The organism is Propionivibrio sp. (assembly GCF_049316945.1).
Lineage (GTDB): Bacteria > Pseudomonadota > Gammaproteobacteria > Burkholderiales > Rhodocyclaceae > Propionivibrio.
Window position 1 is genome coordinate 1 of record NZ_JBMOJE010000017.1, and the last position, 56,949, is coordinate 56,949.

Consider the following 56,949-nt stretch of genomic DNA (forward strand, 5'->3'; position numbering starts at 1 on the left):
CACATGCTTATAAATAATTACAATGACAAAAGGGTGTTAAGTTGAGAGCATTGGGGCCGGGGGGGGTTAAACACCCGCTGATCATCCTCAACAGCAGAACCACCCTTCCCTCCACCGACAGCGTCGCCCTCGCTTACGACGAGCGGAAGCGCAGTCGCCTGCGTATCATCCTCGCATCCGGCGCCGAAGCCGGCATCTTCCTCGAACGCGGTGATCACCTGCACGACGGCGATAAACTGGCAGCCGAAGATGGCGACTCGGTAGTAAAAATCCTCGCTGCCCCTGAAAAACTGATCAAAGCCGTCGCAGACACTCCACTTCTTTTCGTCCGCGCCGCCTACCATCTCGGTAACCGCCATGTGCCGGTGCAAATCATTCCCGATGCCGGTGGCGGTCGCCTGTACTTCCAGACCGACCATGTTCTGGCTGAAATGGTACGCGGCCTCGGCTGCAAGGTCGCCGAGATTGAAGCCCCGTTCCAGCCGGAATCAGGTGCCTACGGCGGGCAGCACCACCATGGAGACGAGCCGGCCAATCTGCACGACCCCGGCCACGGCCCGCACCGTGCAGTACCCAAAATCCACCAGTTCAAGCCGCGTTGATCGTGGACGCACTGGCCCTCACCCGCCTGCTGCAACTGGCCAGCCCGGCGCTACCGGTCGGCGCCTACACCTATTCGCAGGGGCTGGAGTGGGCAGTGGAGAGTGGTCGCATCCGCGACGAGGCGAGCGCCGGGCAATGGATCGGCGATCTGCTGGAACATGGGATTGGCCGCTTCGAAGCGCCACTGCTGGTTTGCCTGATGGCGGCCTGGGCAGAAACCGATTCGGGCGAAATCCTCCGCCTCAACGCAGACTTTCTGGCGAGCCGTGAAAGTGCCGAATTGCGGACGGAAACGGTGCAGATGGGATTCTCGCTGAACCGCTTGCTGGCCGACCTGCGCGATCCGGTGCTGGATGCGCTGCAGGTTACGCTGGCGGCCATGCCCGAGATTGCCTTCCCGACAGCCTGGGCTGGAATCGCCGTTGCCTGGGGCATTGGTTCGGAAGCGGCCGCGGCGGCTTACCTGTGGTCATGGGCGGAAAATCAGGTGATGGCCGCCCTGAAAGCGGTTCCGCTCGGGCAGGCTGGAGGCCAGCGCCTGCTCGCCGAATTGGGGCGGAGGATTCCCGTTATCGCCAAAAATGCGCAAAGCCTGCCGGAAGATGAGTGGTCCAACTTCACACCAGCGCTTTCCATCTGTAGTGCTCGGCATGAGAGCCAGTATTCAAGGCTGTTTCGGTCTTGATATGGCCGAAAAACCACCCCCCCCAGCCCCCCTTGTCAGGGGGGAGCACACTACTCCCTCCCCTGACAAGGGGAGGGCCGGGGAGGGGTTGAAGTTCCTCCCTTACGACAAACGCCTCACCGCCCTCGCCCGAGAAAACCGTCGTAACCCTACCCCCGCCGAAACCCTCCTCTGGCAAAAGGTTCTGCGCAGCAAGCAATTCAGCCACTACAAATTCCACCGCCAGAAACCCATCGGCTCGTACATCGTCGATTTCTATTGCCCCGAGCCCCGCCTGGTCATTTAGATAGACGGCGATAGCCATGCTTTCCAGATTGAATACGACAACAAGCGCACAGAACTCTTCAACACCCACGGCCTGCAAGTATTGCGCTACGAGAACCGCGACGTACTCAACAACTTGCCCGGCCTTTACGACACCCTGCTAACCCAACTCCCGAGCCAAAATCATGAGCAACAACTCCCCTCTTAGAGTCGGCATCGGCGGCCCCGTCGGTTCCGGCAAGACCGCCCTGACCCTGGCGCTCTGCCAGGCGCTGCGCAAGGACATCGACATGGCCGTAGTCACCAACGACATTTACACCGCCGAAGATGCCAAATTTCTCGTCAGCCACGCTGCGCTGGAGCCCGAGCGAATCATCGGCGTCGAAACCGGCGGCTGTCCGCATACCGCCATCCGCGAGGATGCCTCGATCAATCTGGAGGCTATCGATCGCTTGCAACGCGCTTTTCCCGATGTACAGTTGATCCTCATCGAATCTGGTGGCGACAATCTTGCAGCGACATTTTCACCGGAACTCTCGGACCTGACCCTTTACGTCATCGACGTTGCCGCAGGCGAAAAAATACCGCGCAAGGGCGGACCTGGCATCACCAAATCGGATTTGCTGATCATCAACAAAATCGATCTGGCGCCCATGGTCGGCGCGTCGCTTGAAGTAATGGCGCACGATGCCAAGGTACAGCGCGGCGACCGTCCCTTCGTTTTCAGCAACCTCAAAACCGGTGAAGGTCTCGAACAGATCATCGCCTTCGTCCGCGACCGGGGAATGCTTTAGCGGGCGTTGTTGGAGTCTCAGTAGTCAACGGACGGATAACCGGCTTAGGTGTACGTCATTGGGCGCAAAATCATCCAAACCATCGCCAGCGCTTACGTTCAGCTTGGCTCTGGCGTTTCAGATGAGCAACTAGGCAAGTTGAGTACACGATAGTGGGCCATCGACAAGGTGAATCCTGGCAGCAATTGATCGCTCACGCCGCGTTCAAGCTCCCCGCATCTTGCTCATCGCCAGATTGGCCGCTGCCGTCCGGGTTTCCACCCCCAGCTTTTCGAATACGTGCTCCAGGTGCTTGTTCACGGTGCGCGGACTGCTGCCGAGGATGTCGCCGATGTCCTTGCTGGTCTTGCCCAGCGTCACCCAATAGAGCACTTCGGCTTCGCGCTGAGTCAGGCGGAAAGCGGCGATCAGCGATTCGATGGCGGAAGCGTCGTTTTCTTCGCGCAGGACGACCAGCCATTCTTGGTCACCGGTCTGGTCGTGGAAGGAGGCTAGCAGTCGCCGGTTGCCATCGGCCAGGAGCAGGGCGGTGGGTTCACGACCATCGCGCCGGGCGGCTTCGGCGTCGCTGATCCAGTCCAGCAGGCGCTGCGGTGTTTCTTCCTCGCCGGTGGCGAAATAGTCCTTGAGCAGTTTTCTCGACAGTGGCGTCTGCCAGACCAGTTTTCCGTCGCTGGCGCGCACCGCCAGCGTGGCCTGACCGAAGGCGTCCAGGGCCGAGCGCGCCTGCTTCATCTGGCGGGCGTTCTGCATGTGGGCAGCGATGCGTGCCAGCACTTCCGCAGGACGGATCGGCTTGGTGACGTAGTCGGCGCCACCGGCGGCGAAGGCGGCTACCACATGCTCGGTTTCGGTCAGCCCGGTCATGAAGACGATCGGGATGTTCTGCGTGGTGAAGTCGGCTTTCAGGCGCCGGGCAACTTCGAAGCCGTCCATGCCGGGCATCAGGGCGTCGAGCAGAATGACGTCAGGCAGGCTCTGGCGCGCCCGTTGCAGGGCGGATTCGCCGTTGGTTGCAACCAGCACCGTGTAGCCGGATTCGTCGAGTGCATCGTGCAGCAGCGACAGATTTTCCGGAATGTCGTCCACGATCAGGACGATGTCGGAGATGGCGCGGTCAATGGTGTTGTCAAGCGGCATCGCGGCCCTTTCTGAGAACTTCCTTCATGGCGTCGAACTGGAACTGGCGCGCCAGATCGCGCAGCACGCGCACGAATTCGGCATGGGCCGGGTCGAGGCGTTCGATCTCGCCAAGCTTGTTGAGGATGCCGCGCACGTAGCCGAGGCTGATCATTTCGTCGAGGGCGCTCAGGTGTTCGCGTCCAGGCAGGATCAGCGCTGCCGGCTGGGCGGGGGTGGCGACGCTCGGCGGAGCTTCGGCGCTGACCCAATCCAGGCCCAGTATGCGGCCGATCCAGTCGAGCAGTTCCTTGACGCGCAGCGGCTTGACGATGAAGTCCTCGGCGGCGATGCCGGCCTCGTTTTCCAGCCCCTTGTCGAAGGCGTTGGCCGAGAGGATGGCGATATGGGCATCGCTCAGCTTCTGCCGGCGGATGCGCTGAATCGTCTCCCAGCCATCGATGCCGGGCATGGCCAGATCCATGAATATCAGGTGCGGAGCGAAGCGCGGCAGCAGTTGCAGGCATTCGTCGCCACTGGCCGCCTGCTCGACCTGAAAGCCCAGCGGTTCAAGCACGCTCTGCAGCATGTCGCGATCGACTTTCTCGTTATCGACGACCAGGATGCGGCGGCGGATGCCGACGTAGCCGATGCGTTGGGCTCGTGGCAGTTCGCGCGCCGCCTGCGCCGAGTGCACCTGCGGCAGGAACAGGCGGATGCGGAAGCTGCTGCCTTCCCCGGGCGTGCTGCTGACGCTCATTTCTCCGCCCATCAGGTCGGTCAGCATGCGCGCAATGGTCAGGCCGACACCGCTGCCGCCGGCCTGGACGCTGCTGCCGCGCACGAAAGGTTCAAAGATACGTTCCAGTTCTTCGGCAGCAATACCGGGGCCGCTGTCGCGTATGTCAAAGATGGCCATGTCGTGCTTGCATTCGAGGCGGAAGCTGACTTTGCCGCGTACCGTGAATTTCACGGCGTTGCCGATGACGTTGATCAGGATCTGCCGCAGCCGCCGCTCGTCGGCACGTACCACGGGGGGTATTTCACCGCTGGGTTCGTAGCTGAAACTCAAGCCCTTGTTGCGCGCCTGCAGTTCGAACATGCCGACGATCTGCTGCAGGAAATCCGGGAAATCCAGGGCTTTTACGTCCAGGGTGACTTTGCCGCCTTCGATACGGGCGATGTCGAGGGTGCCTTCGATGACCGAGAGCAGATGGTCGCCGCTCTTGCGGATAATGCTTACCGCCTGTCGTCGGTTGGCCGGTATGGTTGCATCGCCATCAAGGATTTGCGCGTAGCCGAGGATGCTGTTGAGCGGGGTGCGCAGTTCATGGCTGATGGCGGTGATATAGCGGCTCTTGGCCAGATTGGCCTGATCCGCCACGCGCTTGGCCTTCTGCAATTGTTCATCGGTGCGCTGGTGCGAGTCGATCTCCTGCATCAGCAGGCGTGTTTGCCGGTTCGATTCCTCCTGCGCGACCTGCCGGCTCTTGTGCGTCAGCACCATCCACCAGGCACCGATTCCGGCGAACAGCAGCAGTGTCGAGAAGGCCTTGATGAAGGTCTGCTGCAGGTGCGGAATCAGCTCGGCCTGCGCTGGGGCGAGGGCCAATACTTCATGGGTGTAGAGCAATCCGAGCAGACCGCCGAGCAAGGGAACGATACAGGCCATCAGCAACAGGTAATGGCCCAGACCGGTTTCCAGATAGGGAATGACGGTGGCCGGCAGCATGCGGCGCAGCATGCCGTTCCATTGCGCAGCCAGGTTGGCGCCCGGCTTGCACAGGTCGTCGCAGCGCGCGTCGAGCGAGCAGCACAGCGAGCAGATGGTGTCGCCGTAAGCCGGGCAGTGAGCGGTGTCCTCGCTCTCGTATTCGCGTTCGCAGATGCAGCAGCGCTGCATGCCGACGGCCGGCGCGGCTTTGCCCTTGACCAGGTAATAGCGGCCACCGGTCAGCCAAGCGATCAGGGGCGCCGCGACAAAGGCGGTGAGCATCGCGATGAACGAGGCGTAAGGTTGTAAGTCCGCGCCGAGCAGCCCGGTAAAGGCGGCAATCGAGAGCAGCGAGGCGATGCCCATGGCGCCGATGCCGACCGGATTGATGTCGTAGAGATGGCTGCGCTTGAACTCGATATGCGGCGGCGAGAGGCCGAGCGGCTTGTTGATCACCAGGTCGGCAACCACCGCCGCCATCCATGAAATGGCAATATTGGAATAGAGGCCGAGTACCTGACCGAGCGCCTGGAAGACATCCAGTTCCATCAGCAACAAGGCGATCAAGGTGTTGAAGACAACCCACACCACGCGGCCGGGATGGCTGTGCGTCAGGCGGGCAAAGAAGTTCGACCAGGCCAGCGAGCCGGCGTAGGCATTGGTGACGTTGATCTTGATCTGTGAAATGACGACGAAGAGGACGGTGGCACCAATCGCCAGCGAGGTGTTGCTGAAGACATGGGAAAAACCGATCAGGTACATCTGGTTGGGATCGACCGCCTTTGCGGCGGGAACAGCGTTGCGCAGGGCGAGGTAGGCGAGCAGGGCGCCGCCGAGCATCTTGGCGACACCGGGCAGCACCCAGCCGGGGCCGCCCAGCACCAGCGCCAGCCACCAGCGACGGCTATTCTTTGCGCTGCGTTCGGGCATGAAGCGCAGGTAGTCGGCCTGCTCGCCCATCTGCGTGACCAGCGCGATGCCAACGGTGAGCGCGGCGCCAAAGAGCGGCATGCTGAATTGGCCGCCCAGCCCCTTTTCTCCCGGATAAAGCAGCAGTCCGTTCAGAACCTCGGGCTCCTGCAGCAGCACGAAAATGTAAGGCAGCACCAGCAGCACCAGCCACAACGGCTGCGTCCACGCCTGCAGGCGGCTGATCGCCGTAACGCCATGGGTGACCAGCGGGATGACCACCAATGCGCAGATCAGATAACCCCAGGCCGGCGGAATGTGGAAGGCCAGTTCGAGCGCGTAGGCCATGATCGCCGCTTCCAGCGCGAAGAAGATGAAGGTGAAGGAGGCGTAGATCAGCGAAGTCACCGTCGAGCCGATGTAGCCGAAGCCGGCGCCGCGTGTCAGCAGGTCCATGTCCAGCCCGTAGCGGGCGGCGGCATGGCTGATCGGCAGGCCGATCAGGAAGATGATCAGCCCGGTCGCCAGGATGGCCCAGAAGGCATTGATGAAGCCGCCATTGACCAGCATGGTAGCGCCGACTGCTTCCAGAACCAGGAACGACGAGGCGCCGAATGCGGTATTGGCCACGCGCATTTCCGACCATTTGCGAAAACTGTGCGGCGTAAAGCGCAAGGCATAGTCTTCGAGCGTCTCGTTGGCCACCCAGGTGTTGTAGTCGCGCCGGATCTTCACCACGCGCTGCAGCGGTTCAGGAGTGGCTTCGGAAGAGGGCGGATTAGTCATGTCGGGCAAACTAACACAGCGGGCGATACATGGAAATTCGCAATGCCTTGTTTCCTTTCGAACTTCGCCGCGCTGAAGGGACCTGATGCGTGTCGCCACTGGTAACGGGCGTTGTTGAATAGATCAGAATTAGGCGAAAGCCTTCCTATATCCGGGGTATTTCTAGTTACATTGAGCGAAAAGTGAAGATGGTTGGACAACCTTCGCTCACAACCCTCGTTTTAATTGCAGACAACCTTCCTTTTTAAATGCGATCCAGACAGGCCCTGATCCGTTCAATGGTTTGATCGACAGGCGCACATGAGGAAACCTCAAGTCCAAGGTTGCGTGCGATTGCGTTAACTTTGGCCGGATAGAGTGGAATACCGCCTCGATCGATGGCTCGGATGAGACTCCGGGCTTGAGCAATCTCGGTTGGAATATTGTTCTTGAACAGTCTTCGCCGAATCCAGGTGAGCATAGTGGATTTCAATAGTGCGATTTAATTGAGGCATCATGACAGAACACCCGATATCCTCTTCTGATAGCCAACTTCGAAAGAATCTACTCTGGCGCTGTCAGCGATAAATGGTAACACTCAGTTGAGCTGATACTGTTGGCCCTTGAACTCTAATTTTCATCGTCACGCCGCATAACCATTTCCATTTTGCCTTCACGGGGGGCTTTTTCGATTGAACGCGCAAGCAAATGGTCACGGGAAAGCCCCCCAATGGCTAGACTCGAATCAGACCAAACGAGCTAATTGGGCCTTGGCTCTCGCCGGCTTCACCTGTTTTTTTCTGCTGTACGGCACGCAGCCGATCTTGCCTCAACTGACCCATGAGTTCGGCATCTCGCCGGCCATGGCCAGTTTGAGCGTTTCAGCCGGCACTGCGGCGATGGCATTTCTCCTGATTCCCTTGAGCCTGGTTTCTGATCGTTATGGCAGAGCTTCGCTGATGCGCTGGTGTCTGTTCGGCGCGGCTGTTTTCGCCTTCGGCTCATCGTTTGCTCCAGATTATTTTGTTCTGTTGCTCAGTCGAATTTGCCTTGGGGCTTGTATCGCTGGGGTTCCTGCGGCAGCGATGGCCTACCTTGGAGAGGAATTGGCACCTGAGCTCCGGTCGCGCGCGATGGGTCTGTACATTGCGGCCAATGCATTGGGTGGGATGTCAGGGCGATTGATTGCCGCCCTGGTTACTGAATATTTGAGCTGGCGACATGGTTTGGCTACCCTCGGAATTGTCGGCCTATTGGCCGCCATCGGATTCTTGCGACTGATTCCAGCGGGCCTTCACTTTTTCCCACAGCCCATGCAATTGCGACCGCTCTATTCCGATCTGCGCACAATTTATGCAGACCCCGGACTGCCATGGTTGTTCTGGACGGCCTTTTTGATAATGGGAGCTTTTGTCGGCCTCTACAATTTCCTGGGGTTTCGCTTGAGTCTGGAACCCTATGCACTGGGTCCGGCAGCGATTGGCGCAATTTTCCTCTTGTATGCGCTTGGGAGCGTATCGTCTGTTTTGGCTGGTCGTGCGACGACGCGCCATCCACGCCATAAAATCATGTTATTGATGAGTTGTTGCATGGCAGCAGGTATCAGCATGACATGGGCTTCATCCCTGCCGATCATTATTGCCGGACTGGCGATCTTGACGTTTGGTTTCTTTGCGGTTCATGCCGTGGCAAGCGGATGGGTGGGGCATCGGGCGGGCCAGCGCAGAGGATTGGTTTCTGCGCTTTATCTTTCGAGTTACTACTTGGGCGGGAGTGTAATTGGTAGTGCAGCAGGATGGCCTTGGGAGCAATTTCATTGGGCTGGCGTTGTCGTCGCACTGCTTCTTCCGGTTCTCCTGGTTATCGCAATGACGACACTACGTCTGCGCAGGCTTTCGGATTCTTGACTGGTTTAACGGGCAGGGCTTTCATTACTTGGGGTGTCTATCAAAGCCATGCCAGTTAACGTGAAAGTCGCGTACGCGACTCTCGAATCTCCCCTCGCCCTCTGGGAGAGGGGGCGGGGGTGAGGGAAACGGGCATGACTTTCATAATGTGGGGCGCCTTTCAAAGTGATGACCGTTAGCCTTGGATCACGGCTGATCATTTCAACCATGATAGCCATGGGGCACATGCCTCCGTGCGTAGGCGCACTCCTTGATCGCTGGATTCTGCTAGTAACCATCACGGCGATCGCCGGACATCGTCACGAGTAGCACCTGGGCTACCGAGGATGTTAACGACAAGCACTTCTCCATCCCGGGCAAAGAAGGAATCGGCAGCTAGCTTGGCGCGTTTCACTCCCCTTTCTCGTTGGCAAATAACGACCGCAAACCGACATAGGTCTTTTCAGGCCCCGTTTTGTCTGTTTCGGCCGAAGGTGCCAGTCGCGCCATTTCGGCAACCAGTTCGTTGTTGCGCGTTTTTTCCCCGGTCACTTCACGTTCCAGATCGGCGACTTGGCGGCGCAGGCGCGACGTTACCCATTGCCTGCGGATCACGGCGGGGGAAGACAGCAAAGCCGCGATCAGAGCTCCCAGGCCGAGTGCCACCAGCAGTACGATGGCCAAGGAACCCTCGTAGTGCCAGATGGCAATTGTCACGGTGACGAGCGCATTGTTCTGCAGTGCGAAGACGACGGCACCGATGGCAAAAACAATTCCGGAAATCAGCATGAGTTGCATTTTCTACTCCGTAGCTGGTAACAAAAAACCGATGAAATCATCATCACTTCTGCCAGAGCGGCCTGTTGAGTGTGATCAGCGAATGTACGGACTGACTAGCTGTTTGGCCACAGGATCATTTGCGTGCAGCGGAATAATGCGATCTTTCGAGCGTTCGATTCATCTGTTACGACAGCGTCCCAGACTTGAGTGTTCCGCCCGAGATGCTGTGCTGTCGCGATGCATGCGATGCCGCCTTCGCGTACAGTTCCCAGGTGGTTGCTCTTGAGTTCAATGGTCGTGAATGACGCAGCGCCCTCTGGCAGATGGGCATAGGTCGCGTAGCCGCAACTTGTGTCGGCCAGTGCGACGATACTTGCAGCATGGAGAAAATCATTCGGGGCAAAGTGCAGTTTTCTGATGCTCATGCGGCTACTCAAGGTGCCTTGACTCACAGCCGTTATCTCGATCCCGAGATAACCCGGAAGATATTCGGCGCCGCGCTGGTTGAATTCCTCGATTGAAAAATCAGAATGTAGCTTGGTCACGATATCGCCACCTGAACGGCTACAGCCATTGCCCGAATAGCCCCCGGAGCCATGCTTGTTACAGTCGTGTGTTCTTTGTCGACACGGGGCGGAATGCAGTGCCGGCGTAAAGCTGGCGAGGGCGACCGATCTTGTGTTCGGGATCGGTGATCATTTCCTCCCACTGAGCCATCCAGCCCACCGTGCGCGCCAGCGCAAAGATGCAGGTGAACATGGAGGTCGGGATACCCAAGGCTTTCTGCACGATGCCTGAGTAGAAGTCCACGTTCGGGTAAAGCTTTTTCTCAATGAAGTACTCGTCTTGCAATGCGATCTTCTCCAGTTCAATGGCCAGCTTGAACAGGCGGTCGTTTTCAAGTCCAAGTTCCTGCAAAACGTCGCTGCAAATCTTGCGCATTATCCTGGCGCGCGGATCGAAATTCTTATAGACGCGGTGACCGAAGCCCGTCAATTTGAAACTGTCATTCTTGTCCTTGGCTCGCTTGATGTATTCGGGAGCACGAGATATATCGCCAATCTCCTCGAGCATCTTCAGGCAGGCCTCGTTGGCGCCACCGTGCGCAGGCCCCCAAAGACAGCCGATACCCGCAGAGATGCAGGCATAGGGATTGGCGCCAGAGGAACCCGCCAGCCGAACCGTCGAAGTCGAGGCATTCTGTTCATGATCGGCATGCAGGGTAAAAATGGTATCCAGTGCATGCACCAGAACCGGGTTGGGTTCGTATTTCTCGCAGGGGTTGCCGAACATCATGTGCATGAAGTTGGCGGTGTAGCTCAGGTCATTGCGCGGATACATGAAGGGCTCGCCCCGCGAGTACTTGTGGGCCATGGCAACGATGGTCGGCAACTTGGCCACGATGCGGTTGAAACTGATATTGCGATGCTCGGCATTGGAGAAATCCCAGGCTTCGTTATAGAACGCTGAGAGTGCGCCGACCACGCCGACCATCACCGCCATCGGATGCGCATCACGCCGGAATCCCTGATAGAACTTGGCCATCTGTTCGTTCACCATCGTGTGTTGCGTGATGATGTACTCGAAATCCGTCTTTTCCTTTTCGGTTGGCAGTTCGCCGTGCTTCAGCAGGTAGGCTACATCGAGAAAGCTGCATTGATCCGCCAGATGCTCGATGGGGTAGCCACGGTAAAGCAACACGCCCTCGTCGCCGTCAACGAAGGTGATGGTGGATTCGCAACTGGCGGTCGACAGAAAGCCGGGGTCGTAGGTGAACAGGCCGGCCTTGGCGTAGAGCGCACGAATGTCGATAACGTCATTGCCGTGGGTGCCGGTCAATACCGGGAGTTCGATGGTTTTGCCGTCGACGGTCAGGGTTGCAATACGTGAAGTACTCATGGGAATTTCCTCTTGTGGTCAGCTTTGCGACGATTATCGAATTCATGTCCTGAGCAGCGCTGAACTGGTTGTCCACTGCGCATCATGAAGACACTGACCTACGGCCAGCGGGTTCTTTAAGTTAGCGCTCATAACGCTTGTGGCGTAAGCTTTTGGGTGCGCTCCAGGCAGTGCGGATTCCGTTGGGGCAAGGGTCAGGTGGACAACCGAAACCAGGAGCACGAGGATGAACGTTTGGATCAGCTGAAAGCCGCCATCGTTTCAGCAAACTTGAGTAGTGGTTCCACCGACTCTGGCTTCGATCCCAGTAACTTTAGCATGCCTTCCATCCGCACATCTTCCTTGTCTTGGCTCATCAGTCCTTGCTTTATGGAAGTAAATCTATCCTCTGAGTCAACACATCAGCCTGCAGCGCTCCTTCCACCAGACTTACCCAGTAGCTAATACCGAATGGAAGGATGTCATCGTTGAAATCGTAGTGCGGGTTGTGCAAGGAACAGCCTCCGGTACCAGGCCCATTGCCCAGCCACACATAACAGCCGGGCTTGACCTGCAGCATGTAGGAAAAGTCCTCTGCGCCCATCGAAGGCAACTCATTCTTGCGGACTTTATCCTCACCAAAAATGGCCTCAGCCGTCCGGCGACAGAGTTCGGTTTCTGCAACACCATTCACTGTCGGCGGATAACGCAGGTCGAAACTGGTTTCTATCTGTGCGCCGAAAGCGCTGGCAATGCCGCTGCACAGACGCTCGATGGCTCGCTCTACAAGTTCCTGCACTTCGGGCTTGAAGGTGCGGATCGTGCCGCGCAGCACGGCGTCGTCGGGAATGATGTTCCAGGCTTCGCCGCCGTGAATCTGCGTAACGCTGACGACGGCGGATTCACAGGGGTGCAGATTGCGGGAAACGATGGTCTGCAAGGCGAGTACCAGCTGGCTGGCTACAACCAGCGTATCGACGCCCTGATGCGGCATCGCCGCATGACAACCGTGGCCATGCACAGCGATCTCGAAGGCGCAAGTGCCAGCCATCACCGCTCCCGGCATCACAGCCATTTCGCCAACCGGAATTCCCGGCCAGTTATGCAGGCCGAAGACGGCATCCATCGGAAACTGCTCGAACAGACCATCCTTGATCATCACCGCCGCGCCACCTTCCGATTCCTCGGCCGGCTGGAAAATGAAATAGACCATGCCATCAAAATCCAGACTGTTCCTGTTTTCAGCCAGGTAGCGAGCGGCGCCGAGCAGGGTCGTGGTGTGGCCGTCATGACCGCAGGCGTGCATCTTTCCTTCATGCCTGGAGCGATGCGAAAAATCGTTCTTTTCATGCAGGGGCAGGGCGTCCATGTCAGCCCGCAAGCCGATGGCTCGGATGCTGCTGCCTTTGCGCAGAACGCCGACAACGCCGGTTCTGGCCAGCCCTCGATAAACCTCAAGTCCATAGGCGGCAAGCTCGCGCGCCACGATCTCAGCAGTGCGCGCTTCCTTGAAAGCCAGTTCCGGGTGGGCGTGGATATCGCGACGGATGGCGACGAGATCGGCAAGGAAGGGAATATCCAGTAGGTTCATGGCAGAGTGAGTTTCAATAACAGGGTTATCAGTTTATGTCAGCCCGGCTTGCCCGTGTAAGCCACGTTCCGCTATGCTCACGCACATGCACATCGTAATCATCAGCGGCCTCTCCGGTTCCGGCAAGTCGATCGCCCTCAACATGCTTGAGGACACCGCCTACTATTGCGTCGACAACCTGCCTTCGCAATTGTTGCAGCAACTGGTCGACCAGCTCGCCCAGCAAGGCTACGACAAGGTGGCAGTCGCAATCGACATCCGCGGCGGCGACAGCATTGCGATGCTTCCGCAACAGTTGGCGACACTGCGTGCCAAGGATCTTCAACTGCAGTTTCTCTTTCTCGACACAAAAACCGAAACACTGCTCAAACGCTATTCCGAGACACGCCGTCGGCATCCGCTGGCCAGTGAGCAGCGTACGGTGACCGAGGCTATCGCCGAGGAACGCGTTCGCCTGGAAAGCCTGGCCGAACTCGGTCATCACATCGATACCAGCGACCTCAAACCCAACGCCTTGCGTGAATGGGTACGCCAGTTCATCTCCACCGATGCGCAACAGGGATTGACCCTGATCTTTGAATCCTTCGGTTTCAAGCACGGCGTTCCGCTCGACGCCGAGCTCGTCTTTGACGTTCGCTGCCTGCCCAACCCGCACTACGACCTGGCCTTGCGCCCGTTCACTGGCCGCGACGCCCCGATTGTTGCCTTTCTTGAGGCCGAACCTGAAGTGCTGCGCATGCGCGAAGATATTGCCCGTTTCATCGCTACCTGGCTGCCTTGCTACGTTCGCGATAATCGCAATTATCTCACCGTCGGTATCGGTTGCACCGGTGGCCAACACCGTTCGGTCTATTTTGCCGAGTGGCTTGGAAGCCAGTTCCGCAATCAGGCGCGGGTACTTGTTCGTCATCGCGAGTTGCCGCCTGCTTCTTCGTCTGCTTCTCCGTTTGCTTCTTCGTTTGCTTCTTCGTCCACTCCCAGCGGCAAGCGCTGATGCATTGGCTGGCACTGTTCAGGCCCGGTGACTGGCTGGTAGCAGTGCTTGGAATCGTGGTTTGTGCTGCCACTTTTCCTCTGGCATGGCAAGGCGGCATTGCCGAAAAAGCGATCATCAAGCGGGGCGGTGAGGTCTTTGCCGAACTTGATCTGTCGCGCAACCGCCAGATCGAAGTTCCGGGGCCGCTTGGCATCACCATCATTGCCATCGAAAAGCGCCGCGTTCGTGTAGTCTCCGACCCCGGGCCGCGCCAGTATTGTGTGCGCCAGGGCTGGCTGGCTCGGACCGGTGAAATCGCCATTTGCGCCCCGAATCAGGTCAGCGTGCAGGTGCAGGGCGGCAAGGAGGCTTATGACTCACTCAGTTATTAGGCTGACAACGACGCCCGAAGACCACCGTATCGCCCAGCTCGCGGCAGCGGCCATCGGTCTGGCGCTGATCGATGCGGCGATCCCGTTGCCGCTGCCGGGCGTCAAACCGGGGCTCTCCAACATCGTGACGCTGATCGTGCTGGCGCGCTACGGCTGGGCTACGGCGGCCTGGGTCAGCGCCTTGCGGGTGATCGCCGGCGGCCTGATGCTCGGGCAGTTTCTGTCGCCTGGATTCTTCATGAGCCTGACCGGTGCCTTGCTCAGCCTGCTTGTTCTGGCCTTCGCCATTCGCCTGCCAAGACGCTGGTTCGGGCCGGTGAGCTGGAGCATCCTGGCGGCCTTCGCGCATATTGGCGGGCAATTGCTGCTGGCGCGACTGTGGCTGATCCCGCACAACGGCCTGTTTTATCTGGTGCCGCTTTTTTCCTCGGCAGCGCTCGGCTTCGGTATCATCAACGGCCTGATCGCCGCGCGCCTGCTTGAGCAAATGCCGCCGAGCCCGCCGGCCAGCCAACCCGAGGTGAAGAATGCCTAAAACCATCTGTCTCGCGCTCACCGGCGCTTCCGGCATGCCTTATGGCCTCCGCCTGCTTGAATGCCTGCTCGAAGCCGGCTGTCGCGTCCAGTTGCTTTACTCGCAGGTAGCTCAAGTCGTCGCCAAACAGGAGATGGGGCTTGAATTGCCGGCCAGAGCCAAGGAGACGCAGGCCTATTTCCGTGAGTGTTATGCCGCGCTACCCGGCGAGCTTGATGTCTATGGGCGCGAAGAATGGTTCGCTCCGCTCGCCAGCGGCTCGAATCCGCCCGATGCCATGATCGTTTGCCCATGCACCATGGGCACGCTGGCTTCGATTGCCCAGGGCCTGGCCAGCAATCTGATCGAACGCGCGGCAGATGTTGTACTCAAGGAAGGCCGCAAGCTGGTATTGGTGCCACGCGAAACGCCTTTCTCGGCTATCCATCTGGAAAACATGCTGCGCCTCGCGCGTGCCGGCGCGGTAATCCTGCCGCCCAATCCCGGCTTCTACCATCATCCGAAAAGCGTCGAAGAACTGGTCGATTTCGTCGTCGCCCGCGTGCTTGACCAAGTGGCCGTACCGCATGCGCTGATGCAGCGCTGGGGAGCCGGGGAGGACGCAGCTTGAGCTGGCTGGATTTCCTGAAAAAACAGACCCCGGCGATGCCGGATGCCTCGGCAGAGCCGCAACGGCTCGACCTTCCCATCTTTCCGCTCGCTGCGGTACTTTTCCCCGGCGGCGTGCTGTCGCTCAAGGTTTTCGAACAGCGCTACCTCGATATGTCCGCCGCCTGCATGAAAGATGGCACGCCCTTTGGCGTCTGCCTGATCGCCAGTGGCAAGGAGGTTGGTCAAACCGCGCTGCCGCACCAAATCGGCACGTTGGCGCACATCGATAGCGGCGACATGCCGCAGCTCGGCATCCTGATGCTGGAAGTACGTGGCGGACGTCGTTTCCGCATCGTTTCCCGGAGCACGCAGCCGGACGGATTGTTGCACGCCCAAATCGAGTTGCTCGACGAACCGGCGCGGCGGGAAGTGCCGACGGCACAACAGGGGCTGCTGCCGCTGCTGCAAAAAATCGCCGGCGAGCTCGGCCCCGAAAAAATGCCCAAGCCGCACGCCTTCGATGACGCCGCCTGGGTCGGCTACCGGCTGACCGAAGTGCTTCCGGTGCAGGCACTGGCCAAACAAAAGTTGCTGGAACTGGATGACCCGGTAGCGCGGCTGGAAATTCTCTTTACCTATCTTTCACAGCGCAAACTGGTCTTGTAGCGTCTCCGAGGTTGTGAAAAAATTCCTGAACACCCACCGCAGAGGCGCAAAGGTGACCGAAGGAAATGCAGAGCCGCAAAGGAAACGCAGAGGAACCCAATTGTTTTTAAAGGTTTTCTCTGCGAAACCTTTGCGCCTTTGCGCCTCTGCGGTGGATTCTTGATATTTTCACAACCTCTCAGACCGGGATCAGAAGGTATCCCAGGCGAGCTTGAGTATCAAAGCGCTGACAACAACCAGGAACATCTGCCGCACGAAGCCGCTGCCGTGACGCAAGGCGAGGTGCGTGCCGGCCACCGAACCCATGACGTTGCAAACGGCCATGGCAACGGCTAGAACCGGCAGCAAATAGCCGTTAGGCACAAAAAAACCGAGGGCGGCAAGGTTGGTGGCAACATTGACCACCTTGGACGCCGCCGAAGCGTGCAGAAAGTCAAAGCCGAAGAAGCGGATAAACAGGAAGATCAGGAAACTTCCCGTACCCGGTCCGAAAAATCCGTCGTAAAAACCAATCGCACCCCCGACCAGCAAGGCGAAAGCCAGCTCGCGTCGACCTGCATGCTGCGGCCGGTGCAGACTGCCGAAATCCTTGCGCCAGAAGGTATAAGCCGCCGCCCCGACCAGCAGCACGAAAATCAGCGGCCTCAGTATCTCGCGTGGAAGCCAGGCCACCGCCATGGCGCCCAGATACGAGAAGGCAAAGGCGGCAAAGGCGGCCGGCAAGGTAGTCCGCCACGGCATTTCGACGCGACGCGCATAGCGCCAGGCGGCGTTGCCGGTGCCGAAAACACTGGAAAATTTGTTGGTGCCGAAAATCGTTGCCGGCAGTTCGTCCGGCAATGAAGTGAACAGCACCGGCAACTGGATCAGACCGCCACCGCCGACGATGGCATCGATCATTCCTGCAGAAAAAGCGCTTAGCGCAAGGAAGGTTAAAACGGTGGTGTCGATCAACAAGGCGTGAAACGTCCTAGGGGTTTATAAGTATCTATATATAACTACTATAAAGATAATATCAGCGATAAATCTGTGGATAAGTTGCTATTTATCTTGTTTTTCATGGCAATAGGTTTGTTTTTCAGGGTTGTAAAACCCTTGTATCGAGCTGTGGATAAAAGCTGATAACTTATCCACAAGGTGGTTTTCAAAGCGATGTCCACTTATCATCCACAGACTTCAAGGCAAGTTATACATGGAGAAATCAAGTGCTGTCGGCTTGCGGTTTCTTGTTGGTGCGGTACGGTTTTCTTATCCGACTGCTCGGCAAGGCGGTCAAAAAAGCCCGCTGAGTGCGCACGGGTTTCGCATCAATTGGAGGGCAGCGCCTTGGTACGGCGCACCGGATGGCGATCTACAGGCACCCAGTCTGAAGAACGGCGTATTTATTTGGTGTTCAGGCATCACCTCTGTAGAACGCCAATTGGAGAGGCTTCTGGAGGTGATGCTTGTGCTTCGCTATGTAAGGCACCTGCGAAAGAGGGACTTGTCCGACGGCGGCAGGAGTTCGTCGCTTGTTGTCACTGTGGCGGCCGGTTCGGCGGAATGAAGGAAAAAGCGTTGGGGGCGGTACTCCATTTGATGCTCAGGCCATCGAGCACGACGTTTACCGGGACGTCATGCATGACGCCATTGTGCTTGATGCTGGCGATCCCCTTGTACTGCCTTTCGCCTTCCTCCGTGAGTTGGACCTGGACAACCTCGACGCCCGTATCCTTGAAGCGCGGGTCGACGCGCAGCACATCCTGGATTGACTTTTTAGCCATCTCGCCAACCGTTTGCGGAGTGGGTGAGCAGCCGATCAACGCCGTCGCAATGGCCAACAGGCTGGCCAGAAACTTCAATTTTCCGAATTGCACAGAAATATCCTTCAGGGTGGTGTGGTGCGTAATTCCTGGATTGGCAAACAATAAAGAGCAACACAGGATACAAAAATCGAGACAAATTGTTCTGCCTGAGCAGACAGAATCCATTAATCGTGGGCTGGGCCGTTTGGCGAAACAAGCGCTGCCGCTTTCCTGCGCATGTCGTAGGCTTGCAGGTGCGAGCAGGCGAGCTTGAGCATCGGGGCTTCCACTCCTTTCGCTTGCGCGCGAGCTGCCATGTCGCCCAGAATGTGATCGGCCTCGGTGGGGCCGCCGCGCTCCACATCGCGCAACATCGAAGCCATCAGTACCGATCCGCGCTCGGTCAATTGCCTGCGGAAGGCCGTCAGTTGGGCCTCCGCCACGGTGTGACCGCTGGCTTCGGCGATCCTGGCACATTCGGCCAGCAGTCCCGTAATGAAGGATTCGCCGGCCACCGTGTTGAGGATGTCGCCAATGCTGGCGCGCAGGGTACAGGTCGAGCCGGCCAGTGTGGAAAGGAAGACGAACTTGTCCCACATCGCCTGTTCGATGTTGTCAGATTGGGAGAAATTGATACCGGATGAAGAGAGCAGTTGCACCAGCGGTTGCAACCACTTTAAGGGTTGTGCCGTACGCGAACCGACGACCAGTCGATGCGGCTTGTTGAGGTGTCTGATTTCTCCGCCTGGCGCGAGCATTACCGAAATCAGCGCCACGCCACCGAGAACCCGCTCCGGGCCGAAGCGGGCCGCCAGCGTATCGATGTGCAGCACGCCGTTCAGTAGCGGCAGGATGACGCTCTGCTCGCCGATGGCCGGCGCGATGGAATCCATCGCCGAATCCAGGTCATAGGCCTTGCAGGAAAGCATGATCAGGTCAAAGCAATCGGTCAGTTCGTCCTTGGTCACGACTTTGGGCGTGATCTGCGTGTCGCCAACAGGGCTGATAACCTTCAGCCCGTTTTCCCGCAACTGCTGCGCTCTTGCCTGACGAACCAGGAAAGTCACGTCGCCACCTGCATCATGAATTCTGGCTCCGAAGTAGCCACCGATTCCACCCGCTCCCAGTACAAGAATACGCATCGCCAAGCTCCCTAGATTCGTGATCAATAAATCAACATACTTTACTCTTGTTGCCTTTGGCAAGAGTGCCCATTGACGGGCGCTGCAAGGCGGGTGGACCGGCCAGCTTCAACGCACGGCACCCGAGACGAACTGTCTCCAGGCCCGAGCTTTCGGGCCGCGGTGCTTTGCTTTTCAAGGGTATACTCTAGCCCCTTGTGTCTTTACCTTGCCTGCCCTCCATATGTCTTCAATAGTTGCCGCTCTTTCCGTCTCCGAATGGGACGTCGCCACCCTTGGTCAGATTTTCACGCCACCGTCCATCGTCGATTGCATGCGTAAGCTGGTACGCAACAGTGGCCGGGTACTGGAGCCGGCCTGTGGCGATGGTGCCTTTCTCAGGCATTTCCCCGACGCGCTGGGGATCGAGATCGACGCCCGGCATGCTCCTCCGGGCGCCGAGGTGATGAACTTCTTCGAGCTGGCGAGGGATGAGCTGTTTGCCACGATCATCGGCAATCCGCCCTACGTGCGCTATCAGGACATCTCGCCGGGGACGCGGCGCCTGGCCGGGAAAAGCGTTCTCGACAAGCGCGCCAACCTGTATCTGTTCTTCATCGAGAAGTGCCTGCGCCATCTGGAACCGGGCGGCGAGTTGATCTTCATCACGCCGCGCGACCTGCTCAAGGCGACTTCGGCGGTGCCGCTCAACCACCTTCTGTTTGCCGAGGGAACGATCACCGATTTCATCGACCTCGGCGACTCGCGCCTGTTCGACGGCGCGACGCCCAACTGTGCGATCTGGCGTTTCGAGCGCGGCAATTTCTCGCGGCGTACGCGCTTTGCGACGCAGGGCCTGGCCGACGGCGCGGCCGGGCTAAATAGTTTGAAGTGGGAAGATCGTTGCTTCGTCGAAAGTGGCGGCCACCTGATGTTCACGCGCGGTGACTATCCGCTGACTCTCCTCGATATCGCCTTTGTCAAGGTTGGCGCCGTATCGGGGGCTGACGATCTGTACACCAGCGACAAGTTCGGCACGCGCAAATTTGTCTGCTCCTCGACAGTGGCCGACGGCATGACCCGGCGGATGATCTGGTGCGAACCCGGCGAACCGCCACCCGAGGCGCTGTTGCCGCACAAGGAACGCCTGATTGCGCGTCGCATCCGTCCGTATACCGAACTCAACTGGTGGCATTGGGGGCGTGGTTATCATCAGTCGGAGCAGCCCCGCGTTTACGTCAATGGCAAGACGCGCCAGGAAAAGCCGTTCTACGCCCATGATTGCCTGAACTACGATGGTTCCGTTCTGGCCATTTTCCCACGCGATCCGACCGTTGACGCGAAGGTGCTGGCCGAGGCGCTGAATGGCGTCGATTGGGCCGATCTCGGCTTTGTCTGCGACGGGCGTTTTCTGTTTACCCAGCGCAGTCTGGAGCAGACGCCGCTGCCCAGGTCCTTCCGTTCGTTCAAGCCCCAGGCCGACGTAACATGGCTGGAAAAAATCAAAAAGATGTTCTGAAAATTACAAATCAGGCGTTCACGCCTGATTGGAGATAGCCATGGTTCCTCATTTTACGACCGCCCTGACCGGCCCGCTCTTAGCGCTTGAGGCAAAACTCCTCGACGCCACACCGGACATCGAACGCTGGCTGCGCGGCCAGTGGCAGGAACATACACCACCGTTTTATGGCTCGGTCGATCTGCGCAACTCCGGCTTCAAGCTGGCGCCGGTCGACATGAATCTGTTTCCCGGCGGCTTCAACAACCTGAATGCGGCTTTCCTGCCGCTCTGCGTGCAGGCGGCGATGACCGCCATCGAGAAGATCTGCCCGAGCGCGAAAAGCCTGCTGCTGATCCCAGAAAACCACACGCGCAACCTGTTCTACCTGCAGAACGTCGCCCAGATTGCCGCCATCCTGCGCCTCACCGGGCTGAACGTTCGCCTCGGCTCGCTGCTGCCGGAAATCGACAAGCCGACGCCGGTCGAATTGCCGAATGGCGCAACGCTGTTGCTTGAACCGCTGGTGCGTACCCAGCACCGCCTTGGTCTGGAAGGTTTCGATCCCTGTGTGATCCTGCTAAACAATGACTTGTCGGCCGGCATTCCGGAGATTCTGCAGAATCTTGACGAGCAGTTCGTGCTGCCGCCGCTGCACGCCGGCTGGGCGGTGCGCCGCAAGTCCAACCACTTTGCCGCCTATGACGAAGTAGCCGGCGAGTTTGCCAGGCTGGTCGGCATCGACCCGTGGCAGATCAACCCCTATTTCGGGGTGTGCAGCAGCGTCAATTTTCACGAACGGCAAGGCGAGGAGTGCCTGGCGGCCAATGTTGACGGCGTGCTGGCCATGATCCGCGAAAAGTACAAGGAATACGGCATCGACGAGACGCCTTATGTGGTGGTCAAGGCCGACGCCGGCACCTACGGCATGGGTGTGATGACGGTCAAGGATGCGTCCGAAGTCACCGGCCTCAACCGCAAGCAACGCAACAAGATGTCCGTGATCAAGGAAGGCATGAGCGTCTCGCAGGTGATCATCCAGGAAGGTGTTCATACCTACGAGCGCGTTGGCAAGGACGACAAGGAAGGCGTCGCCGAACCGGTGGTGTACATGATCGACCGCTATGTCGTCGGCGGCTTCTACCGAGTGCACTCCGGCCGCGCCAAAGACGAGAACCTCAATGCGCCGGGAATGCACTTCGAGCCGCTGGCCTTCGAAACCAGTTGTTCGCTACCCGACCAGGGCCAGACCCCGGACGCTCCGCCAAATCGTTTTTACGCCTATGGCGTGGTGGCGCGCCTGGCCCAGCTTGCCGCCTCGCTGGAACTGGAACGAACCGACCCTGAAGCATTGGATAAGGAGTAATTCACCATGCGCTTTGCTTTCGTACTCGATCCGCTGGATTCGCTGAAGGCCTATAAGGATTCGAGCATCGCCATGATGCGTGCGGCGCAGGCAGCCGGTCATGCGGTGTGGGCGACGCAGCAGTCGGCCATCCATTGGTCGGCGCTCCATGGCGTGTGTGCCGAAGCGGTGCATCTGGAAATGCTCGATGACGATAGCGAGTGGTACGTCGAAATTGACCGCCATGTCGTGCCGTTACGCGATTTTGCTGCCGTGGTCATGCGCAAGGACCCGCCCTTCGATATCGCCTACGTCACCTCCACCTGGCTGCTGTCGCGCGCCGAAGCCGAAGGCGCTCGCGTCTTCAACCGGCCACAGGCCTTGCGCGACCACTCGGAGAAGCTGGCTATCGCCGAATTTGCCCAGTTTGCCGTACCGACGCTGGTGGCGCGCGAGGCGGCGCGCATCCATGCCTTCATCGAGGTACAGGGCGACACCATCCTGAAACCGCTCGACGGCATGGGCGGCAGCCAGATCTACCGAGTCCGCCGCGACGACCCGAACCGCAACGTAATCGTCGAAACCCTGATGTACGACGCCTTCACCCACGATGGCACGCGAACGATCATGGCGCAGCGTTACATCCCCGAAATCGCCGATGGCGACAAGCGCATCCTGATCGTTGGCGGCGAGGTGGTTCCCTATTGCCTGGCGCGTATTCCGATGGCTGGCGAAACACGCGGCAACCTGGCCGCAGGCGGCAGCGGCGTGGCGCGCGAGATTACGGCCCGCGACCGCGAGATCGCCGAAGCCCTGGCGCCGGTACTTGCCGCGCGCGGCTTGCTGCTGATCGGCATCGACGTGATCGGCGACTGGCTGACCGAAATCAACGTCACCAGTCCGACCTGCATGGTCGAAATTTGCGAGCAAACCGGTTTCGACGCCGCCGCCCTGTTCATCGCTGCGCTGGAGCGTGAATGTCCGGTTTAAGCGGCCATACTAAAATCACAATCCACCGCAGAGGCGCAGAGGCGCAGAGGTTACGCAGAGAAAACCTGGAGAAAGAAAAATGTTTTTCTCCGTTTTTTCTCTGCGCCTCTGCGCCTCTGCGGTGGATGTTTTTTTCTTTCTTTCTAACCTTGGCGGCCTGCAGCAAGGCACCGCTGCATCATCAGGAATCCTTTGTTTTTGGCACCCGTGTTGAAGTCCTGATTGCCGGCCTCGACGAGGCGCAGGCCCGTCCGGCAGCGGCGGCCGTGCTGCGCGAGTTCGACCGCCTGCACCGTACCTATCATGCCTGGCAACCGTCCGAGTTGAGCGCCTTGAATGAGGCAATTGCCGCCGGCAAAACGCTCGAAGTGACGCCGGAAATGGCAGCCTTGATCGTTGAGGCGCAGCGCATTGCGGCGGCCGGCGACGCGCTTTTCGACCCCGGCATCGGTGGTCTGATCAAGCTGTGGGGTTTCCAGTCCGATGAGTTCAAGGCTGTCCTGCCAGATCCTGTGGCACTCGCGGCGTGGCGTAGTACACATCCCGGCATCGCTGATCTGCAACTCGACGGATTACGAGTAAGCAGCCGCAACCGCGCGGTGGCCCTCGACTTTGGCGGCTATCTCAAGGGGGTTGCGCTGGACCGCGCGGCGGACATCCTGCACGCCCAGGGCGTCAATAACGCGCTGATCAACATCGGCGGCAACGTCATGGCGCTCGGCAGCAAAAACGGCGAACGCTGGCGTGTCGGCATCCAGCATCCTCGCCAGCCGGGGCCGCTGGCCACCGTTGCCCTCGAAGACGGTGAAGCCATTGGCACCTCGGGCGACTACCAGCGCTATTTCGAGCTGGAAGGCAAGCGTTATTGCCACTTGCTCGACCCGCGCAGTGGCGAACCGGTGATGCACACGCAGGCACTGACCGTGCTCATTACAGCCCGTCCGGCAGCCGGCGAACTCTCCGATGTGGCGTCGAAGCCGCTCTTCATCGCCGGTGCCGACTGGCCGGCGCTGGCGAAAAATCTGGCCGTCGATCAGGTGTTGCGGGTCGATGCCGAGGGACGCCTGCAGGTCAGTGCAGCCCTGTATCGCCGCCTTGAATTCGTCGGTGGGCCGCCGAAAATGCCGGAAATTCTGCCCTGAGGCGGTTGCGGCACTTACGTAATGCGCGGAATCCCTTAGAATGCTGATTGATCCTCACCGGAACGCACGATGATAGGCATCCTCCTGATAACCCACGGCACGTTTGGCGAAAGCCTGATTCAGAACGTATGCCACGTTCTGAACAAACGACCGCCATTGATCTGCCAGCTCGGCGTTGCCGCCCAGGACGATCCGCTCGACATTCTGCCGCTGGCCAAATTGTTGCTGAAGGAAGTCGATGACGGCGATGGGGTGTTGATCATGACCGACATTCTGGGTGCCTCGCCGTCCAATCTGGCGCTGAAACTGCTGGAGCAGGGGCGGATAGAAGGCGTTGCCGGAGTCAACCTGCCGATGCTGCTGCGCGCCTTGACCTATCGCAATAACGGCATTCAGTTAATTATGCAAAAAGCCATCAGCGGCGGCCACGATGGCGTCACCAACATGCAGCGCCCCTAAACGATTGATCAACCGGAAATCCAGATGGCACGTGCTGAAATTGAAATTTGCAACAAACTCGGCTTGCATGCTCGCGCTTCGGCCAAGCTGACACAACTGGCCGGCAGTTTCAGTTCCGAAGTCTGGCTGGAAAAGGGAGCGCGACGGATCAACGCGAAAAGCATCATGGGCGTGATGATGCTGGCGGCTGGCAAGGGGGCGAAACTGGTTGTCGAAACGATTGGCAGCGATGAGCAAGCGGCTCTTGAATCCGTTCTCAAATTGATCGCTGACAAATTCGGCGAAGGAGAATAAGCAAACCATGAGCTTCACTTTGCACGGTCTCGCCGTCTCCAGCGGCATCGCTATCGGCCAGGCGCACCTCATCTCGCAGGCAACACTTGAGGTATCGCATCTGGTCATCGCACCACGCATGGTGGAGAAGGAAGTCACGCGTTTCGAAACGGCACTGGACCAGGTGCGCAACGAGTTCGCGACGATGAAAAAGGGGTTGCAGCACTCGCCGACCGACATCGGAGCCTTCATCGACCTGCACTTGATGATTCTCTCCGATCCCGAGTTGTCCGAGGTGCCCAAGCAGATCATCCGCGAACGTCGATGCAACGCCGAATGGGCGATCGTGCAGCAGATGGAAGTTCTGGTCGCCCAGTTCGACAAGATCGACGACGCCTATCTGCGCGAGCGCAGTTACGACGTTCGTCAGGTGGTCGAGCGCGTCGTCCGGGAGCTTGCCGGGAGGCCGGGTCATGCGTCGGTCAAAGCCCCCAAAGGAGTCAAGGGTGAAAACCTGATTGTCGTTGCCCACGACCTTTCCCCGTCCGATGTCATGGCCTTCAAGGATCAGCATTTCGCTTCCTTCGTTACCGACGTCGGCGGTGCCACCTCGCACACGGCGATCCTGGCGCGCGGCATGGGAATCCCGGCGGTGCTTGGCCTGCACAACGCCCGTCAACTGATTCGCGACAAGGAAACGATCATTGTCGACGGCACGCGCGGCGTGCTGATCGTCAACCCCGACCCGCGCGTATTGGAGGAATACCAGCTCAAGAAGAGTCAGATCGAGATCGAGCGCTCGAAACTTAAACTCCTGAAAACCGCGCACGCAACAACACTCGATCGCGTCAAAATCGACCTGCTGGCCAACATCGAGGGGCCGGGCGACGTTGCCGCGGCGCTTGAAAGCGGTGCCGAAGGGGTGGGCTTGTTCCGTACCGAATTCATCTTTCTTGGTCGTGGCGACATGCCGAGCGAAGACGAGCAGTTCGAGGCCTATCGCAAGGCCGTCAAAGGCATGCAAGGGTTTCCGATAACGATCCGGACCTTTGACCTTGGCAACGACAAGAACCTGCATTCGGATGAATCGGTCGGCGACCGGAAGCGCGACAACCCGGCGCTTGGTCTGCGTTCGATCCGCCTCTCGCTGGCCGAACCGAAATCGTTCCAGGCGCAGTTGCGCGCCATTCTGCGCGTCTCGAAAATGGGCAAGGTCAAGATCCTGATCCCGATGATGTCGCACGCCCATCAGATCGACCAGACCCTGGCGGCGCTGGAGCAGGCAAAATCCAGCCTGCGCGGGGCTAAAATCGCGTTCGATGAAAACATCGAGATCGGCGGCATGATCGAGGTGCCGGCGGCGGCACTGGCAGTCGGCGTTTTCCTGCGCCGCATGGACTTCCTTTCGATCGGCACCAATGACCTGATCCAGTATACGTTGGCCATCGACCGCACCGATGAGCAGGTTTCGAGTCTCTACGATCCGCTGCACCCGGCCGTCCTGATGCTGCTGGCGCACGTCATCAGCACGGCGGAAAAAGTCAATGTTCCGGTTTCGATGTGCGGCGAACTGGCGGGCGACCCCAACCTCACCCGCCTGCTGCTCGGCATGGGTCTGCGCCAGTTTTCGATGCACCCGGCGCAGATTCCCGAGGTCAAGCAGAGGGTGAAGCAGACCGATATTTCCGAAATTACGCCGCTGGTGCGTCGAATTCTGCGCCTTGAGGAGTCTTCGAAAATTCAGGAGCAGCTTGAACGCCTCAATATGTAGCCGCAGGCGGGCAGCAATTAAACAGGGCTAAAGCGGGGTCAGCCCAGCCCGCTTTTTCAGGCCGAACGGGTATTTTTCTTCCAAACGATGGCCATGTCACTAAATAATTCTGTCGGAGTCGTTGCCTCGCAACGGGTCCGTTTCAATGAGCCGATTGCACTTAAATGCGGCGTGCTGCTGCCCGGCTTCGAACTCGCTTTCGAAACCTACGGCACACTCAATGCGGCTCGCTCGAACGCCGTTCTGGTTTGTCACGCCCTTTCCGGCGGTCATCACGTCGCCGGCATTTACGCCGACAACCCGGGAAACGTCGGCTGGTGGGATAACCTGGTCGGGCCGGGCAAGCCACTCGATAGCAACAAATTTTTTGTCGTCGGGGTGAATAATCTCGGCGGCTGTTACGGCTCGACCGGGCCGATATCAGTCAATCCGGAAAGCGGCAAACGCTACGGCGCTGATTTTCCGATGGTGACGGTCGAGGACTGGGTCGCGGCGCAGGCCCGGCTCGCCGATCACCTTGGCATCGACACCTGGGCCGCCGTCATCGGCGGCAGCTTGGGCGGCATGCAGGCGCTGGAGTGGGCGTTGCAGTTCCCCGACCGCATCCGTCACGCCATGGTGATCGCCTCCGCGCCCAAGCTTTCGGCGCAGAACATCGCCTTCAACGAAGTGGCTCGGCAAGCCATCGTTTCCGACCCCGATTTTCATGGTGGCCACTACGCCGAGCACGGCGTGATACCGACCAACGGGCTGCGCCTGGCGCGCATGGTCGGCCACATCACCTATCTCTCGGATAGCCAGATGGGCGAGAAGTTCGGTCGCCAGTTGCGCCACGGCGAACACCAGTTCAGCTATGACGTCGACTTCGAAATCGAATCCTACCTGCGCTATCAGGGCGACAAGTTCGCCAGCTTCTTTGACGCCAACACCTATTTGATTACCACCAAGGCACTTGATTATTTCGACCCGGCCTATGATTACGACGGCAATCTGGCCGCTGCCCTGGCGCGGGCCAAGGCCCGCTTCTTTGTCGCCAGCTTCTCGACCGACTGGCGCTTTGCGCCGGCGCGTTCGCGCGAGATCGTGTTCGCTCTCCTGCACAACCAGCGCCATGTCGCCTACGCCGAGATCGATTGCGATGCCGGACACGACTCATTCCTGCTTGATGACGCCCACTACCACGCCGTTCTGCGCGCTTATCTGGAGAACATATCAACATGAGCAACGGAAACCCGCTTACGGCCATCGAGCGCGAGCGCTTCGACTTTGCCGTCATCGCCAACTGGATTCCGCCCGCTGAGCGTGTACTCGACCTCGGCTGTGGCGACGGAAAACTGCTGCGTTATCTGCGTGAAACCAAGGGAGTAGCCGGTTACGGCGTCGAGATCGATCACGAAAGCGTGCTCGGTTGCATCCGCAACGATGTCGACGTGATCCAGATCGACATTGAAGGAGGGCTCTCCGGCTTCGAGAACCAGTCGTTCAATCATGTCATCATTTCCCAGGCACTGCAGGCCATGCTGACGACCGAGCGCATCCTGGGCGAGATGTTGCGCGTTGCCGAAGAAGCGGTGGTGAGCTTCCCCAACTTCGCCTATCGTGCCAACCGCGAGGCGATTGCTGAAGGCCACATGCCGGTTTCCGAGAATCTTCCCTACCAGTGGTATGAGACGCCGAATGTGCGCTTTTTCACCATCGCCGATTTTGATTCACTGTGCGGCAAGCTTGGCATCGAGATCCGCGAGCGACTGGCTTTTGACGAAGCCGGGGAAGCGGTCACCGACGACCCCAACCTGAACGGTAGCCTGGCCTTCTATCGTCTCGGCCGCCGGCGCGGATGAGCATGGTAATGCCGGAGTCCTTGCGCGTGCTGCTGACGCGCAAGATGCTGATCTGCATTTTCACCGGCTTCAGCTCCGGTCTGCCGCTCTACCTGCTGCTCAACCTGTTGCCGGCGTGGTTGCGCAGCGAGGGCGTCAATCTCAAAACCATCGGCTTTTTTGCACTGGTCCAGTTTCCATTCACCTGGAAATTCCTCTGGTCGCCTTTCCTTGATCGCTACGCCCTGCCGGTACTCGGCCGCCGGCGCAGCTGGTCGCTGCTCATGCAGATCGGACTGCTGCTCACCATCGGCCTGCTCGGCGGGCTTTCGCCGAGCACCGACATCGTGCCGGTACTGTGGCTGGCTACGCTGCTGGCACTGTTCTCTGCGACGCAGGACATCGCGCTTGACGCCTACCGGCGCGAACTGCTGGCCGAAGCCGAACTGGGTCTGGGCAACGCCGTCCATGTCAACGCCTACCGCGTCGCAGGACTGGTGCCCGGTTCGCTGTCGCTGATTCTGGCCGACCTGTTGCCGTGGTCGCAGGTGTTCTGGATCACTGCCGCCTTCATGCTGCCCGGAATGGCCATGATCCTGCTGGTCGATGAGCCGGTTTCCGCCCATGCCGCGCCGAAAACCCTGCGCCAGGCCGTGGTCGAACCGTTCAACGAATTCATGGGGCGTGCCGGTCTGCGCGGTGCGTTGCTGGTGCTGGCTTTCATTTTTCTCTACAAGCTGGGCGATTCGCTGTGCACCGCGCTGGCGACGCCCTTTTACCTCGACATGGGCTTTACGAAAACCGACATCGGACTGATCGCCAAGCATGCCGGCCTGTGGCCGGCGGTCATCGGCGGCCTGCTCGGCGGCCTGTGGATGGTGCGCCTGGGCATCAACCGCGCGCTGTGGCTGTTCGGCGTCGTGCAACTGGTGTCGATTCTCGGCTTCGCCTGGCTCGCCTGGCTGGGGCCGCAGACCAGCGTCGGCATCGAGCAGCGCCTGGCGCTCGCCGCGGTCATTGGACTGGAAGCGCTCGGCGTTGGTCTGGGTACCGCCGCCTTCGTCGCCTTCATCGCGCGTTCAACGCATCCGGCCTACACGGCAACGCAATTTGCCCTGTTCACCAGCTTGGCTGCCGTGCCGCGCACCTTCATCAACGCCTCGGCTGGCTGGCTGGTGGAAAGCCTGGGCTGGTTCAACTTTTTCCTGTTGTGCACCGCGCTGGCCGTTCCCGGAATGCTCCTGCTTTCCCGCGTCGCACCGTGGAAAATCACGACACCCTCTGGAGAAGGCCGTGCCTATTGACTCGCAGGGCAGCGTAGAAATTACCGCAGCACTGATCAGCGCCGCCTGCGAGTTGTCGGCCACGGTTGAAAGCCTTCATTTCGCACCGCCGGTTTCACACATTTATAACCCGTTGGCCTATGCCTGGGCGCCGCACGAGGAGTATCTGCGCCGCTACGGGGCCAGCCGCAAGAAAGTGGTATTCATCGGCATGAATCCCGGCCCCTTCGGCATGGTGCAATGCGGTGTTCCCTTCGGCGAGATCGCCGCCGTACGCGACTGGATGGGAATCAAGGCGAAGGTCGATAAACCTTTGCTTGAAAACCCCAAGCGGCCGGTCGAAGGTTTTGCCTGCAGCCGCTCCGAAGTCAGTGGCCGCCGCCTGTGGGGCTTGTTCCAGCAGCGCTTCGGCAGCGCTGACGCCTTCTTTGCCGAGCATTTTGTCGCCAACTACTGCCCGCTGGCCTTTTTCGACGAAGGCCGCAACTTCACTCCGGACAAGTTGCCGTCAACCGAGGCGGCACCGCTCTACGCGGCCTGTGACAAGCATCTCAGACAACTCGTGGCGGCTCTCGAAGCGCAGTGGGTGATCGGCGTCGGCGGCTTTGCCGAGACGCGGGCGGTTGAGGCTCTGGCCGGGATGGACGTACGTATCGGGAAAGTTCTGCACCCCAGTCCGGCCAGCCCGGCTGCCAACCGTGGCTGGTCAGAGGCTGCAACGCGGCAAATGATGGCTTTGAAAATCTGGCAATGACTCAGCGGCGGTGAAGGATTTCCGGTTCATCCCTAGCGCAGAGGCGCAGATACCGGAAGATTGGCGCGCGGCCTGCGTCGGCGGTCGAGCCACCAGGCGTAAACCGGCAGCAGCAGTGCAGAACCGGGCAGCAGAAGAAACAACAGATACGGTGAAATGCGCGAAAGAATACGCAACTGGGCCAGGAGTTGGGACTTTTCCTCGGCCGACCACGTCCCGCCGTTGCGATGCTTCATGAGCAAAGGAGTCAGTCCGCGCATGCGCACGATGTCGGCGACGAATTCACGGGCCTGCCGTTTCTGGGAGGCAAACAGGCGCGAAATGACGCCGGACCGCCCGTCCCCTGCTTTGCCTTTATCCTCGAACTTATCTTCGTTGCGCATCAACCGGCTCAAGAACCAAGCGCCTGCAATTTTTCACGAACTGTACGCCATGTTTGCCAAGCGAAGAAAACTCGCTTGCTCCAGCGCCATACGAGGCCAGGCTTGATGATGATCAGTGCGGCAACAGCAAGCATAGCGCTACCAGGGTGTTGCTTTACATAGTCTGCGCCCGATCGAAGATAAGCCAGCATACGATCCGTCGTGTGCAGCGCGACACGCACGGGTTGCGCATTCCGAGCCAGTGCCGCACGCTGGTTGGCGATACGTTCGAGCAATCGGCCACGCCGAAGATGAAGCTCAATCAAGCGATGATTCATGGCCAACTGCCGCTTTCAACTGGCGAAGATCTTCCTGTAGCTCGGCAATGCTGGCGGCGAAAACCTGCTCCGGCCGGTGCGTCAGGCGCTTGAACAGGGCGAAAAATACGCCACCGATAACAAGAAAAAATCCGGTAGACAAGCCGAGTACAAGCACCCGATAGTCCCAGAACATTACGGAGAGCAAGGCAACAGCGAGCAGCGTACCGACGCTGAAACAGAACACCATGCCCTGGGCCATGAGCACCAGTCGAACGGCGCGCAGCTTTTCCACCTCGATCTCATTGCCGAGAAGTTCGAGCCGCGTTTTTCCGCTCGCCAGCAGTGTCGAAGCGATGTTTGTCAGAGCGGCGAACAGGCCGCTGTTCGATCCGCCTTGGTTGTCGCTCATAGCGCAGAGCGCCGCTTAACGGCGACCGATGATGATGCCAAGCAATAGACCGATACCAGCGGCAATGCCAACGGCTTGCCACGGGTTCTCATTGACGTAGTCGTCGGTCGCTCGGGCTGCCGCCTTGGTCTTGTCGACCAGCGCCGCTTCGGCGTCGGCAATCCGCAGCTTGGCATCACGCAAACGCTCGCCAATGCGCTCGCGCAGGTCGACCATTTTTTCACCGGCAACGCCGGCCGTAGCGCGAAGGATTTCCTCGGCATCGGATACAACGATTTTCATATCGGAAACAAATTTTTGTTTGCTGTTGTTGGACAGATCGCTAACTTCGGGCATGGCACACCTCACGTAAGAAGGAATGAAGAGAAAATCATGGTACGAAACCTTAGGGCGTTCGTGAACCATTACGCTCAGGTTATCCAATTTGCCCGAACATATCAATGCGAAAATTCACGGCGCATAGTCGTAGTCAATGGTAAGCGGAGCGTGATCGGAAAAACATTGATCTTTGTAAACTGAGGCCGCTTGTGCCGTAGCGGCCAGCGCCGTAGTAGCCAACTGATAATCCAGCCGCCAGCCGACGTTCCTGGCCCGGGCCTGGCCTCGATTAGACCACCAGGTGTAGCACTCGTCGGTGGTCGCCGGATGCAGCTTGCGGTACACGTCGCACCAGCCGCTTTCATCCAGTAGGCGACTGACCCAGGCGCGCTCCTCGGGCAGAAAACCGGAATTCTTGCGATTGCCCTTCCAGTTCTTGAGATCGATTTCCTGATGGGCGATGTTCCAGTCACCGCAAACCACCACATCGCGACCGCTTCTTGCCAGATCAACAAGCTGCGGATGAAAAATGTCCATGAAGCGGAACTTGGCTTGCTGACGCTGCGGCGAACTTGAACCGGAGGGCAGATAGAGCGAGATCACCGAGAGTTTTCCAAAGTCGGCACGCAGATAGCGCCCTTCGGCGTCGAATTCTGCATTGCCTGTCCCTTCGATCACGGCATCGGGCTGCTGCCGGCACCACAGGCCGACTCCGCTGTAGCCCTTCTTTTCGGCACAGTGGTAATAGGCATGCAGTCCGGCCGGCGCCTTCATTGCATCGTTCAGGTCGGCGTGCTGGGCCTTGAGTTCCTGCAGGCAGACGACATCGGCGTTCTGGGCAGCCGCCCAAGGCAATACGCCTTTGCTCCACGCGGAACGAATGCCGTTGAGGTTTAGAGTAATGATGCGTACCATATGAAATTCACGCCGGAATGGCTTTTGCTGGTGCTACATGGACTTTCGTCAGGAATTCATCGAGTTTGCCGTCGCCCGGAACGTTCTTCGTTTTGGCGAGTTCAAGACCAAGGCCGGACGGCTGTCGCCCTACTTCTTCAACGCCGGCCTGTTCAACGACGGCGCGGCGATTGATCGACTTTCGCAATTCTACGCCAGGACCATTCTCGCCAGCGGCATTGCCATCGACACACTGTTCGGGCCGGCCTATAAAGGCATCCCGCTGGTGGCCATCAGTGCGCTGGCACTGGCACGCGCCGGGCGCAACCTGCCTTTCGCCTTCAATCGCAAGGAAGCCAAGGATCACGGTGAGGGCGGAAGCATCATCGGCGCACCGCTGGCGGGTCGCGTACTGATCATCGATGATGTCATTTCGGCCGGCACCTCGGTACGCGAATCGGTCGAGTTGATCCGTGCAGCGGGCGCTACGCCCTGCGGCGTGGTCATCGCGCTTGACCGCATGGAGCGCGGTAGTGGCGAGTTGTCAGCCGTGCAGGAAGTCGAGCGGGATTACGGCATCCCGGTAGTGGCGGTTGCCACACTCGACGATTTGATGGCTTTTCTCCGTGATCGCCCGGACTTCAAGGAGCACCAGGCGGCAGTGAAGCGTTATCGTAAAGAGTATGGCGTTGAACACCGTCGCTAGACTAGGCGCTCTGGCTATCGCGCTGGGGCTCTGCGTCCCGGCTATGGCTGCCGGCAAGCTCTATTGCTGTATCGACGCAAGCGGCAAGCAGGAGTGCGGCGACCTGCTGCCGCAAGCCTGTTATGGAAGAGCCTATCGTGAACTTGGCGATTCCGGTCGGACACAGCGCAATGTCGAGGCACCATTGACCGCCGAACAGCGCATCCAGCATGCCGCTGAAGAAGAGCGGCGCAAGGTGGAAGAAGCCGCCCTCAAGGAGAAACAGCGCAAGGATCAGGCGCTGCTGAATACCTACGGCACCATAGAAGACATCGAGACGATGCGTGTGCGCGCACAGGAGGATGTACAAAAGTCGATCAAGGGCGCCGAGACCAAGATCGCCGAAATGCGTACCCTGCGCTTGAAGTTCGAGAACGAAGCCGAGTTCTACAAAAAGAAACAGTTACCGGCTGAAGTGCAAAAAGGAATGCGTGACGCCGACTATGAGATAAAGGCCCAGGAATCGATCATCGAGTCCAGGAAAAAGGAATTCGATGTCATACGCATCAAATACGACGAGGATCGCCGGCGCTACCTCGATCTCTCCCGTCGCGGCGCAACCCCGCTCTGAAGCTTCCTGCCCCGCTGTTCCGGCAGGAAGCCTGTCTCTACCCGAGTTTCTTGCGCAGCAGTTCGTTAACCTGCTGCGGGTTGGCTTTGCCCTTGGTGGCTTTCATCGCCTGACCGACCAGCGCATTGAACGCCTTCTCCTTGCCGGCCTTGAACTCGGCGACCATCGCCGCATTGGCGGCCAGCACCCCGTCGATCAGCATCTCGATGGCGCCGCTGTCGGTGATCTGTTTCAGCCCCTGCTTTTCGATGACTTCGTCGGCAGACTGGCCCTCGCCATTCCACAGCGCTTCAAACACCTTCTTGGCGATGTTGTTGGAAATCGTGTTGTCGGCGATACGTGCAACCAATCCACCGAGTTGTGCTGCAGATACCGGCGATTCGCTGATTTCCTTGTTTGCCTTGTTCAGGCGGGCCGCCAGATCGACCGTCACCCAGTTGGCACAGGGCTTGCTGCTGGCCTTCCCGGCAACCGCAATGGCGGCTTCGTAGAAGTCGGCAATATCCAGCGAAGCCGTTAGCGCCGCGGCATCGTAGGTCGACAGCGCATAGTCGGCAACAAAACGCTCGCACTTGGCAACCGGCAACTCCGGCATGCCGGCCCGGGTACGTTCGACCCACTCGCGGTCAATGATCAGCGGCAGCAGGTCGGGGTCAGGAAAGTAACGGTAGTCGTGCGCATCTTCCTTGGAGCGCATGGCGCGCGTTTCGCCGCTATCGGGGTCAAAAAGCACCGTGGCCTGCTCGATGTGGCCACCGTCTTCGATCGTGGCGATCTGCCACTGCACTTCGTAGTCGATGGCCTGTTGCATGAAGCGGAAGGAATTAAGGTTCTTGATCTCGCGCCGCGTGCCCAACTCAGCTTGCCCCACTGGACGCACCGAGACGTTGGCGTCGCAGCGGAAGGAACCTTCCTGCATATTCCCATCACAGATGCCGATCCAGCGCACCAGCGCGTGCAACGCCTTGGCGTAAGCCACGGCTTCGGCCGACGAACGCATTTCGGGCTCGGTGACGATTTCGAGCAGCGGTGTTCCGGCACGGTTGAGGTCAATGCCGGTCTTGCCATGGAAATCCTCATGCAAGGACTTGCCGGCATCTTCCTCAAGGTGGGCGCGCGTCAGGTTGATGGTCTTTTCCGTGAGATTTTCGCCCTGACCCAACTGAATCGTAAGTTTGCCGCCAACAATCACCGGAAGCTCGTACTGGCTGATCTGATAACCCTTGGGGAGATCCGGATAGAAATAATTCTTGCGCGCAAAAACCGATTTCGGCGCGATCTGCCCGTCAACGGCCAGACCGAAGCGGATGGCGCATTCGACGGCACCCTTGTTGAGCACCGGCAACACGCCGGGCAACGCGATATCAACCGCGTTAGCCTGAAAATTGGGCTCAGCACCGAAAGCAATCGAGCTGCCGGAGAAAATTTTCGACCGGGTCGCGAGTTGCGCGTGCGTCTCGATGCCGATTACGACTTCCCATTGTTTCATTGCGTTTTTACTCACTTTTCAAGAACAGCGGCCATTCCGTGTATCGACCATGATCGGCCAGAGATAACTGAAAGCGTCGCCGCCACATTTGGACTGGCAGGCGTTGAAGGCGATCGTAACGCCTTTTTCCTGCTCCCACATGCGCACCACGCAGCCACTCGCCGCGTCGGTCAGTACCACGTTCGGCAGCCTGGCGGTCTGTACAAAATTCTTCATGTCGAAACGGCACATGCCCTGCTTCGGGATGGTTACTTCAGCCACGAAACGCTTGACCTCGGCCTTCGTCACCTGCAAATCCATCGAGCCACGTCCGCCGGCCACGTCGCGAAAACTGCATTTGGTTCGCACATCAAGCTCATGGTCGGGTATCGGTTTGAGGTTGCGGCCGAGCAGATGTTTCAATGGCTGCGATTTTATCCGCTCCGGCGACTGCTTCTTTACCGTTGCCACCGGATCGACTGTAGCAGGCTCCGGCTCGGACGTGGCACAGGCACCAAGCAGGAATGCCAACGGTAACGCATGAATCACTCGCATCAAAGTGCTCAGCCGAGACCTGGTGGACACTGCAAATGCCAGTCTGTTGCCTGCTGGTAGCGGTGCGCGACGTTGAGTAGTCTGGCTTCTGCGAAATAGTCGCCAATCAGTTGCAGACCAGCCGGCAAACTATTGGCAAAGCCGCAGGGAATCGACATTCCCGGCAGTCCGGCCAGGTTGACGGCAATCGTATAGATGTCCGAGAGGTACATCAGCACCGGATCGGACGATTTTTCACCCAGCTTGAACGCGGTACTCGGGCTGGTCGGCCCCATGATCACGTCGCATTGCTTGAAGGCGGCAACGAAGTCGTTGGCGATCAGGCGCCGGATGCGCTGGGCCTGCAGGTAGTAGGCGTCGTAGTAGCCGTGCGAGAGTACGTAGGTGCCAATCAGGATGCGGCGCTTGACCTCGGCTCCAAAGCCCTGCGCGCGGCTCTTGGCGTACATGTCGTTGAGGTCGTCGTAGTCTGGAGCGCGATAACCGTAGCGCACGCCGTCAAAACGCGAAAGATTCGAACTGGCCTCGGCCGGCGCGATGACGTAGTAAGCAGGTACCGAAAGCTTCATGTTCGGCAAGCTGATTTCCACCGTTTCGGCACCGAGCTTGCGATATTCGGTGATGGCCGCTTCAACCAGTTGCAACACCTCAGGCGAGCAGCCCGATCTTTCGGTGGCGCCGAAAAATTCTTTAGGCAGGCCGATTTTCAGGCCGGCCAGCGGTCTGCCACCGGCAGGGGCGGCAAGTTGCGCGCTGTAGTCTTCCGTCGGGCGATCAAGGCTGGTCGAATCGCGTTCATCAAAGCCGGCCATGGTATTGAGCAACAGCGCACAATCTTCGGCCGAGCGGCCCATCGGGCCGGCCTGGTCGAGTGAAGACGCGAAGGCGATCATGCCGTAGCGCGAAACCACGCCGTAGGTGGGCTTCAGGCCGGTCAGGTTGCACAGCGCCGCCGGTTGGCGGATCGAACCGCCGGTATCGGTACCGGTCGCGGCGGGAGCGAGCAGTGCGGCGACCGCCGCCGCCGAACCGCCGGACGAGCCACCGGGAACGCATGTCAAATCCCAGGGGTTCTTGACCGCGCCGTAGTAGGACGTTTCATTCGACGACCCCATGGCGAACTCGTCCATGTTGGTCTTGCCGAGGATCACGGCGCCGGCGGCGTTGAAGCGCTCGATAACCGTCGCATCGTAGGGGCTGACGAAATTTCCCAGCATCTTCGAGCCGCAGGTGGTCAGCCAGCCTTTGGTACAGAAGATGTCCTTCTGCGCCAGCGGAATTCCGGTCAGTGGCCCGGCCACTGTGCCGGAGGCACGAAATTCGTCGGCCGCCCTGGCTTGCGCCAGGCTCTTGGCGCTATCTACGGTAATGAAGGCGTTCAGTGCCGGATTAAGGCGGGCAATCCGGTCCAGATAGAGTTGTGTCAACTCGACGCTGGAAATCTCCCTGGCGGCCAGTGCCTGTGAGAGGGCGGAAACGCTGCGCGTGATCATTCAAGCACCTTCGGCACAAGATAAAGACCAGCCTCGACCTCCGGAGCAACGGTCTGAAAAGCGTCGCGCCGATTTTCTTCGGTGACGCGGTCGATGCGCAAGCGTTGGGCAAGATCCTGAGCGTGCGCCATCGGCTCGACGTCTTTGGTATCGACAGCCTGCATCGTTTCGATCAGGGAGAATATTCCGTTCAGGTGGCCGAGCGTTGATTCCGTCTCGGCCTCGCTGACTTCAATCCGGGCGAGATGGGCGACGCGCCGAACTTGTTCCAGGGTGAGCGACATGGCTATGAAATAAGTAAGGTATTAAAACGAAGGGCCATATAAGGTATCATAAATACTTTGCTCGCCGCAGTTCCCTGCGGAGCTTTCACGGATATTTAGTATGTTCAGTTTTCTGCGCAGTTATTTTTCAAACGATCTGGCTATCGATCTGGGCACCGCCAACACGCTGATCTATGTACGTGGCAAAGGAATCGTCCTTGACGAACCTTCAGTTGTGGCCATTCGGATGGAAGGCGGCCCCAACGCCAAAAAAACCATCCAGGCCGTCGGGCAGAGCGCCAAGGACATGCTCGGCAAAGCGCCGGGCGCCATCACGGTGATTCGTCCGATGAAAGACGGAGTCATCGCCGACTTCACAGTGACCGAACAGATGCTCAAGCAGTTCATCCGCAAGGTGCACGATTCACGCCTGCTTTCGCCAAGTCCGCGCATCATCATCTGTGTGCCTTCGGGCTCGACCCAGGTTGAGCGTCGCGCGATTCGCGAATCGGCTATCGGTGCTGGCGCCAGCCAGGTGTTTCTGATCGAGGAGCCGATGGCGGCGGCGATTGGTGCCGATCTGCCGGTTTCCGAACCGACCGGATCGATGGTTGTCGACATCGGTGGCGGAACAACCGAGGTTGGCGTCATTTCCCTCGGCGGCATGGTCTATGCGGGTTCAGTACGCGTTGGCGGTGACAAGCTTGACGAAGCAATCATCAACTACATCAGCCGCAACTACGGCATGCTGATCGGCGAGAATACCGCCGAAAACATCAAGAAGCGCATCGGCTCGGCCTTTCCGGGCGCTGAAGTGCGCGAGATGGAAGTCTCCGGCATCAACAAGGCCGAAGGCATTCCACGCAAGTTCACCATTTCCTCGAACGAAATCCTCGAAGCGCTCACCGAACCGCTCAACAACATCGTTTCGGCAGTGAAGTCGGCGCTTGAAAAGACACCGCCGGAACTTGGCGCCGATATTGCCGACAAGGGCATGGTGTTGACCGGTGGCGGAGCGCTATTGCGTGATATAGATCGTCTGCTAATGGAAGAAACCGGCCTGCCGGTGATCGTCGCTGAAGAACCGCTGACCTGTGTGGCACGGGGGTGCGGCATGGCGCTTGAGAGGATGGACAAGCTCGGCAGTATCTTTACTTCGGATTGAAGTGTAGTCAGGAGTGAGGTTACCCCCAGTTTCATGCCTGGTTATCTTGCCATGCTAAGATTGTCAACCATGGGTTGCAGTCCTGACTTCCAACTTTTCACTCCTCTCAGAAGCAATGAATTATCAACCGCCACCGTTTTTTAACCGTGGACCCGCGCCACTGGCACGGCTGTCGTTCTACGCCGCGCTTTCGTTGGCGATGATTTTCATCGATTCCCGCTTTCAGACGCTTGAACTGCTTCGGCAGGGGGTGTCGCTGTTTACGCATCCCATGCAGCAGGCAGTACAAGCACCGGTTGATTACCTCCAGAATGCCGGCAGTTATTTTTCCAGCATTTCTCGCTTTCAGGATGAAAATTCCCGCTTGAAGCGCGCACAGTTGGACGGCGCTGAAACTCTACTGCGCGCGCGACATCTTGAAGCAGAAAACGAGCGCCTGCGCAAGTTGCTCGACATCAAGGGGCGGCAAAAGGCGAATGGGCGGGTGACACAGATCCTTTATGCGGCGCGCGACCCTTTTTCGCGTCGCGTGATCGTTGATAAAGGCCAACAGGACAAAATCATTGCTGGACAACCGGTGGTCGATGATGCGGGTGTCGTTGGCCAGGTCACCCGGGTCTTCCCCTTCGTTTCCGAGATTACGTTGATTACCGACAAGGATCAGGCGGTGCCGGTGCAGATTGTGCGCAATGGGTTGCGTTCGGTCGTTTTCGGACTGGGCAATGGCCAGCTTGAGTTGCGTTTCATGCCCGCCAATGCCGATGTGCAGAACGGTGATCTGCTGGTGACTTCGGGGCTGGATGGCATCTTTCTGCCCGGGTTCCCGGTGGCCAAAGTTGTTCATATCGAACGTGACACCTCATATTCCTTCGCACGAATCTACTGCGTACCCGTCGCCGGCGTTGAGAACTTCGGTGATGTCATGGTGCTCGATCCGCGCGAGACGGTCGCTCTGCCGCCGCAGTTGACGAGCGAAGCAGCCGTTGCTGCTACTGGTGAAAAATCTTCCGCCAAGCCAGGGGTAAAGAAAAAGCGCTTGAAAAGGGAATAAGTCGATGCAACCCACTTTCTCCTCTTCACGAATCCTGCAGCCGGTTCGCCCCTGGTTTATCCTGATCAGCCTGCTGGTCGCGCTGGTGCTAAATTTTTTGCCAACCACGGCCTGGCCCTGGCTTCCTGACTGGGTGGCTTTGGTCATCGTCTTCTGGAGCATTCACGAACCGCGCCGCGTTGGCATGGGGAGCGGTTTCATTCTCGGCCTGGCCATGGACGTTGCCGATTCCAGCCTGATGGGACAGCATGCGCTGGCCTATGTTCTGGCGTCCTACGCGGCTACCGCCTTGTCACGCCGCATCATGTGGTTTCCCCTCGGACAGCAGGCCCTGCATATCCTGCCCCTGTTGCTGGTGGTGCAGTTAGTGCAATTTGGCGTGCGCGCCATGCCCGGCGTCCAAATGCCCGGATTGAGCTACTTCATCGGGCCGTTTGCTGGCGCCCTCCTGTGGTTGCCAATGACCTTTATTCTGCTGCTACCGCAGTACCAGCCGGTCGAACGTGACGCCAACCGGCCAATCTGAGGATATCAGCCTTGCGCAACCGGCATTCGCCATCGAACAACCAGGATAGTGAGCTTGATCGCTTCCGCTTCCGCATCGCCTTCGCGGCAAGTGCAGTCGTGCTGGCCTTTGCCATCCTGATTGGACGCTTTGTCTTTCTGCAGATCATGCAGCACGATTACTACACCACGCGAGCCGAAGACAATCGCATATCATTGGTGCCGATCGCACCCAACCGTGGCGTCATCCTTGATCGCAACGGAACGGTTATGGCGCGTAATTACTCCGCGTTCACACTCGAAATCACACCGTCAAAAATCGAGAATCTTGACGAAACGATTGATGATCTCGGCAAGCTTATCGAAATCCTGCCCAAGGATCGACGGCGCTTTCGCAAGTTGCTCGAAGAGAGCAAATCATTTGAAAGTCTGCCAATTCGTAACCGGCTGAGCGACCAGGAAGTTGCCCGTTTTGCCGCCAATCGTTATCTCTTTCCCGGCGTTGAAGTCAAGGCGCGCCTTTTTAGGCAGTACCCGCTAGGCTCGATTGCCTCGCATGCCCTCGGCTACATCAATCGCATCAACAAGGCGGATCTGGAAACCATCGAAAAAAACGAACAGGAAGCCAATTACAAAGGTACCGACCACATCGGAAAAACCGGGCTGGAACAAAAATACGAGTTTCAGTTGCACGGCGAGACCGGCTATGAGGAAGTCGAAATCGATTCTGGCGGGCGGGCAGTTCGCAGCCTGTCGCGCACGGCACCGGTGTCCGGAAATAATCTGACGTTGACGCTCGACATGCGCTTGCAGGAGATCACCGAACAGGCATTTGGCGACCGGCGCGGTGCGCTGGTCGCCATTGAACCGTCGACTGGAGGCATACTCGCACTGGTTTCCACGCCCACTTTCGACCCGAATCTTTTTGTCGACGGCATTCGAACGGAAGACTGGGATCTGCTCAACAACTCGCCGGATCGTCCGATGGTCAACCGGGCCCTGAACGGCGCCTATCCACCGGGCTCAACCTTCAAGCCCTTCATGGCACTGGCTGCGCTTGAGATGGGCAAACGCACACCGAGTCAGACGATCTCCGACCCCGGCTACTACAACTTCGGCGGCCATCATTTCCGCGACGACAAGAAGGGCGGACACGGCACGGTAGATATGTACAAATCAATCGTTGCATCGTGCGACACCTACTACTACATGCTAGCCAACGACATGGGCATCGACAATATCGCCCGTTTCATGGGCAGTATCGGACTCGGCAAAAAAACCGGAGTTGACATCGAGGGCGAGTCGGAAGGGGTACTGCCGTCTCCAGAGTGGAAAAAACACCGCTTCAAGCACCTGGAACAGCAGAAATGGTATGCCGGAGAAACCATCTCGATCGGCATCGGCCAGGGCTATAACGCCTACACACCGATCCAGCTGGCGCAAGCCATGGCCGCCGTGGCTAACAACGGGGTGATGTATCGCCCACACCTCGTCAGGTACATTACCGACACCAAGACGGGCGAAAAGACCATGATTGAACCGGAACCCCTGCGAACGCTCCCTTGGAAACAGCAAAACATCGAGACGATCAAGAAGGCGATGGTCGGTGTAAATAAGGAAGGAACCGGTTCCCGCGCGTTTGCCGGTGCCGGCTACGAATCGGGCGGCAAGACCGGTACGGCGCAGCTATTCAGTCTGAAAGGCGCTGAATACAGAGCCGGCAAGCTGAAGAAGGAACTGCATGACCATGCCCTCTTCATCGCCTTTGCGCCGGCCGATAATCCTAAAATCGCTCTCGCCGTGCTGGTCGAGAACGGCGGCTTTGGTGCCCAGTCTGCTGCGCCGATCGCGCGTATGGTGCTTGACTATTATCTGCTGGGCAAGTTGCCCAAGGGCGCGGCGAAAGAAGACGATACGCCGGAAGAGGAAGTGGAGGAATAAGGCATGTTTCCACAGCTACTACAGCGTTTTCGAGCGCGTCTGGTCGGTCATATCGACGGCCCCTTGCTGACGATTACGCTGATCTTGATGGTTTTCGGGCTGGCTACCGTCTATAGCGCCACCTACGACGCCAACAACCGTGCACTCAGCCAGTTGCTCAACATGACTCTTGGTCTGGCCGTGATGTGGGCCGTCGCCCAGCTCCCGCCCCAGAAACTGATGCGCTTTGCCGTCCCGCTCTATGTCCTGGGTGTCATCCTGCTGGTGCTGGTGTACCTGGTGGGGGTCAAGGTCAACGGAGCCAGGCGCTGGCTACCGCTCGGATTCATCCGAATCCAGCCTTCCGAGATTCTCAAGATTGCGGTGCCGCTGATGCTGGCCTGGTATTTCCACAAGTACGAAGCCGCCTTGAAGTTCCGCCATTACGCAATTGCCGGCCTGTTGCTGATCATTCCGTTCGCGCTGATTGCCAAACAGCCCGACCTGGGGACGGCAATCCTGGTCGGCGCGGCGGGCTTCTATGTCATCTTCTTTGCCGGCCTGCCATGGAAGGTGATCATCGGCATGGTCATCGCCGGTGCCAGTGCCGCGCCCTTTGTCTGGACCATGCTTCATGACTACCAGCGCAAGCGAATTCTTACCCTGATTGACCCGACGACCGATCCGCTCGGCTCGGGTTATCACATCATTCAATCGACGATTGCCATCGGCTCGGGCGGTTCATTTGGCAAAGGCTGGCTCGAGGGCACCCAAACCCACCTCGAATTTATCCCGGAGCGTCACACCGACTTCATTTTTGCCGTCTTTTCGGAAGAGCGCGGCTTGCTCGGCAACAGCATTCTCGTCATTCTCTATCTGCTGTTGATCGCTCGTGGCCTGATGATTACAGCCAACGCTTCGACACTATTTGCGCGTGTTTTGGGCGGATCGATCACGCTTAGCTTTTTTACCTACGCCTTCGTCAATATGGGCATGGTCAGCGGCATCTTGCCGGTGGTTGGCGTTCCGCTGCCCTTTATGAGCTATGGCGGAACCGCTCTGGTGACGTTGTTCCTCGGTCTCGGTATCCTGATGAGCATCCATTCGCACCGGATGCTGGTCAAGAAGTAGTGAGGAGTGAGGAGTGAGGAGTAACGAGCTGTGTCTGCTACCTGCGTCGCTGTTCATGCTGCTGTTTCTGGTCGCATGTGGTGGGCAGCCACAACGCACCGTCGATAGCACAACATCCCGCGTGGAACCGGCATCGTCGACAGCTAGCCCGGTGCGCAAGCTGGTCGTGACGCAAAAGCGTGGCGGCGGTTATTACAAGGATGACGGGCCGGGCGAAGACATTCCGGACAATCTTGACGACATCCCGGACGCCCAGCCACGAAGCGAACCGCTGCATCGTTTTGCCAACAAACCCTACAATGTGCTCGGCAAGTCGTATGTGCCGGACACCAGCCTCAAGCCATTCCGGCAGAGCGGTATCGCCAGTTGGTACGGGAAAAAATTCCACGGCCAGAAAACCTCGATTGGCGAGCCCTACGACATGTTCTCGATGACAGCGGCCCACCCGACACTGGCGATCCCCTCCTATGTTCGGGTGAGCAGCGTAAACAGCGGTAAATCCGTGGTCGTGCGCGTCACGGACCGCGGCCCCTTCCACGCCGATCGAATCATCGATCTCTCCTATGCGGCAGCATACCGCCTCGGCTATATCAACAACGGCAGTACGCAGGTTGAAGTCGAAACCATTCTGCCTGGCGCGGCATCAATGCTGGCCTATACCCAGGCCAAACCACTGGCACCGTCCGTCAAGACCCCGGCCTCCAGCGCCGAAGGTGACGAAATTGAAACGCTGGTGGCAAAACTGGCCGTGTACGACACCAATCTAGCATCTCCAACACCTACAGCATCAGTACCGGCAATTGCCTCCCAGAAAGGGGTTTACCTTCAGCTTGGCGCCTTTTCCAACGCGGACAATGCCGAAAGCCTGCGCTCACATCTATCACGCGAAATGGACTGGCTGAACGAAGGGATCCAGATCAATGCCAGTGCAGGAATACACCGCGTACATCTCGGCCCTTACGCCAGCCGTGCCGACGCCGAAAAAGTGGCCGAAAAGATTCGTCTGGCGCTTGGCTACAAACCTGGCTTTGTATCGCGCTAGCCCAGCAGGTACTGCTGGGCAATCCACGCCTGGCCAAGCGCCAGACCGCCGTCGTTGGGCGGCAGGTGGCGCGCCTCGATCAGATGCAGGCCATGGCTGCCAAGACGTGACCGCAAGCCACGTGCCAGCACCAGATTGAGGAAGCAGCCGCCGCTGCCAACAATCGTACTGTTTGACGGTGCAACGGAGCATACCCAATCGGCCAACGCGGCAACCAGCGTCGCATGAAAAACCGCAGCACCGCGCCTTGCATTTTTTTCATCCGCCAGAACAGCAAGGAGCGGCCACAGATTCAGGCAGCCTTCTTCAATTGTCCAAGCGTTATTGAGCGGCAAGACATCACCATAGTGCTCGGCCATCCCCTCAAGAATTTTTGCCGCCTGACCATCGAAAGCCATCGTGGAACTGACGCCAAGCAATCCTGCTGCGGCATTGATGTAGCAGCCAAGACTCGATGTCTCAGGGAAGTTTCCGCCCCGCCCAAGTATTTTTTCGACCGAAGCAGCGGAGCGCTGTTCGGCAAAGCGTTGTTTTATTTCCTTACCGCGTCCGAGTTGCTGCAGCACCGCGGAGGCCAGGCGCCATGGCTCTTTCAGGGCGTGGTCGCCGACGAGTTCGATCGGCACAAGATGGCCAAGACGCCCCAGGCGGACACCATCGATGCGCAACAGTTCACCGCCCCAGGCGCTGCCATCCGACCCTACTCCTATTCCGTCAAGCGCCAGAGCGATAACTGGAGCGTCGACCTGTTGTTCGGCCATAACCGAAGCCATGTGGGCATGATGATGCTGCACGGCGAGCGTCGGCACTCCCCTGTGGTGGGCGAAGTCCATGGCATATCGTGTCGAGTGAAAGTGGTGGTCGAAATCGTGCGCGACAAGCGCTGGTTTGATCTCAAGAAATTTGAGGAGATGGGCAATGGTCTTTTCAAAAAAGTCGCAGGCTGCTGCGTTATCCAGATCACCGATATGTTGCGAAACAAAGGCCTCGTCTCCGCGCGTCACGCATACGGTGTTCTTGAATCGGCCTCCCACCGCCAGCACCGGTGGGCCCGAGCGAGGCATTTTGATAGCACGCGGCGTGTAGCCGCGCGCCCGGCGAACGAGTTGAAGACCCCCGGGTCCGGAACGGGCGACACTGTCGTCGCAACGGGTCAGTATTTCGCGGTCATGCAACAGGAAGGCGTCAGCGATGCCAGACAGGCGCAGCAAGGCTTCGCCGTTGTCTATTACCACTGGTTCTCCCCCAGGATCCGCGTCGGTCATCACCAGGGCAAGTTTCTGCGGAAGATCCAGCCAGCCAAGACCTTGTGGGCGCCCGGCAGCTTCATGAAAGAGCAAATAGTGCAGAGGCGTGCAGGGTAGCATCACGCCTAGCCACCCCAGCCCAGTGGTTACTCCGGGCAGCGCCGCATCACAACTGGTACGCTTTTTGAGCAGAATGATCGGTCGTTCCGGCATGGCGAGCAGACCTGGTTCGCCCACACCCAGATGAACGAAAACGCTAGCCGAGGATGCATTGGCAAGCATCACGGCCAACGGCTTCTCATCACGTTGTTTGCGTTCGCGCAAGACGGCAACGGTCGCTGCATTGCGTGCATCGCAAGCCAGATGAAATCCTCCCAAGCCCTTGATAGCGACGATCTTTCCCTGCCCCAGGAGTGCCACTGCCTGCGCAATCGGATCGCCATGCAGAGGCCGGCCTTCAGCATCCAGCAGGGCAAGTTGCGGCCCGCACTTGGGACAACAATTCACTTCGTTCAGATGCTGTCGACTATCAGTTCTTAGCGCTTCATGTTGACACTTCAGGCACAGAGGGAAGGGTTTGAGGCTCGTTCGCTCGCGAGCATAAGGCAAGGCACGGCAGATGGTGTAGCGCGGCCCGCAACTTGTGCAGTTGGCTAACGCGTAACGCCAGCGCCGGTTTTTAGGGTCGAATATCTCGGCAAGACAATCGCGGCAAACTGCCGTGTCTTGTCCGATCATCGCTGGAGCCCGGCCACCCCGGCTATTCAGGATATAAAAATCCTCGGCAATGCACTCCACGAGGGTATCCTGCGTCGTCACCGAATCGATGCGCGCCAAAGCCGGTGCGTCTTCTTGCAGTCGCTCAATCAGATTCTGCACCTGTTCCGCCGCCCCGCAGACTTCGATTTCGAGACCATGCGAGTCTTTTCTGACCCAGCCGGTAAGATCAAGCTCCTTGGCCAGACGCCAGACAAAAGGACGGAAGCCTACGCCCTGAACGACGCCGCTGAGCCGGATGCGTTGGCAGACGATGTTCGAACTATCAGAAGTTTGCATACGGAGAGTGGTCCGAATTCGTTAGGCTGAAAGGGCTAGCATTCTTGCGGCCAGAGATTTTCTGGATTGTCGGTTCGAGTTCAAGACACCTTGAAACACTATGCATTCTATCGATTGTCTTTGAACCAAGGCATCCGTGTTTTTACGGTGGTTGAAAAGGCGGTACAACAACTCAGGCTGGGGGTACTTGGCTGTCGAGGATCATTCCTTGCAATACACAAACATTGCAGCTAAACCAGCAATCAGAAGCAGGAAGCACAAAAACTCCAACTAAAACAGTCTGAGTCTTTCATGTCTACCTGTGCCTTTAACTCGGGAATGAAAACCTCCTCCCCCTTTTTCGCTCCCCAGTTACATCTATAGCAGATAAACACACTTTCTGAAACTGGAGGGAACACCTTCCGCGCCTTGTTCGCACCAATTACGGCCGTGTCGGCGAACGTCTTGCGTTATGAGGTTCCCCGAAGGGCGTGTTACTTGGAGGTGTCAATGTCGGGTCTACACCAGAAGCTTATTCAACCGCATCGTTTCCTCCACGTCGGCTCCAGTTGCTACCGGTCGGAATTCGCTCCCGCTGGAAGACAGCCCCTTGACACGACGGTGGCCTGGATCGGCGATCTATAAGCCATACGCCTGAAGAGTGGCGTATTCATTGGCTTTTCAGCTTGAATGCTCCAAGAACGTTTATTCATGCCGCTTTCCGAGCGTTTGTTATTTTCCGATGCAAAACCGACTGAATATTTCACCGAGAAGATCGTCGGCGGTAAACTTGCCGGTGATGGAACCGAGTGCCATTTGGGCCAGTCGCAGCTCCTCGGCAAACAGTTCGAGTTGTGGGAGCTGAGCTTGGGCGGTGGCGATGTGTTCGCGGGTATCGGCCAGAGCGCGTAAATGGCGTTCGCGAGCTATGAATACATCTTCGGCAGGGTGCCAGCCAGCAATCCGCAACAACGCCTGGCGCAGAAGTTCTATTCCTTCGCCGTGTTTGGCCGAGAGCGAAATGGCTTGTCCATCGGCTTGGTCGTGGAGTTCAGCCGGGCGTCCGGCCAGATCGATCTTGTTATATACGGTGATGCGCTTAAGGTGTGCAGGGAACTGGGCGAGAATGGCACGTTCGGCATCACCGACGCCGCTACGGGCATCAACCAGCAATACCACCACATCGGCACGTTCGATCTCACGCCAGGTGCGGGCAATGCCTATTTTCTCGATTTCGTCTTCGGTGGCACGCAGGCCTGCGGTATCGATTACATGCAGCGGTATGCCTTCGACCTGTAGCGTGCTGCGGACGACGTCGCGTGTGGTACCGGCTACCGGCGTGACAATGGCCAGTTCGTCGCCAGCCAGCCGGTTCAGCAGGCTGGACTTGCCAACGTTGGGCTGTCCGGCGAGGACGACATGCAGGCCGCCTTGCAGAAGCTTGCCCTGCTGGGCGCGGTCGAAAACATTGGCCAGCCTAAGTTGCAATCTTTCCAGGCGGCCAAAGGCATCGTCAGCCTTGAGGAAATCGACTTCTTCCTCGGGAAAATCGAGGGTCGCTTCGACCAGTGCCCTGAGTTCGATCAACTGTCCGAGTAGCGCGTTTACTTCCTTCGAAAACTCTCCTTGCAGCGAACGCACGGCGCTGCGCGCTGAGGTTGTTGTGGCGGCATCGATCAGATCGATAACCGCTTCGGCCTGCGCCAGGTCAAGCTTGCCGTTGAGGTAGGCGCGGCGGGTGAATTCACCCGGTTCGGCCAGGCGTGCGCCGAGATCCAGGCACCGCGCCAGCAGCATTTGCATCACTACGCTGCCGCCATGGCCCTGCAGTTCAAGGACGTCTTCGCCTGTGAAGGAGTGCGGGGCGGGAAAATAAATGAGAAGGCCGCTGTCGATGAGGCTGCCATCGGCGGCACAAAAGTCGGCCAAGGTGGCTTGGCGGGCTGGCGGTTGCTTGGCGCTCAGCGCCTGGGAAATGGCCAGGAGGCCATGGCCGGAGATACGGATGACGCCGATGCCGCCACGGCCAGGAGCCGTAGCGATGGCGGCAATGGTTTCCGGATGCGGGCCCGAATCAGGCCTTGGCGTCGTTGGCGGCTTTTCCGCCACGTTCGACCATCCGGGTTATCTGCCATTGCTGGGCAATTGAAAGAGTGTTGTTCACGACCCAGTAGAGCACCAGACCGGCCGGGAAAAAGAAGAACATGACACCGAAAATGAAAGGCATGAACATCGTGATCTTGGCCTGGATCGGATCGGGCGGTGTCGGGTTGAGCTTGGTCTGGATCAGCATGGTCGCCATCATGATGGCCGGCAGTACATAGAACGGATCTGGCGAAGACAGATCCGTGATCCACAGGATCCACGGGGCGTCGCGCATCTCGACGGCACCAAGAAGCGCCCAATAAAGTGCGATGAAGACCGGGATCTGCACCAGAATTGGCAAACAACCACCGAGCGGATTGATCTTCTCCGTCTTGTAAAGATTCATCATCTCCTGGTTCAGCTTCTGTTTGTCGTCGCCGTAACGTTCCCTCAGTGCTACCAAACGAGGCGTAATGGTACGCATCTTGGCCATTGATTTATAGCTGGCCGCTGACAAGGGGAAGAAAATTGCCTTGATACAAATGGTCAGCAAGACAATGGACCAGCCCCAGTTGCCGACAAACTTGTGGATAATTTCAAGACACCAGAAAATCGGAGCGGCAACAATCGTCAGCCAGCCGTAGTCGACGACCAGCGGCAAACCCTGGGCACCAACACCGCCATCAGCGACCGGCTTGGCCAGTTGATCGAGCATCGACTGGATTTGCGGCCCGGCATAGAGGGAGACTGACTGGCTGGCCTTGGTACCTGGTGCGACAACCGGTGCCGGCACCATGATTCCAGCCGTGATCGCCGGACGGGCGCCACCTTCCAGATTGCGCACATAGAATTCGCGCTGCATATTTTCCGGTGGAATCCAGGCCGAAACGAAATAGTGCTGCACCATCGCCATCCATCCGTTGTCGCCCTTGGTATTGAACTTGACCTTGCCCTTCTCGATGTCGGAAAAATCGATCTTCTGATATTTCTCCTGATCAGTGAAAACGGCCGGTCCGGTAAAGGTGCTGACCATCTTGCTTTCACCCTCCGGAGCTACCGTATCGCGCTGCAGTTGATAGTAGGCATGTGCCGCGATTTCATTTTGGCTGCCATTGTTGATTTCATAAGCGACGTCGATCAGGTAGCTGCCACGGGTGAAGGTGTAAACCCTGGCCACCTTGACGCCACCGACAGCCGGCGCTTCCAGGCGAAGCTGAACGGATTTCGCGTCAGGCGCCAACTCCCGGCTTCCAGGAGAAACGGCAAACATCGTTTTGTGATTGGGCAGTCCTTCGCCGATCAATCCACTTTGCGCGGCATACTGGTGCTTGGTATCAAAGAGTGAAAAGCTCTTCGACTTGTCGTCGATCGCTTTGTAGTTATTCAGTTCCAGACCGACGATATCACCGCCCTGCGTTGATACTTCGGCAACGAAAAGATCGGTCTTGATGCTTATTACTTCGCCCTTCGCGGCAACGGGTGTGGGAGTAGCGCCTGGCACCGAGGAAGCAGCTACTGGGGCCGACTTTATTGCAGAAGGTACCGGAACAGGCGAACCGTTTGCTGGGGTGGTAACAGCCGCTATTTGCGCCGCGACTTTTGGCTGGTTATATTTCTGCCAGGCATCCCAGAGCATGACGAGCGAGAAAGAAAAGACTAAGAGGAGAATCAGGCGTCGGTTATCCATTAACGGCCTATACAAAAATAGATTTCAGGGTACTGGGTCAAAACCGCCCGGATTCCACGGGTGGCAGCGGGATATGCGTTTGAGGCCAAGGCGTGTGCCGTTGAATGCACCGTATTTCTCAACTGCTTCTGCGGTGTACTCCGAGCAACTGGGGTAAAAGCGGCAGCGTCGCCCAAGAAAGGGGCTGATCGCGTACTTGTAGATGCGAATCAGTGCCAGCAGCAACAATTTCATCGGCTCATCGTTCAGGTGAGATCATTTTGCCCAGCAATCCCCGGATTTCTTCAGCCAGGACTCGCCGGTCGAGTGTTTGGGGTTTAGCTGCCAAGCGTAATATCAGGTCACGCGAGGGTAGCCGGCAACGCATCATTCGGAAGTTTTCTCGAGCTAATCGCCGGATCAGGTTGCGATCCACCGAACGGCGTAGAAGCCGCTTGGCGACAACCAGACCCAACCGGGCTCCTGCTCCTTCCTCAGCCGCCCGAAGGCGGTAATGTAACAGGAAATGGGTGCTTTTCAGCGCCTTCCTGAAACCAAAAACGGATGAATATTCATCCGTTTTTGTCAGTCGATAGTACTTGGGGAACGCGGTAACTGAAACCTCGCGTTCGCCAGCAGGTTGCTTGGCGTTCAAACGGCCAAACGATGACGACCTTTTGCTCGACGGGCGCGAATCACGGCTCGGCCGCCACGGGTAGCCATACGGACGAGGAAGCCGTGGGTACGCTTGCGACGAATTACCGACGGTTGGTAGGTGCGTTTCATTATTAAACCCTTGGAGTCATTGCGAAGTAAGCGTGCGATTAGACATGGTCTGGCTTGCTCTTGTCAAGTCTAAATTTTTATCGATGCTGTGGATAACTTTCACGTGACAGGTTAAAATCTCTTTCATGCATGGTTCCCATGAACCTGAAAGCAGCAACCGAAGAAACAGAAGTAATTCCTGTCCAGGCCACAAAAACCGTACTAGCACACCAACCATACTTCCTGCCTGGTCCTGATGTAGGTGCGTAAATTGCGGACAGCCACCGGCGACCCCATTGCAGCACCTAATCGGGATTGTGTTGAATCACCAGTCATGAGTAGTTTCTGGATCTCTTGCCTAAGCCAGTTCGAACAAGAACTTCCGCCTCAGCAATTCAATACGTGGATTCGTCCCCTTCGTCTCGAAGGTGAAGATGATTTCACTAACGGTCTGCGCCTGCTTGCCCCCAACGGTTTCATTCTGAAGTGGGTGAAGGAGCGCTACCTGACGCGTATCGAGGAACTCGGCAGTGCGTTTTTTTCCGCGCCGGTCAGCGTTACCCTTGTACTCGGAGAACGCCCCCCGATTCCGGTCAATCCACAGAGATCGCCCGCAGTAGGTTCAGCAGCATCGACGGACAGACTCGGCAAAATGCAGAACAGCACGATCCCTGTCTTCGATCGACCGGCTGAAAAGGCCAGTGGCCTCTACGAAAAAACCCGGCTTATCCCCGGTTTCACCTTTGAAAACCTGATTGTCGGAAAGGCCAACGATCTTGCGCGAGCAGCTTCGATACAGGTGGCCATCAACCCCGGTGGTGCTGCCTATAACCCGTTGTTTATTTACGGGGGCGCCGGACTTGGGAAAACCCACCTCATTCACGCCATCGGTAATTTTATCCTCGAACAGAATTCTGCCAAAGTTGTACGGTATGTTCATGCCGAGGATTATTATTCAGACGTCGTACGTGCCTATCAGACCAAGTCGTTTGATGCTTTCAAGCGCTACTATCGTTCTCTTGATGTTCTATTGCTTGACGATGTGCAGTTCTTTAACGGAAAAAACCGGACACAGGAAGAATTCTTTTTTGTTTTCAATGCGTTGATTGAAGCAAAGAAGCAGATTGTTATTAGTTGTGATACTTACCCGAAGGATATTTCAGGTCTTGAAGATCGTCTGATTACCCGCTTTGACTGGGGTCTTACGGTTCAGATTGAGCCCCCGGAAATTGAGATGCGCGTCGCCATCCTGAAAAAAAAGGCTGAGGTTGATAGTGTAGACTTAAATGATGATGTTGCTTTTTACATTGCAAAACATCTTCGATCCAATGTCCGTGAACTTGAGGGAGCACTGAAGAAAGTACTCGCCTACGCTTCTTTCCATGGTCGAAAAATCGATCTGGATCTCGCTAAAGACTCTCTTAAAGATTTAATTGGTGCGGTTAACCGACAGATCACCGTAGAAAATATTCAGAAAACTGTAGCGGATTACTTCAAAATCAAGGTCTCAGATCTTTTTTCAAAAAAACGTACGCGCCAAATCGTACGTCCTCGCCAAGTCGCCATGTGGCTTGCAAAGAATCTGACTTCGCAAAGCTATCCTTCAATTGGCGAAGCTTTTGGTGGCCGCGACCATACGACTGTTCTGCACGCCGTGCGCACTATTGAAGCGTTGCGTGCGAGAGATAACACTTTGAATCACGATGTTCACCTGCTATTGCAGGTGTTGAAAGGCTAGTGCCAATTTGAATAAGTCGATGTAAATGTTGTTGGTAAGCATTTAACAAGGTTTCAAATATGAGGTTGTGTATAAATTGTCAAATATTATCCACAGGTATATACAGAGTTTTTACAGCAGCGAATTATGTTCTAATTAACTGATAAATAAAGATAAATCATTAATATCCACAGAGTTGCTTCTGGCATTATCTTTTTAGGATTTATATATATGCTTCTTATTAAAACCCAGCGTGACATGCTTCTCGCTCCCTTGCAGTCAGTATCAGGGATTGTCGAGAAGAGACATACCCTGCCTATTTTGTCGAATGTTCTGCTTGAGAAAAAGGCTGACAAACTAACCTTGCTGGCGACTGATATTGAAATTCAGATCACCACCTCGACCAGTGGCGCCTCCGGCGATGGTGATGGTGCAATAACCGTTGGGGCACGCAAACTACAGGATATTCTGAGGTCTTTGCCGGACAGCGCTGAAGTCAGTTTGAACCTTGATGATAAGCGGTTGCAGGTTCGCTCCGGAAAGAGCCGGTTCACTCTGCAAACCTTGCCGGCTGAAGATTTTCCCCGTATGGTATTGTCTGATGGCGATCTCAAAAAAATAACGGTTACACAAAAACAGTTCCGTCATCTGTTGGGACAGACTCAATTTTCAATGGCGGCACAGGATGTTCGTTACTATTTGAACGGACTGTTACTTCTGGTTGATGGTAACGAGTTGCGTGCCGTAGCAACTGATGGTCACAGACTGGCTTACGCCAGCATGCCGCTTGAAGGCGATGCTACATCACCGCGCCTGGAATTGATTTTGCCACGTAAAACAGTGCTCGAATTGAGTCGATTGCTTGCCGATAACGATGAACCCTTGCAGGTCGAATTAGCGCCCAACCAGATACGTTTTCAGTTTGGCCACATCAACCTGGTTTCAAAATTGATCGACGGTAAATTCCCTGATTATGAGCGAGTCATACCTGCAACCCTCAAGAACGTGGTTGCACTGAATCGTGCGGCGCTTCTTCAATCAATGGTACGAGCAGCGATTCTGACCAATGAAAAATTCCGTGGCGTTCGTCTGGTACTGACTCCCGGTAGCATGAAGATCATGGCTGCCAACGCCGAGCAGGAAGAAGCGCAGGAAGAAATTGAAGTTGACTATAACGGCGATGTAATCGATGTGGGTTTCAATGTAGGTTATTTGCTTGATGTTTTGAACAACACCTCGGTCGAAACGGTGGAATGGGGTTTTAACGACGCCAACTCGAGCGCCCTATTGACAATTCCTGGAAATGACCGTTTCAAGTACGTTGTTATGCCCATGCGTATTTAACGCATTGTTTATAAATAGATTTGTAGATGTTTCACGTGAAACAGAAATTGGATAGAGCATGATTGATGAAAATGGCCAGTCCGCTTACGATGAATCAAGCATTCAACAGCTTGAGGGTCTTGAAGCAGTCCGCAAGCGCCCCGGAATGTACATTGGCGATACCTCTGACGGTACCGGATTGCACCACATGGTGTTTGAAGTGGTTGATAACGCCATCGATGAGGCTCTAGCCGGTTATTGTGACGATATCGTTATAACCATTCATGCCGATAGTTCGATTTCGGTGACAGATAATGGTCGGGGAATCCCGACCGGAATCAAGTTCGACGACAAGCATGAGCCGAAGCGTTCGGCTGCCGAAATAGTCATGTGCGTGTTGCATGCCGGGGGCAAGTTCAATCAGAACTCGTATAAGGTTTCCGGTGGCTTGCACGGCGTTGGCGTTTCCTGTGTCAATGGACTTTCGAAGTGGCTTCGCCTGACGATCCGGCGCGAGGGGAAAAAGTTCCAATTGGACTTCAACCGCGGAGCTGTGGTTGACCGGCTGATTGAAATCCATAACGGTGTCGAAGTGTCACCGCTCAGGGTTATCGGACAAACCGAAAGACGGGGAACCGAAGTTCACTTCATGGCTGATGAGGAGATTTTCGGAAATATCGAGTTCCATTACGAGATTATTGCCAAGCGTCTGCGTGAACTTTCGTTCCTGAATAATGGGGTAAAAATACGTCTTATTGATCAGCGTACCGGCAAAGAGGAAGATTTTGCCTTCCTCGGTGGAGTCAAGGGTTTCGTTGAATACATCAACCGCACCAAGACTGTGCTGCATCCGAATATATTCTGCTCGTCAGGTGAATCAACCACCCCCAACGGCGTGATCAGCGTAGAAGTGGCAATGCAGTGGAATGACACCTACGCCGAGCAGGTGCTGTGCTTCACCAACAACATTCCTCAGTCGGATGGCGGTACGCACATGACCGGCTTGCGTGCGGCGATGACGCGGGTGCTTAACAAATACATTGACGAACACGAGATTGCCAAGAAGGCCAAGGTCGACATCACCAGTGACGACATGCGCGAAGGCCTCGCTTGTGTGCTTTCGGTAAAAATGCCTGACCCGAAGTTTGCTTCGCAGACAAAGATGAAGCTTGTTTCATCCGAGGCGCGTCCGGCCGTAGAGGAAGTCGTCGCGGCAAGATTGACCGAATTTATGCAGGAACGGCCGCTCGACGCAAAAGTCATCACTGGCAAGATTGTCGAGGCTGCTCGCGCCCGCGATGCCGCCCGCAAGGCGCGTGAAATGACACGTCGAAAAGGCTTGCTTGACGGGGTCGGATTACCCGGCAAGCTTGCCGATTGCCAGGAAAAGGATCCAGCGCTGTGTGAGCTGTATCTGGTTGAGGGTGATTCCGCCGGAGGTTCTGCAAAACAAGGGCGCGATCGCAAGTTCCAGGCAATATTGCCGCTCAAGGGAAAGATACTCAACGTTGAAAAGGCTCGGTTCGATAAGCTGATTTCTTCGCAGGAAATCGTTACGCTGATTACGGCGCTGGGTACAGGTATCGGCAAGGATGAATACAAACCGGAGAAGTTGCGTTATCACCGCTTGATCATCATGACCGATGCCGACGTTGATGGAGCACACATCCGAACCTTGCTGCTCACCTTCTTTTACCGCCAAATGCCAGAGTTGGTGGAAGGTGGGCATATCTACATCGCTCAGCCTCCGCTTTACAAGGTCAAGCACGGAAAAACCGAGCGTTACATAAAGGACGACCAAGCCCTAAATCAGTTCTTGCTGACGCTTGCTTTGGAAGATTCTGTACTAATGCCGAAAGTCGGTGCTCCGGAAATATCAGGTTCCGCGTTTGAAGAACTTGCGCGTGAATACCTGCTGGCCGAAGCTGTCATCAACCGGCTATCGCACATGATCAACCCACAGGTGCTGCACGCCCTGATCGATGCTAATCTGACAATCGATTTGACATCCGAGGCTTCTGCACAGGCCAGCGCAGAAGCTTTGATGGACGTTATCGGCAGGAAGATTGGTGTTCATATCCTTGCTCGCTACGATCGAGCGCAGGAGCGTTGGCAATTGCGCCTGGAGAAGATGCATCATGGCAATCTCAAGGTCGGGGTCATCGATGACGACCTGCTGGTCAGTGGCGATTATGTGCAACTGCGCAAAACCGCTGAAATCCTTGCTGGATTGTATGGCCCCGGTGGGTATGTCGCTCGTGGAGAAAAGAAGCAGCCCGTTACTGGATTTGCTGAAACAATGCGCTGGTTGCTCAGTGAAGTTGAGCGTGGTATCAGCAAGCAGCGTTACAAAGGTCTGGGCGAAATGAATCCGGAACAACTGTGGGAAACGACAATGGATCCCAAGGTTCGTCGCCTGTTAAAGGTTCAGATCGAAGACGCCATTGGCGCTGACGAGATCTTCACCACGCTGATGGGTGAACTGGTCGAACCACGCCGAAACTTCATTGAA

The 56,949-nt window shown here is 57.5% G+C and carries 55 protein-coding genes and 1 pseudogene (1 of these 56 only partly in view); 32 read left to right on the top strand and 24 right to left on the bottom strand.

Annotated elements, in window-relative coordinates:
* Window positions 1-41 precede the first annotated feature (41 nt).
* The 4 genes and pseudogenes from ureE (at window position 42) to ureG (ending at window position 2,346) form a co-directional block, all read left to right on the top strand.
* Window positions 42-602 (top strand): urease accessory protein UreE, encoded by a 561-nt coding sequence (ureE, locus tag ACOYNV_RS05870; RefSeq protein WP_422898821.1) that lies wholly within the window; start codon window positions 42-44, stop codon window positions 600-602.
* Between the two features lie 2 nt (window positions 603-604).
* Complete coding sequence (locus ACOYNV_RS05875) at window positions 605-1,288, top strand: urease accessory protein UreF (protein WP_422898822.1); 684 nt, start codon at window positions 605-607, stop codon at window positions 1,286-1,288.
* An 88-nt stretch (window positions 1,289-1,376) separates the two neighbouring features.
* Window positions 1,377-1,760, top strand: a pseudogene (locus tag ACOYNV_RS05880) (endonuclease domain-containing protein).
* Complete coding sequence (gene ureG / locus ACOYNV_RS05885; RefSeq protein WP_422898823.1) at window positions 1,738-2,346, top strand: urease accessory protein UreG; 609 nt, start codon at window positions 1,738-1,740, stop codon at window positions 2,344-2,346. Before ACOYNV_RS05880 ends, ureG begins: the two are co-directional and overlap by 23 nt.
* Before the next feature lie 204 nt (window positions 2,347-2,550).
* Here the strand turns inward: ureG and ACOYNV_RS05890 are convergent, their stop codons facing one another.
* Together ACOYNV_RS05890 and ACOYNV_RS05895 are read right to left on the bottom strand one after the other, a co-directional pair.
* Window positions 2,551-3,486 carry a response regulator gene (locus ACOYNV_RS05890; protein ID WP_422898824.1) on the bottom strand — a complete coding sequence of 312 codons (936 nt, stop codon included), beginning with the start codon at window positions 3,484-3,486 and terminating at the stop codon, window positions 2,551-2,553.
* The gene (locus tag ACOYNV_RS05895; RefSeq protein WP_422898825.1) at window positions 3,476-6,874 is read right to left on the bottom strand and encodes an ATP-binding protein; all 3,399 of its coding nucleotides are present in this window, start codon (window positions 6,872-6,874) and stop codon (window positions 3,476-3,478) included. Before ACOYNV_RS05895 ends, ACOYNV_RS05890 begins: the two co-directional genes overlap by 11 nt.
* A 749-nt stretch (window positions 6,875-7,623) precedes the next feature.
* On the opposite strand from ACOYNV_RS05895, the gene ACOYNV_RS05900 reads away from it, so the two are divergent.
* Window positions 7,624-8,760 (top strand): MFS transporter, encoded by a 1,137-nt coding sequence (locus ACOYNV_RS05900; protein WP_422898826.1) that lies wholly within the window; start codon window positions 7,624-7,626, stop codon window positions 8,758-8,760.
* A gap of 390 nt (window positions 8,761-9,150) precedes the next feature.
* Here the strand turns inward: ACOYNV_RS05900 and ACOYNV_RS05905 are convergent, their stop codons facing one another.
* From ACOYNV_RS05905 to ACOYNV_RS05920, 4 genes are all read right to left on the bottom strand, one after another.
* Window positions 9,151-9,537: a LapA family protein gene (locus ACOYNV_RS05905; RefSeq protein ID WP_422898827.1), complete on the bottom strand. Its 387-nt coding sequence runs from the start codon at window positions 9,535-9,537 to the stop codon at window positions 9,151-9,153.
* 95 nt (window positions 9,538-9,632) lie between these two features.
* Window positions 9,633-10,064, bottom strand: coding sequence for a PaaI family thioesterase (locus ACOYNV_RS05910; RefSeq protein ID WP_422898828.1), 432 nt, complete (start codon window positions 10,062-10,064; stop codon window positions 9,633-9,635).
* A gap of 58 nt (window positions 10,065-10,122) precedes the next feature.
* Entirely contained in the window at window positions 10,123-11,418 is a 1,296-nt protein-coding gene (gltA, locus tag ACOYNV_RS05915) for a citrate synthase (protein WP_422898829.1), read from the bottom strand.
* Between the two features lie 367 nt (window positions 11,419-11,785).
* Window positions 11,786-12,988, bottom strand: coding sequence for a M20 aminoacylase family protein (locus ACOYNV_RS05920; protein ID WP_422898830.1), 1,203 nt, complete (start codon window positions 12,986-12,988; stop codon window positions 11,786-11,788).
* Between the two features lie 85 nt (window positions 12,989-13,073).
* Between ACOYNV_RS05920 and rapZ the strand changes: the two genes are divergently transcribed.
* Genes rapZ through ACOYNV_RS05945 form a run of 5 tightly spaced genes read left to right on the top strand, consistent with a single transcriptional unit; the run spans window position 13,074 to window position 16,148 of the window.
* Window positions 13,074-13,982: an RNase adapter RapZ gene (gene rapZ / locus ACOYNV_RS05925; RefSeq protein WP_422898831.1), complete on the top strand. Its 909-nt coding sequence runs from the start codon at window positions 13,074-13,076 to the stop codon at window positions 13,980-13,982.
* Entirely contained in the window at window positions 13,982-14,356 is a 375-nt protein-coding gene (locus ACOYNV_RS05930) for a NusG domain II-containing protein (RefSeq protein ID WP_422898832.1), read from the top strand. Before rapZ ends, ACOYNV_RS05930 begins: the two co-directional genes overlap by 1 nt.
* A complete protein-coding gene (locus tag ACOYNV_RS05935; RefSeq protein ID WP_422898833.1) occupies window positions 14,337-14,891 on the top strand; it encodes a Gx transporter family protein in 555 nt (184 codons plus the stop codon). The genes ACOYNV_RS05930 and ACOYNV_RS05935 overlap by 20 nt, the downstream gene beginning before the upstream one ends.
* Window positions 14,884-15,501 carry a flavin prenyltransferase UbiX gene (locus ACOYNV_RS05940; RefSeq protein WP_422898834.1) on the top strand — a complete coding sequence of 206 codons (618 nt, stop codon included), beginning with the start codon at window positions 14,884-14,886 and terminating at the stop codon, window positions 15,499-15,501. The genes ACOYNV_RS05935 and ACOYNV_RS05940 overlap by 8 nt, the downstream gene beginning before the upstream one ends.
* The gene (locus ACOYNV_RS05945; RefSeq protein WP_422898835.1) at window positions 15,498-16,148 is read left to right on the top strand and encodes an LON peptidase substrate-binding domain-containing protein; all 651 of its coding nucleotides are present in this window, start codon (window positions 15,498-15,500) and stop codon (window positions 16,146-16,148) included. Before ACOYNV_RS05940 ends, ACOYNV_RS05945 begins: the two co-directional genes overlap by 4 nt.
* 189 nt (window positions 16,149-16,337) lie before the next feature.
* On the opposite strand, the gene ACOYNV_RS05950 is transcribed toward ACOYNV_RS05945, so the two are convergent.
* From ACOYNV_RS05950 to panE, 3 genes are all read right to left on the bottom strand, one after another.
* On the bottom strand, window positions 16,338-17,099 hold the full coding sequence (locus ACOYNV_RS05950; RefSeq protein ID WP_422898875.1) for a sulfite exporter TauE/SafE family protein: 762 nt from the start codon (window positions 17,097-17,099) through the stop codon (window positions 16,338-16,340).
* A gap of 566 nt (window positions 17,100-17,665) precedes the next feature.
* Window positions 17,666-18,004 (bottom strand): hypothetical protein, encoded by a 339-nt coding sequence (locus tag ACOYNV_RS05955; RefSeq protein ID WP_422898836.1) that lies wholly within the window; start codon window positions 18,002-18,004, stop codon window positions 17,666-17,668.
* Window positions 18,005-18,117: 113 nt separating this feature from the next.
* The gene (gene panE, locus ACOYNV_RS05960; RefSeq protein ID WP_422898837.1) at window positions 18,118-19,074 is read right to left on the bottom strand and encodes a 2-dehydropantoate 2-reductase; all 957 of its coding nucleotides are present in this window, start codon (window positions 19,072-19,074) and stop codon (window positions 18,118-18,120) included.
* 223 nt (window positions 19,075-19,297) lie between these two features.
* Between panE and ACOYNV_RS05965 the strand changes: the two genes are divergently transcribed.
* From ACOYNV_RS05965 to ACOYNV_RS06015, 11 genes are all read left to right on the top strand, one after another.
* On the top strand, window positions 19,298-20,572 hold the full coding sequence (locus ACOYNV_RS05965; protein WP_422898838.1) for an Eco57I restriction-modification methylase domain-containing protein: 1,275 nt from the start codon (window positions 19,298-19,300) through the stop codon (window positions 20,570-20,572).
* A 40-nt stretch (window positions 20,573-20,612) separates the two neighbouring features.
* The gene (gshA, locus tag ACOYNV_RS05970; protein ID WP_422898839.1) at window positions 20,613-21,917 is read left to right on the top strand and encodes a glutamate--cysteine ligase; all 1,305 of its coding nucleotides are present in this window, start codon (window positions 20,613-20,615) and stop codon (window positions 21,915-21,917) included.
* Between the two features lie 6 nt (window positions 21,918-21,923).
* The gene (gene gshB / locus ACOYNV_RS05975; RefSeq protein ID WP_422898840.1) at window positions 21,924-22,886 is read left to right on the top strand and encodes a glutathione synthase; all 963 of its coding nucleotides are present in this window, start codon (window positions 21,924-21,926) and stop codon (window positions 22,884-22,886) included.
* A gap of 125 nt (window positions 22,887-23,011) precedes the next feature.
* On the top strand, window positions 23,012-24,028 hold the full coding sequence (locus tag ACOYNV_RS05980) for an FAD:protein FMN transferase (protein ID WP_422898841.1): 1,017 nt from the start codon (window positions 23,012-23,014) through the stop codon (window positions 24,026-24,028).
* A gap of 69 nt (window positions 24,029-24,097) precedes the next feature.
* Window positions 24,098-24,487, top strand: a complete 390-nt coding sequence (locus ACOYNV_RS05985; RefSeq protein ID WP_422898842.1) for a PTS sugar transporter subunit IIA — start codon at window positions 24,098-24,100, stop codon at window positions 24,485-24,487.
* Between the two features lie 24 nt (window positions 24,488-24,511).
* Window positions 24,512-24,781, top strand: a complete 270-nt coding sequence (locus tag ACOYNV_RS05990; RefSeq protein WP_422898843.1) for an HPr family phosphocarrier protein — start codon at window positions 24,512-24,514, stop codon at window positions 24,779-24,781.
* 7 nt (window positions 24,782-24,788) lie between these two features.
* A complete protein-coding gene (ptsP, locus tag ACOYNV_RS05995) occupies window positions 24,789-26,531 on the top strand; it encodes a phosphoenolpyruvate--protein phosphotransferase (protein ID WP_422898844.1) in 1,743 nt (580 codons plus the stop codon).
* 93 nt (window positions 26,532-26,624) lie between these two features.
* A complete protein-coding gene (metX, locus tag ACOYNV_RS06000) occupies window positions 26,625-27,752 on the top strand; it encodes a homoserine O-succinyltransferase MetX (RefSeq protein WP_422898845.1) in 1,128 nt (375 codons plus the stop codon).
* A complete protein-coding gene (metW, locus tag ACOYNV_RS06005; RefSeq protein ID WP_422898846.1) occupies window positions 27,749-28,372 on the top strand; it encodes a methionine biosynthesis protein MetW in 624 nt (207 codons plus the stop codon). Before metX ends, metW begins: the two co-directional genes overlap by 4 nt.
* A complete protein-coding gene (locus ACOYNV_RS06010; protein WP_422898847.1) occupies window positions 28,369-29,655 on the top strand; it encodes an AmpG family muropeptide MFS transporter in 1,287 nt (428 codons plus the stop codon). Before metW ends, ACOYNV_RS06010 begins: the two co-directional genes overlap by 4 nt.
* Window positions 29,656-29,674: 19 nt before the next feature.
* Window positions 29,675-30,388 (top strand): uracil-DNA glycosylase family protein, encoded by a 714-nt coding sequence (locus tag ACOYNV_RS06015; protein WP_422898876.1) that lies wholly within the window; start codon window positions 29,675-29,677, stop codon window positions 30,386-30,388.
* Between the two features lie 32 nt (window positions 30,389-30,420).
* On the opposite strand, the gene ACOYNV_RS06020 is transcribed toward ACOYNV_RS06015, so the two are convergent.
* The 5 genes from ACOYNV_RS06020 to ACOYNV_RS06040 form a co-directional block, all read right to left on the bottom strand.
* Complete coding sequence (locus tag ACOYNV_RS06020; RefSeq protein WP_422898848.1) at window positions 30,421-30,771, bottom strand: hypothetical protein; 351 nt, start codon at window positions 30,769-30,771, stop codon at window positions 30,421-30,423.
* Window positions 30,772-30,779: 8 nt separating this feature from the next.
* Window positions 30,780-31,088: a YqjK-like family protein gene (locus tag ACOYNV_RS06025; RefSeq protein ID WP_422898849.1), complete on the bottom strand. Its 309-nt coding sequence runs from the start codon at window positions 31,086-31,088 to the stop codon at window positions 30,780-30,782.
* On the bottom strand, window positions 31,069-31,479 hold the full coding sequence (locus ACOYNV_RS06030) for a phage holin family protein (protein ID WP_422898850.1): 411 nt from the start codon (window positions 31,477-31,479) through the stop codon (window positions 31,069-31,071). Before ACOYNV_RS06030 ends, ACOYNV_RS06025 begins: the two co-directional genes overlap by 20 nt.
* Before the next feature lie 15 nt (window positions 31,480-31,494).
* Entirely contained in the window at window positions 31,495-31,815 is a 321-nt protein-coding gene (locus tag ACOYNV_RS06035) for a DUF883 family protein (RefSeq protein ID WP_422898851.1), read from the bottom strand.
* A gap of 114 nt (window positions 31,816-31,929) precedes the next feature.
* A complete protein-coding gene (locus tag ACOYNV_RS06040) occupies window positions 31,930-32,712 on the bottom strand; it encodes an exodeoxyribonuclease III (RefSeq protein ID WP_422898852.1) in 783 nt (260 codons plus the stop codon).
* Between the two features lie 37 nt (window positions 32,713-32,749).
* Between ACOYNV_RS06040 and pyrE the strand changes: the two genes are divergently transcribed.
* Together pyrE and ACOYNV_RS06050 are read left to right on the top strand one after the other, a co-directional pair.
* Entirely contained in the window at window positions 32,750-33,397 is a 648-nt protein-coding gene (gene pyrE / locus ACOYNV_RS06045; RefSeq protein WP_422898853.1) for an orotate phosphoribosyltransferase, read from the top strand.
* The gene (locus ACOYNV_RS06050) at window positions 33,381-34,007 is read left to right on the top strand and encodes a hypothetical protein (protein ID WP_422898854.1); all 627 of its coding nucleotides are present in this window, start codon (window positions 33,381-33,383) and stop codon (window positions 34,005-34,007) included. Before pyrE ends, ACOYNV_RS06050 begins: the two co-directional genes overlap by 17 nt.
* Window positions 34,008-34,044: 37 nt before the next feature.
* Here the strand turns inward: ACOYNV_RS06050 and gatB are convergent, their stop codons facing one another.
* From gatB to gatC, 4 genes are read right to left on the bottom strand one after another with little or no spacing between them, the layout of a single operon-like run.
* On the bottom strand, window positions 34,045-35,496 hold the full coding sequence (gene gatB / locus ACOYNV_RS06055) for an Asp-tRNA(Asn)/Glu-tRNA(Gln) amidotransferase subunit GatB (RefSeq protein ID WP_422898855.1): 1,452 nt from the start codon (window positions 35,494-35,496) through the stop codon (window positions 34,045-34,047).
* A gap of 18 nt (window positions 35,497-35,514) precedes the next feature.
* The gene (locus tag ACOYNV_RS06060) at window positions 35,515-36,030 is read right to left on the bottom strand and encodes a hypothetical protein (protein WP_422898856.1); all 516 of its coding nucleotides are present in this window, start codon (window positions 36,028-36,030) and stop codon (window positions 35,515-35,517) included.
* Window positions 36,031-36,038: 8 nt separating this feature from the next.
* Entirely contained in the window at window positions 36,039-37,523 is a 1,485-nt protein-coding gene (gene gatA / locus ACOYNV_RS06065) for an Asp-tRNA(Asn)/Glu-tRNA(Gln) amidotransferase subunit GatA (RefSeq protein WP_422898857.1), read from the bottom strand.
* Entirely contained in the window at window positions 37,520-37,807 is a 288-nt protein-coding gene (gatC, locus tag ACOYNV_RS06070; RefSeq protein WP_422898858.1) for an Asp-tRNA(Asn)/Glu-tRNA(Gln) amidotransferase subunit GatC, read from the bottom strand. The genes gatA and gatC overlap by 4 nt, the downstream gene beginning before the upstream one ends.
* A gap of 100 nt (window positions 37,808-37,907) precedes the next feature.
* Here gatC and ACOYNV_RS06075 point away from each other — a divergent pair, with 100 nt between their 5' ends.
* From ACOYNV_RS06075 to ACOYNV_RS06100, 6 genes are all read left to right on the top strand, one after another.
* A complete protein-coding gene (locus ACOYNV_RS06075; protein WP_422898859.1) occupies window positions 37,908-38,951 on the top strand; it encodes a rod shape-determining protein in 1,044 nt (347 codons plus the stop codon).
* Window positions 38,952-39,066: 115 nt separating this feature from the next.
* On the top strand, window positions 39,067-40,002 hold the full coding sequence (gene mreC / locus ACOYNV_RS06080) for a rod shape-determining protein MreC (RefSeq protein ID WP_422898860.1): 936 nt from the start codon (window positions 39,067-39,069) through the stop codon (window positions 40,000-40,002).
* Window positions 40,003-40,006: 4 nt separating this feature from the next.
* Complete coding sequence (gene mreD / locus ACOYNV_RS06085) at window positions 40,007-40,528, top strand: rod shape-determining protein MreD (RefSeq protein WP_422898861.1); 522 nt, start codon at window positions 40,007-40,009, stop codon at window positions 40,526-40,528.
* 11 nt (window positions 40,529-40,539) lie between these two features.
* Entirely contained in the window at window positions 40,540-42,447 is a 1,908-nt protein-coding gene (mrdA, locus tag ACOYNV_RS06090; protein ID WP_422898862.1) for a penicillin-binding protein 2, read from the top strand.
* Between the two features lie 3 nt (window positions 42,448-42,450).
* Window positions 42,451-43,557, top strand: a complete 1,107-nt coding sequence (gene rodA, locus ACOYNV_RS06095) for a rod shape-determining protein RodA (RefSeq protein WP_422898863.1) — start codon at window positions 42,451-42,453, stop codon at window positions 43,555-43,557.
* 13 nt (window positions 43,558-43,570) lie between these two features.
* Complete coding sequence (locus ACOYNV_RS06100) at window positions 43,571-44,599, top strand: septal ring lytic transglycosylase RlpA family protein (RefSeq protein ID WP_422898864.1); 1,029 nt, start codon at window positions 43,571-43,573, stop codon at window positions 44,597-44,599.
* Here ACOYNV_RS06100 and hypF read toward each other — a convergent pair.
* From hypF to rpmH, 6 genes are all read right to left on the bottom strand, one after another.
* Window positions 44,596-46,902, bottom strand: coding sequence for a carbamoyltransferase HypF (gene hypF / locus ACOYNV_RS06105; protein ID WP_422898865.1), 2,307 nt, complete (start codon window positions 46,900-46,902; stop codon window positions 44,596-44,598). The genes ACOYNV_RS06100 and hypF overlap by 4 nt on opposite strands.
* Before the next feature lie 711 nt (window positions 46,903-47,613).
* On the bottom strand, window positions 47,614-48,990 hold the full coding sequence (gene mnmE / locus ACOYNV_RS06110; RefSeq protein WP_422898866.1) for a tRNA uridine-5-carboxymethylaminomethyl(34) synthesis GTPase MnmE: 1,377 nt from the start codon (window positions 48,988-48,990) through the stop codon (window positions 47,614-47,616).
* Window positions 48,956-50,653: a membrane protein insertase YidC gene (gene yidC, locus ACOYNV_RS06115; protein WP_422898867.1), complete on the bottom strand. Its 1,698-nt coding sequence runs from the start codon at window positions 50,651-50,653 to the stop codon at window positions 48,956-48,958. The genes mnmE and yidC overlap by 35 nt, the downstream gene beginning before the upstream one ends.
* Before the next feature lie 24 nt (window positions 50,654-50,677).
* Window positions 50,678-50,887, bottom strand: coding sequence for a membrane protein insertion efficiency factor YidD (yidD, locus tag ACOYNV_RS06120; protein WP_422898868.1), 210 nt, complete (start codon window positions 50,885-50,887; stop codon window positions 50,678-50,680).
* A gap of 4 nt (window positions 50,888-50,891) precedes the next feature.
* Window positions 50,892-51,287 (bottom strand): ribonuclease P protein component, encoded by a 396-nt coding sequence (gene rnpA / locus ACOYNV_RS06125; RefSeq protein ID WP_422898869.1) that lies wholly within the window; start codon window positions 51,285-51,287, stop codon window positions 50,892-50,894.
* Entirely contained in the window at window positions 51,284-51,418 is a 135-nt protein-coding gene (gene rpmH, locus ACOYNV_RS06130; RefSeq protein ID WP_294270699.1) for a 50S ribosomal protein L34, read from the bottom strand. Before rpmH ends, rnpA begins: the two co-directional genes overlap by 4 nt.
* Before the next feature lie 313 nt (window positions 51,419-51,731).
* Here rpmH and dnaA point away from each other — a divergent pair, with 313 nt between their 5' ends.
* The 3 genes from dnaA to gyrB all read left to right on the top strand — a co-directional run.
* Entirely contained in the window at window positions 51,732-53,135 is a 1,404-nt protein-coding gene (gene dnaA, locus ACOYNV_RS06135) for a chromosomal replication initiator protein DnaA (protein WP_422898870.1), read from the top strand.
* A 210-nt stretch (window positions 53,136-53,345) separates the two neighbouring features.
* Window positions 53,346-54,458, top strand: a complete 1,113-nt coding sequence (gene dnaN, locus ACOYNV_RS06140; protein ID WP_422898871.1) for a DNA polymerase III subunit beta — start codon at window positions 53,346-53,348, stop codon at window positions 54,456-54,458.
* A 58-nt stretch (window positions 54,459-54,516) separates the two neighbouring features.
* Window positions 54,517-56,949, top strand: the 5' portion of a protein-coding gene (gene gyrB / locus ACOYNV_RS06145; protein WP_422898872.1) for a DNA topoisomerase (ATP-hydrolyzing) subunit B. 36 nt of this gene lie beyond the right edge of the window; only the first 2,433 of its 2,469 coding nucleotides appear in the window; the start codon lies at window positions 54,517-54,519; the stop codon falls past the right edge of the window.

Excerpts from the sequence above, each read along its gene's own strand:
- ACOYNV_RS06025 (WP_422898849.1), bottom strand. The coding sequence starts at position 31,088 with ATGAATCATCGCTTGATTGAGCTTCATCTTCGGCGTGGCCGATTGCTC.
- ACOYNV_RS06035 (WP_422898851.1), bottom strand. The coding sequence starts at position 31,815 with ATGCCCGAAGTTAGCGATCTGTCCAACAACAGCAAACAAAAATTTGTT.
- gatB (WP_422898855.1), bottom strand. The coding sequence starts at position 35,496 with ATGAAACAATGGGAAGTCGTAATCGGCATCGAGACGCACGCGCAACTC.
- gshA (WP_422898839.1), top strand. The coding sequence starts at position 20,613 with ATGGTTCCTCATTTTACGACCGCCCTGACCGGCCCGCTCTTAGCGCTT.
- ACOYNV_RS06010 (WP_422898847.1), top strand. The coding sequence starts at position 28,369 with ATGAGCATGGTAATGCCGGAGTCCTTGCGCGTGCTGCTGACGCGCAAG.
- metW (WP_422898846.1), top strand. The coding sequence starts at position 27,749 with ATGAGCAACGGAAACCCGCTTACGGCCATCGAGCGCGAGCGCTTCGAC.
- ACOYNV_RS06060 (WP_422898856.1), bottom strand. The coding sequence starts at position 36,030 with ATGCGAGTGATTCATGCGTTACCGTTGGCATTCCTGCTTGGTGCCTGT.
- ACOYNV_RS05965 (WP_422898838.1), top strand. The coding sequence starts at position 19,298 with ATGTCTTCAATAGTTGCCGCTCTTTCCGTCTCCGAATGGGACGTCGCC.
- ACOYNV_RS05985 (WP_422898842.1), top strand. The coding sequence starts at position 24,098 with ATGATAGGCATCCTCCTGATAACCCACGGCACGTTTGGCGAAAGCCTG.
- dnaA (WP_422898870.1), top strand. The coding sequence starts at position 51,732 with ATGAGTAGTTTCTGGATCTCTTGCCTAAGCCAGTTCGAACAAGAACTT.
- ptsP (WP_422898844.1), top strand. The coding sequence starts at position 24,789 with ATGAGCTTCACTTTGCACGGTCTCGCCGTCTCCAGCGGCATCGCTATC.
- ACOYNV_RS05990 (WP_422898843.1), top strand. The coding sequence starts at position 24,512 with ATGGCACGTGCTGAAATTGAAATTTGCAACAAACTCGGCTTGCATGCT.
- rapZ (WP_422898831.1), top strand. The coding sequence starts at position 13,074 with ATGCACATCGTAATCATCAGCGGCCTCTCCGGTTCCGGCAAGTCGATC.
- ACOYNV_RS05905 (WP_422898827.1), bottom strand. The coding sequence starts at position 9,537 with ATGCAACTCATGCTGATTTCCGGAATTGTTTTTGCCATCGGTGCCGTC.
- panE (WP_422898837.1), bottom strand. The coding sequence starts at position 19,074 with ATGCGTATTCTTGTACTGGGAGCGGGTGGAATCGGTGGCTACTTCGGA.
- hypF (WP_422898865.1), bottom strand. The coding sequence starts at position 46,902 with ATGCAAACTTCTGATAGTTCGAACATCGTCTGCCAACGCATCCGGCTC.
- mreD (WP_422898861.1), top strand. The coding sequence starts at position 40,007 with ATGCAACCCACTTTCTCCTCTTCACGAATCCTGCAGCCGGTTCGCCCC.
- gltA (WP_422898829.1), bottom strand. The coding sequence starts at position 11,418 with ATGAGTACTTCACGTATTGCAACCCTGACCGTCGACGGCAAAACCATC.
- ACOYNV_RS05940 (WP_422898834.1), top strand. The coding sequence starts at position 14,884 with ATGCCTAAAACCATCTGTCTCGCGCTCACCGGCGCTTCCGGCATGCCT.
- ACOYNV_RS06030 (WP_422898850.1), bottom strand. The coding sequence starts at position 31,479 with ATGAGCGACAACCAAGGCGGATCGAACAGCGGCCTGTTCGCCGCTCTG.
- ureG (WP_422898823.1), top strand. The coding sequence starts at position 1,738 with ATGAGCAACAACTCCCCTCTTAGAGTCGGCATCGGCGGCCCCGTCGGT.
- pyrE (WP_422898853.1), top strand. The coding sequence starts at position 32,750 with ATGGACTTTCGTCAGGAATTCATCGAGTTTGCCGTCGCCCGGAACGTT.
- mreC (WP_422898860.1), top strand. The coding sequence starts at position 39,067 with ATGAATTATCAACCGCCACCGTTTTTTAACCGTGGACCCGCGCCACTG.
- ACOYNV_RS05890 (WP_422898824.1), bottom strand. The coding sequence starts at position 3,486 with ATGCCGCTTGACAACACCATTGACCGCGCCATCTCCGACATCGTCCTG.
- ACOYNV_RS05980 (WP_422898841.1), top strand. The coding sequence starts at position 23,012 with ATGTTTTTTTCTTTCTTTCTAACCTTGGCGGCCTGCAGCAAGGCACCG.
- ACOYNV_RS06040 (WP_422898852.1), bottom strand. The coding sequence starts at position 32,712 with ATGGTACGCATCATTACTCTAAACCTCAACGGCATTCGTTCCGCGTGG.
- yidD (WP_422898868.1), bottom strand. The coding sequence starts at position 50,887 with ATGAAATTGTTGCTGCTGGCACTGATTCGCATCTACAAGTACGCGATC.
- ACOYNV_RS05930 (WP_422898832.1), top strand. The coding sequence starts at position 13,982 with ATGCATTGGCTGGCACTGTTCAGGCCCGGTGACTGGCTGGTAGCAGTG.
- ACOYNV_RS06020 (WP_422898848.1), bottom strand. The coding sequence starts at position 30,771 with ATGCGCAACGAAGATAAGTTCGAGGATAAAGGCAAAGCAGGGGACGGG.
- gatC (WP_422898858.1), bottom strand. The coding sequence starts at position 37,807 with ATGTCGCTCACCCTGGAACAAGTTCGGCGCGTCGCCCATCTCGCCCGG.
- ACOYNV_RS05920 (WP_422898830.1), bottom strand. The coding sequence starts at position 12,988 with ATGAACCTACTGGATATTCCCTTCCTTGCCGATCTCGTCGCCATCCGT.
- metX (WP_422898845.1), top strand. The coding sequence starts at position 26,625 with ATGTCACTAAATAATTCTGTCGGAGTCGTTGCCTCGCAACGGGTCCGT.
- ACOYNV_RS05895 (WP_422898825.1), bottom strand. The coding sequence starts at position 6,874 with ATGACTAATCCGCCCTCTTCCGAAGCCACTCCTGAACCGCTGCAGCGC.
- yidC (WP_422898867.1), bottom strand. The coding sequence starts at position 50,653 with ATGGATAACCGACGCCTGATTCTCCTCTTAGTCTTTTCTTTCTCGCTC.
- ACOYNV_RS06075 (WP_422898859.1), top strand. The coding sequence starts at position 37,908 with ATGTTCAGTTTTCTGCGCAGTTATTTTTCAAACGATCTGGCTATCGAT.
- gatA (WP_422898857.1), bottom strand. The coding sequence starts at position 37,523 with ATGATCACGCGCAGCGTTTCCGCCCTCTCACAGGCACTGGCCGCCAGG.
- dnaN (WP_422898871.1), top strand. The coding sequence starts at position 53,346 with ATGCTTCTTATTAAAACCCAGCGTGACATGCTTCTCGCTCCCTTGCAG.
- ACOYNV_RS05935 (WP_422898833.1), top strand. The coding sequence starts at position 14,337 with ATGACTCACTCAGTTATTAGGCTGACAACGACGCCCGAAGACCACCGT.
- rodA (WP_422898863.1), top strand. The coding sequence starts at position 42,451 with ATGTTTCCACAGCTACTACAGCGTTTTCGAGCGCGTCTGGTCGGTCAT.
- rpmH (WP_294270699.1), bottom strand. The coding sequence starts at position 51,418 with ATGAAACGCACCTACCAACCGTCGGTAATTCGTCGCAAGCGTACCCAC.
- gshB (WP_422898840.1), top strand. The coding sequence starts at position 21,924 with ATGCGCTTTGCTTTCGTACTCGATCCGCTGGATTCGCTGAAGGCCTAT.